The organism is Nocardioides flavescens, assembly GCF_009823805.1.
Classification (GTDB): Bacteria; Actinomycetota; Actinomycetes; order Propionibacteriales; family Nocardioidaceae; genus Nocardioides; species Nocardioides flavescens.
Genome location: NZ_WUEK01000008.1, coordinates 173015 through 229613, shown reverse-complemented (window position 1 = coordinate 229613; position 56599 = coordinate 173015). Strand labels below are relative to the sequence as shown.

Sequence of the window (56599 nt, the reverse complement as noted above, 5' to 3'; positions counted from 1 at the left end):
CTCGAGCTGGCGCCGCACCTCCGCGGAGGGGACGCCGAGGACCCGGTCGACGGCCGAGAGCAGCCCGGCGGTGAAGGCGAACTCCGGGTCGATGCCGTGGCGCGGAGCGAGCAGCTCGCACATGCGGGCGCGCGCGAGGCCGGTCGCGAGGGCGTCGGACGGCTGGTCGCTGTGGCGGTGCAGCAGCATGACCCCCGCCCACTGGCGCAGTCGGTCGGTGCCGAGCAGCACCAGCGCCTCGCGCAGGCTGCGGACGGTGCGACGCAGACCGCCGGCCGCTCCCTGCGAGGCCAGGCTGAGCAGCTGCACCACGAGCGCGGGCTCGCCGCGCAGGATGGTCTCGAGCCGTTCGACGCTGACCTCACCGCCCAGCAGCGTCGTCGACAGCTGCAGCTGGGCGCGGGCACTCGGCGCGACGGTCTTGCCGGTCACCACCGTCGGACGGTGCACGGCGCGACCCTGGACCAGGTCGACCCCCTGCTCCAGCGCCCACGCGACCTGCTGGGGCGTGTCGCACCCGTCGACCCAGACGGCCCGGTCGGCGCGTCGGTGACGCTCCACCTCGAGCGCGACGTCCTCGGGCGAGCAGCTGGCGAGGTCGATGCGGACCAGGTCGGCGAGGGAGAGCAGCACCTCGGTGCCCGGCACCCCGGCGAGCGCTCGGAGACCGCTGACCGCGATGTCGTGCCCCTGCTCGGCCAGCTGCCGGCACCCGTCGCGCACCACCGGGTCGAGCAGCAGCTCGGCGGGGACGTCGAGGACGGTGCGCTCGCTCGGCAGGCTGATCGGCACCTCACCCGAGAGCACCTCTCGGGGAACGCGGCAGAACACGGTCAACGGCCCGACGAGCTCGTCGACGCCGAAGCCGAGCGAGCCGAGGAGGGCGGCGATGCTGATCGCACTGCCGGCCACCTCGGCGCCGGAGTCCGGTCCCGCACCCGTCCCGCCCGGGCGGTGCACCAGCTCGTAGCCCACGACGACCCCCGTGGCGTCGGCGACGGGCTGGCGGGCCACGACGACCTCGACCCACTGCTCGCCGGCGGGCTCGCCGGACGAGCCGCTCACCAGGTCGGACGGTTCGGCGAGCTGCGTCATCGGCTGGGACCACCCTCGAGAGACCGGGACGACGGCGGCGGGTCACCGCCGTCAGTGCCTCAGTCTCGGAGAGCCTGAGGCTCGCCACGACCCGCCGCACCCAGATCGGCCCGATCGGGTGAGAGCTGGACCAGCCCACCTGTCAAGGGTGCTTGGCAGGTGTCTAGCGCCGCCGTGCCGACTCGTAGAGGCAGAGCGCCGCGGCCGTCGACAGGTTGAGGCTCTCGGCCCGGCCGTGGATGGGGATCGCGACCCGGTGCTCGGCGAGCTCGGCCAGCTCCGCCGGGAGTCCCCAGGCCTCGTTGCCGAACAGCCACGCCACCCGGCCGGCGACCGGCGCGTCGTAGAGCGAGACCTCCCCCGCGCCGTCGGTGGCGAGCACCGTGAGGCCCGCCTCCTGCACGGCGCGCACGGCAGCGCCCGCCGACCGCTCGACGGCGACCGGCAGGTGGAACGCACTGCCGACGCTCGCTCGCAGCGTCTTGGGGTTGTAGAGGTCGACCGAGTCACCGGCGAGCACCACGGCGTCGGCGCCGGCGGCGTCCGCGCACCGGATGACGGTGCCGGCGTTGCCGGGGTCGCGGACATCGGCACAGACGGCGACCAGCGAGGCACCCTCGAGGGCCTGCGTGAGCGGGACGTCGATCGCGCGGCACAGCGCGACGACGCCGGCGGGGGTGACGGAGTCCGACAGCAGGTCCAGGGCCCGGTCCTCGACCAGGGTCACCGGCGCCTGCGGACGGGACCCGTCGAGGCCGGGCGGGAGCTCGGCACCGGGGCGGAGGAAGAGCTCCTCCACGCAGCCGGCCGCCAGGGCGCCCTCCACGGCCTTCGGGCCGTCAGCGAGGAACAGCCGCCGCTCGGTGCGCACCGAGCGGCGGCTGAGCCGACGCAGTTCCTTCAGGCGGGCGTTGCCGGCCTTGAGGGGAGTGCTCAGGCCGAGGCCTCGACCTTGGGCGCGTTGACGTCGTCCGGCAGCGCGGCCTTCGCGGTCTCGACGAGCGCGTTGAACGCGGCGATGTCGTTGACGGCGAGCTCGGCCAGGATCTTGCGGTCGACCTCGACACCGGCGAGGCCGAGGCCCTGGATGAACCGGTTGTAGGTCATGCCCTGGGCGCGGGCCGCGGCGTTGATCCGCTGGATCCACAGGCGGCGGAAGTTGCCCTTGTTCTTGCGGCGGTCGTTGTAGCTGTAGACCAGGGAGTGGGTGACCTGCTCCTTGGCCTTGCGGTACAGCCGCGAGCGCTGGCCGCGGTAGCCGCTGGCGCGCTCGAGGGTGGTCCGACGCTTCTTCTGGGCGTTCACTGCGCGCTTGACGCGTGCCATCTTCTAGCTCCTCGTGTGTCTTCGAACCGGGGACTGAGCAGGGCTCAGAGACCCAGCATCTTCTTCGCGCGCTTGACGTCGGCCTTGGCCACCTCGGCGGTGCCCGACAGGCGACGCGTGACGTTGGAGGGCTTCTTCTCCAGGTTGTGGCGCAGGCCGGCCTTCTGGCGGCGGATCTTGCCCGATCCGGTCACCCGGAAGCGCTTGCTCGCGCCCGAGTGCGTCTTGTTCTTGGGCATGGTTCTCTCCTTGGGTGGTGCGGGCGTACGGCGTACGTCGTGTGGGTGCCGATCGGGGTGCCGACCGGCTCGCGCTGTGCTGAACGGCGGGTGGTTCAGGCCTCGATCTCGGGGTCGAGGTTCTCGGAGCGACCGCGCTCCTTCTTCTGGGCGACCGGGCCGGCGGCGCGGGCGGTCGCCTTCTCGGCGGCCTCCTCGGCGGCGGCCTCGGCGCGCTCGGCGGCGCGCTCCTCCTTGGCCGCCTTGGCGTCGACCTTGGCCTCGGCCTTCTTCTTGTGCGGGCCGAGCACCATGATCATGTTGCGCCCGTCCTGCTTGGGCGAGGACTCCACGAAGCCCAGGTCCGTCACGTCCTCGGCGAGGCGCTGCAGCAGCCGGAACCCGAGCTCGGGACGGTGCTGCTCGCGACCGCGGAACATGATCGTGATCTTGACCTTGTCGCCGGCCTTGAGGAAGCGCACCACGTGACCCTTCTTGGTCTCGTAGTCGTGCGCGTCGATCTTGGGACGAAGCTTCATCTCCTTGATGATCACGTTCGTCTGGTTCCGGCGGGCCTCACGGGCCTTCTGGGCGTTCTCGTACTTGAACTTCCCGTAGTCCATGAGCTTGCAGACCGGGGGCTTGCCCTGCGGGGCGATCTCGACGAGGTCGAGGTCGGCCTCCTGCGCGAGCTTGAGCGCCTGGTCCGTCGGCACGATGCCGACGGTCTCTCCATTGGGACCAACGAGGCGGACCTCGGGTACCCGGATCCGGTCGTTGATACGAAGCTCGGTGCTGATGTGTCCTCCTGCTGGTCGGTGACTGGTCCGGAGGCCGGGCCCATCTCAGCTGGAGCGAAATGAGAAAGGCCTCCGCGTCGCAAGCGGAGGCCGGAGGGCGCTCGGGGCCGGGCACGACGTCGAGACGTCGTGCACGTGGCCGAGCCACCTGGACCGGACCCGACGACCTGTCGTGCTGGTGGTCGATGCGGGTGGGAGACGATGTCGCTGTCATCCGCTTGTGATCGGCGCACCCGAGGGCACGCTGATCGGTCAACGCTCGATGCTAACCGATCATTCCGCCGACACCGAAACCGACGCCGCGTAGGCCACCGGGCCGGCGACGTCGAGCAGCAGCGCCGCCGCGCCGTCCTGGAGCGCGGCCTGGGCGGCGACGTGGGCCGGGACCGGCACCGGACGCGCGTCGGGGTCCCAGCGGCGCATCGACTCGAGACCGGTGAAGGCGAGCAGTGCGGTCCGCCCGTCGCGCCCGCGCATGAGCACCGCGGCCATGTCGGCGGACTTGTCGCGCACCAGCCCGTCGGGGTCGGTCTCGGCCTCGCCGAGTGCGGCCACGACCGGCACCAGCAGCCGCGCACCGCCCAGTGCGGCCAGGACGGCCGCCTCGGTGCGCGCGTCCGGCATGTCGGCGTACGCCGCGAGGGCGGCGGTGAGTGCCACGTCGGGCTCGCCGCGGTCGTCGGGGTCGCCGACACCCGAGAGCAGGTCGCGCCGAGGGCCTCCGTCCACCCCGTCACGGTAGACGGGCGGGCCTGCGCAGGAGAAACGACTCATAAGTGGAGTGTCTGAGTTGTCTTTACTGTCTTTGATCAGTAACGATGACGCCCATGAGCCTCACGCTTGGAGCGGCCCAGCTCGCGGGCCGCATCGACAGACCCCCGCCGCGACCACCGCGGCCCCGCTCGCGCCTGAACGTGTTCGCGCGCTGGGTCTCACCAGTCGCGATCGTCGCGATCTGGCAGCTGCTCAGCAGCGCCGGCGTCATCGACCCCCGCACGCTCGCCGCGCCGGTCGACATCGCCCGGCGTGCGCTCGAGCTGGTCGAGGACGGCACGCTCATCGAGGCGACGCTGACCTCCCTGCAGCGCGTCGCGCTCGGGTTCGTGATCGGGGGCGCGATCGGGACGACCCTCGCGGTCGTGGCCGGGCTCTGGCGCGTCGGCGAGCACGCGATCGACCCGCCGATGCAGATGCTGCGCACGCTCCCCCACTTCGGCCTCATCCCGCTGTTCATCATCTGGTTCGGCATCGGCGAGACGCCCAAGATCACCCTCATCGCGATGGGCGTCTGCTTCCCGCTCTACCTCAACACCTTCGCCGGCATCCGCGGCATCGACCGCAAGATGATCGAGGCGGCCCGCTCGATGAACCTCACCTGGGGCCAGCGCCTGCGCCACGTCGTGATCCCCGGCGCGCTCCCCCAGACCCTCACCGGGCTGCGCCAGAGCCTCGGCATCGCCTGGCTCTCGCTCATCGTCGCCGAGACCGTCTCGGCCAAGTCCGGGCTCGGCTACCTCATCAACGACGCGCGCGAGTTCCTCGAGACCGACGTCATCGTGGTCGGCCTCGCCGTGTACGCCCTGCTGGGCCTCGCCACCGACGGCGTCGTCCGCGCATTCGAACGGAGGGCGCTGGCATGGCGTTCCTGAAGACGTCCCCCACCACCGCCGCGCCGTCGGCCGACGCCTCGACGTACGTCGCCCGGGTGCGCGACCACCACCGCGCCTTCGGACGCCACCAGGTGCTGCGCGGGATCGACCTCGACATCCGCCATGGCGAGTTCGTCGCCCTGCTCGGCCGGTCCGGGTGCGGCAAGTCGACACTGCTGCGCAGCCTCGCGCGCCTCGACCCGACCCCGCCCGGCGAGGTGGAGCTGCACGGGCGCACAGCGGTCGCCTTCCAGGAGCCTCGGCTGCTGCCCTGGCGCGACGTGCGCGAGAACGTCGCGCTGGCGCTGCTCAACACCCCCGAGAAGGGGGTCCGCCACGAGCGCGCCGAGCAGACCCTGGCCGAGGTGAGCCTGACCGAGAAGCTCCACGCCTGGCCCCTGCAGCTCTCCGGCGGGCAGGCCCAGCGCGTCTCGCTGGCCCGCGCCTTGGTGAGCAACCCCCGGCTGCTCCTGCTGGACGAGCCGTTCAGCGCCCTCGACGCCCTCACCCGCATCGAGATGCACCAGCTCGTCATCGAGCTGTGGCGCCACCACTCCATGGCGGTGCTGATCGTGACGCACGACGTCGACGAGGCCCTCGCCCTCGCCGACCGGCTCGTCGTCCTCGACGAGGGCCGGGTGGCCCGCACCTGGGAGATCACCTCGCCCCGCTCGGACCGCAACCCCGCCAAGCCCGAGATCGCCACCGCCCGCGCCGAGATCCTCAGCGCCCTGGGCGTGCAGCCCACTCCCCCCAACCCGAACCGCGACCCCATCACGGGCGAGCTCAGAAACCGCCCGGACGACCGTTCCGGCAACGACCGAGGAGCAGCATGAACACCCGACGACGCCGTCTCACCGCCATCCCGGCGGCCCTCGCCGCCCTGGCCCTCGCCCTGAGCGCCTGCGGCGGCTCGGCGACCGGCAACGAGGGCGCTGTCAGCGACGACGGCGAGGTGGACCTGTCCCAGGTCACCCTCATCGTCGGCGACCAGAAGGGCACCAGCGCCCAGGCGATCCTGGAGGCCGCCGGGCTCGACGACACGCCGTACAAGATCGAGTGGAAGCAGTTCACCTCCGGCCCCCCGATGCTCGAGGCGCTCAACACCAACGCGATCCACGTCGGCCAGGTCGGCAACACCCCGCCGATCTTCGCCGCCGCCGCCGGCGGTGAGTTCAAGGTCGTGCAGGCCATGACCTACTCGGGCCTCGGCGACGCCATCGTGGTGCCGAAGGACTCCGACATCACCGACGTCTCGCAGCTCAAGGGCAAGAGCGTCGCCGTCGCCCAGGGCAGCTCGGCCAACTACAACCTGCTGGCCCAGCTCGAGGAGGCCGGGCTGAAGTACTCCGACATCTCGGTCGAGAACCTCCAGCCCGCGGACGCCCTCGCGGCGTTCAGCGCGGGCCACGTCGACGCCTGGGCGATCTGGGAGCCGTTCACCTCGCAGGCCGAGGTCAGCGAGGGCGCGAAGGTGATCGCCACCGGCAACGACGTCGTCAACGGCTACGGGTTCCAGGTCGCCTCCGACGCGGCCATCGAGGACCCGGCGACCAAGGCCGCCCTCTCCGACTACCTCGAGCGGATCACCAGCGCCCAGCTCTGGGCCTCGGAGAACCCCGAGGCCTGGGCGAAGGTCTGGTCGGAGGGCACCGGTCTCGACGAGTCGATCACCCTGGCGGCCTCGAAGAAGCGGCCCGTGACCGTCTTCCCGGTCGACGACACCGTCGTGAGCTCGGAGCAGGAGATGGCCGACTCGTTCGCCGCCAACGGACTCATCCCCGAGGAGGTCGACCTCACCGACTACTTCACCGACGAGTTCGACGACGTCACCCTCGCCGCCAAGGCCCCGGCGGCCAGCTCGTGACGGCGGGCGAGCGCGCGCCCAGGCTGCACTGGTTCCTGCCGACCTCGGGCGACTCCCGCTCGCTCGTCGGCGCCGGCCAGGGCGTGCCCGGCGCCGTCAAGGGCGGGCTGAGGGAGACCCTCGCGCACGGCTTCCGCGAGCCCAGCATCGACTACCTCGCCGACGTCGCCCGCACGGCGGAGAAGCTCGGCTTCGAGGGGGTGCTGACGCCCACCGGCACGTTCTGCGAGGACGCCTGGATCACCACCGCGGCCCTGCTGCGCGAGACGACGCGGCTGAAGTTCCTCGTGGCGTTCCGGCCCGGGGTGATCAACCCGGTGCTCGCCGCGCAGATGGCGGCGGCCTACCAGCGGATCTCCGGCGGGCGGCTGATGCTCAACATCGTCACCGGCGGCGAGCCGCGCGAGCAGGCCCGCTTCGGCGACACCGACCCGAAGGAGGTGCGGTACGCGCGGACCGAGGAGTTCCTCCGCGTCCTGCGCGGCACCTGGGAGCAGGCGCCGTTCGACTTCGACGGCCGCTTCTTCCAGACGGAGGGTGCGATGGTCAGCGGTGGCGTGGACCCTCGACCCGACATCTACTTCGGGGGCTCGTCGGGCCCGGCCGGACCGGTCGCGGCCCAGCACGCCGACGTCTACCTGACCTGGGGGGAGCCCCCGGTGCTGGTGGCCGAGAAGCTCGACTGGATGCGGGGCTTGGCGCGTGCGCAGGGCCGCACGCTGCGCTTCGGGCTGCGCATCCACACCCTGTCGCGCGACACGTCGCAGGAGGCGTGGCGCCACGCCCAGTGGCTCCTCGACGGTCTCGACCCCGCCACCGTGGCGGCGGCCCAGCAGGCGCTCAACGCCTCCGAGTCGACCGGGCAAGCGCGCATGCAGGCGCTGCGCGGCGGCCGCACGGCGTTCACCGAGGCCCGTGAGCTCGAGGTCTCCCCCAACCTGTGGTCCGGCGTCGGGTTGGTCCGCGGCGGGGCCGGGACGGCCCTCGTCGGCTCGCACGACGAGGTGGCCGAGCGGCTGGCGGAGTACCACGCGCTCGGCATCGACGAGTTCATCCTGTCCGGCTATCCGCACGTCGAGGAGGCCTGGCAGTTCGCCGAGGGCGTGATGCCGCGCCTCGCCCGTGCCGTCGAGCGCGCCTCGGCCGGACCGGTGGTCGCGTCGGCCTGACCGGTGTCCCCCGGTGGTCGAGGAAGGACGAGGTCATGACCCCCGGTGGTTGAGGAAGGACGAAGTCATGACCCCCGGTGGTTGAGGAAGGACGAAGTCCTGTCTCGAAACCACTCCCCTCACTGACAGTGGTTTCGAGACGGTTGCTGCGCAACCTCCTCAACCACCGCGGCGACTTTCCTCCTCGACCACCGGGACCGGGAGTCCGGCCGGCCACTCGCCCCGGTTCTCTCTAGGCTGGATCTCATGGACACCGTGGCCTGGGGCGCTCTGACGCTGACCCTGACCGCCGTCGGAGGGCTGGGCACGGCGTGGGCGTTCCGGCGCCGCAGCGCAGTGGCCGGGCTGCGCATGCTGGGGCTCACGCTCGTGCCGCTGGGGCTGCTGCTCACCGACTCGCTGCGCATGGTCACGCGCATCGTCGACGCGGTCGGCTCGTGGGCGGGCGGGCTCGCATGGGACCCGCTGACGTGGATCGGGCTCGGCGTGCTCGGGGTCGCCGCGCTGTGCTTCGTGGTCGCCGGCGGGCTGCGGGCCCGAGAGCTCGGTGGTGCACCCGCCCGCCCCGCGGCGCGTCGTACTGCGCAGATCCCGGCGTCCCGCACACCGGCCCCCGGGGCCGGCGGCGCGCGTGACACGGCGGGTGACGACATGGCCGACATCGAGGCGCTGCTGCGCCGCCGGGGCATCGAGTGAGCGCGTCCAGCGCGTTCGAGCGCAACCGGCTCTGGGCCCGGCTCGGAGCCGCCGTCGCGGCGCACCCGGAGCCGATGAGCACCCCGCTCGTCGTCGTGGACCTCGACGCGTTCGACGCCAACGCCGACGACCTGCTGCGCCGCGCCCACGGCGTGCCGATCCGGGTGGCGTCGAAGTCGCTGCGGGTGCCGGCGCTCATCGAGCGGGCCCTGGCGCGCGACGGGTTCCGCGGCGTGCTCGCCTTCACCCTCGCCGAGGCCCTGTGGCTCGAGGGCGCCGGCGTGTGCGACGACCTGCTCGTCGCCTACCCCACCGTCGACCGGGCCGCGCTGCAGCGCCTCGTGGCCTCCCCGACCGCCGCCGCCCGCGTCACGCTGATGGTCGACGACGTCGCCCACCTCGACGTGGTCGACTCGGTGCGTGCCTCGCACGCCGTGCCCGTCCGGGTCGCGATCGACGTCGACGCGGGCCTGCGCATGGGGCGTCAGCACGTCGGACCCAAGCGTTCGCCGCTCTACGACGCCCAGGACGTGCTCGCGCTGGCCCGCGCGGTGCGCGATCGCGACGGGTTCCGCCTGGTCGGGGCGATGACCTACGAGGGCCAGGTCGCCGGGGTCCAGGACCAGGTGCCGACCCAGCGCGCCAAGAGCGTCGTCGTACGCCGCATCAAGGCCCTGTCGCTCACCCAGCTCCAGGAGCGCCGCCGTTCGATCTCCGACGCGCTCGCGGCCGACGGCGTCCGGCTGGAGCTCTGGAACGCCGGGGGGTCGGGCGACGTCGAGGAGGCTGCGGCCGACCCGGTCGTGACCGAGGTGTCCGCCGGCTCGGGACTGCTCGCCCCCACGCTCTTCGACCACTACGCGTCGTTCGACCCGCGGCCCGCGGCGTTCTTCGGGCTCCCGGTCACCCGCCGCCCCTCGGCCGACGTCGCCACGGTCCACGGCGGCGGCCTGGTCGCCTCGGGGGCCAGCGGACGCGACCGGCTGCCGACCCCGTGGGCACCGGCCGGGTTGCAGCTCACCGGGCTCGAGGGCGCGGGCGAGGTGCAGACGCCGCTGACCGGCCACCCGGCCGGCGGGCTCGCGATCGGCGACCTGGTGTGGTTCCGCCACGCCAAGTCGGGCGAGCTGTTCGAGCACACCACCGCCGTGCAGCTGCTGTCCGGCGACACCTTCACCGACGAGGTGCCGACCTACCGTGGCCACGGGCTCGCCTTCTGACGTCGCCGCGGTCGTCGTCGACCTGGCCGGCCGACGCGCGCCGGCGGCCGGCGGCACCAGGCTCGTCTGCATCGACGGACCGGCCGGCTCGGGCAAGACGACCCTGGCCGCCGAGGTCGCGACGCTCACCGGCGCCCAGGTGGTGCACGGCGACGACCTGATGTCCGGCTGGCGCGGGCTCGACGCCGTCGGCCGCCAGCTCGCCGCCCTGGTCGACGACCTCGCCAGCGGCCGCGACGCGGCGTACGACCGCTTCGACTGGCACGCCGACCGCTACACCGACCGGGTGTCCGTGCCGGCCGCGCCGTGGCTCGTGGTCGAGGGCGTCGGGAGCGGCGCCCGCGCGGCCGCCTGGGCCTGCACCGTGCTCGTCTGGGTCGAGGCCACCGAGGACCTGCGGCTCGTGCGCGGGCTGGAGCGCGACGGCGAGCAGATGCGCGACCACTGGCTGCAGTTCGTCGAGGACGAGCGCGCGCTCTTCGCCGCCGAGGGCACCCGCAGCCGCGCCGACGTGCTCGTCGACGGCACGGGGCGGACCCCGCCACGGGTGAGGCCGACGCCGTCGTAGGTTGAGCGTGTGGTCCCTCCCAGCGGCGAGCAGTTCGAGATCTCGGCCAACGGCTACCGCGCCGTCGTCACCGAGAGCGGTGGTGCGCTGCGGGTGCTCGAGCACGACGGCGTGCCGCTGCTCGACGGGTTCGACGAGGGTCGGATGGCCTCCGGTGGCCGCGGTCAGCTGCTGATGCCCTGGCCCAACCGGATCCGCGACGGCGCCTACACCTGGGAGGGCCGCGACCTCCAGCTCGGCCTCACCGAGCCGGCCCGCCACAACGCCTCCCACGGCCTGGTCCGCTGGGCCGCGTGGAGCCTCGAGGAGCACACCAGCCACTCGGTCTCCCTGGGCTACCGGCTGATGGCGCAGACCGGCTACCCGTGGACGCTCGACGTGCACGTCGTCTACGACCTGTCCGCCGAGGGGCTCACCGTCACGCAGAGCGCCACCAACCTGTCGGACTCGGCGGCGCCGTACGCCCAGGGCGCGCATCCCTACCTGAGCGTCGGCCCGGGCCCGGTCGACGGGTGGGAGGTCACCGTGCCTGCCGCGACCCGGCTGCTCGCCGATCCCGAGCGCAAGCTGCCGACCGGTCGCGAGGCGGTCGAGGGCACGGACTTCGACTTCCGCGTCGCCCGCCCGCTGCGCGACCTGCAGCTCGACCACGCCTTCACCGACCTGAGCCGCGACGAGGAGGGGCTCGCCCGGGTCGTCGTGCGCGACCCCGCGAGCGGGCGCGCCGTCGGGCTCTGGGTCGACGAGCGCTGGGGCTGGCTGATGGTCTACACCGCCGACGACCAGGGTGCCGCGGCCCGCCGTTCGCTGGCCGTCGAGCCGATGACCGCGCCGGCCGACGCCTTCAACTCCGGTGACGACCTCGTGCGGCTCGCCGCCGCCGGCGAACCCGGCGACACGTTCTCGGCGTCCTGGGGGATCCAGCTCGCCGACTGAGGTCGGGACCCGCGATGGTGCCGAGATCCCAGCATCTGCTGGGAAGCCCAACGTTCTGGGGTGTTGCAACACCCCAGAACGTCATGGATCCCAGCAGATGCTGGGATCCACCGCCCTGGTCAGCCCGCCGGGTGGGCGCCGTCGACCAGGCGACGCAGGTCGGCGAGAGCCCGCCGGGCCCGGGCGCCGTCGGAGGCCTGGATGCCCATGACCGAGCAGGTCTCGCCGTCGGCGAGGTCGAGGGTGACCCACGGCGCGCCGGGTGGGAGCCGGGCCGCGACGATCTGCGGCCAGGAGAACTCGCGGCGGCGGAAGCCGTTGACGACGACCAGCCGGTCGGCGTACGCCACGGCGCGCGAGCGGAGGAGCCCGAACATCAACGCCAGGTAGAGCAGGCCGAAGAAGGTCAGGGTGCCACGCTGCAGCGTGGTGAACCGGCTGCGCGTCTCGTCGTCGAAGCTGAACCAGCCGACCGCGACCACCGCGATGAGCATGAGCGTCACCGCCAGGCCGACGATGCGCGGGCCGAGCGGACGCCAGGTGCGGGGAAGCGCCGGAGCGGCGCCACCCTCAGAGGCGGCAGGCATGGATGTCGGTGAGCAGGATGCCGCGGGCGCCGATCTCGTAGAGCTCGTCCATCAGCCGTTGCGAGCCGTCGCGCGGCACCATGGCGCGCACCGCGACCCAGCCCTCGCGGTGGAGCGGGGCGATGGTCGGGCCCTCGATGCCGGGCGTCAGCGCGACCGCCTCACTCACGTGGGCCTCGGCGATGTCGTAGTCCATCATCACGTAGCTGCGCGCCACCAGGACGCCCTCGACACGGCGGCGGAACACCTCGAAGCCGTCGGGCAGGTGGCCGGCGCGGGTGATGAGCACCGCCTCGGACTCCAGGATCGTCTCGCCGAAGACCTCGAGGCCCGCCGCACGCAGCGTGCTGCCCGTCTCCACGACGTCGGCGACGGCGTCGGCCACCCCGAGCTGGATGCTCGACTCGACCGCACCGTCGAGGCGCACGACCTCGGCGTCGATCCCCCGCTCGGCGAGGAACGCCGTCACGACCCCGACGTACGACGTCGCGATGCGGGTGCCGGCGAGGTCGGCGACATCGCTGAAGCGGCCCGTCGGGCCGGCGAAGCGGAACCGGCTGCGGCCGAAGCCGAGCGCGCGCACCTCGTCGGCCGCGGCGCCGGAGTCGAGGAGCAGGTCGCGGCCGGTGATGCCGAGGTCGAGGGTGCCCTCGCCGACGTAGAGCGCGATGTCACGCGGGCGGAGGTAGAAGAACTCGACGGAGTTCTCCGAGTCGGTGAGGGTGAGCTGCTTGGCGTCGTCGCGCTGGCGGTAGCCGGACTCGCGCAGGATGTCGGAGGCGGACTGGGAGAGCGAGCCCTTGTTGGGGACCGCGATGCGCAGGAGGGACACGGGTCGTTCGGTTCCTTGCTGGTTCCTTGCGGGTGGTCTCGGAGCCGGGCTCAGAGGTGGGCGTAGACGTCGTCGAGCTCAAGGCCGGTCGCGAGCATCAGCACCTGCGCGTGGTAGATCAGCTGGCTGATCTCCTCGGCGGCGCGTTCGCGGCCCTCGTGCTCGGCGGCCATCCAGGACTCGGCGGCCTCCTCGACGAGCTTCTTGCCGATCGTGTGCACCCCGGCGTCGAGCTCACGCACCGTGCCCGATCCCTCGGGTCGGGTGCGGGCCTTCTCTGACAGCTCGGCCCAGAGCCCCTCGAACGTCTTCACGGGAGGACAGGATAGGCGCTGGGTGCCGGTCGAGCGGCAGCGCGGGTCACCGCTCGGGCCAGGTGGAGCCGAGGCCCGCGACGACGCGCGCGGTGGCGAGCGCCGCGGCCGTGGCCTCGTAGCCCTTGTCCTCGCTCGAGCCCTCGAGCCCGGCCCGGTCGAGGGCCTGCTCCTCGGTGTCGCAGGTCAGGACGCCGAAGCCCACGGCGACGGCGTGGTCGACCGCGACCCGGGTCAGCCCGTCGGTGGCCGCGGAGCAGACGTACTCGAAGTGCGGGGTGCCGCCGCGGATGACGACGCCGAGCGCGACGACCGCGTCGTAGCCCTGGCGGGCCAGCGCCGCGGCGACCACGGGCAGCTCGAAGGTGCCCGGCGCCCGGATGACCTCGGCCTCGACGCTGTGGTCGGCCAGGGCGCGCTGCGCGCCGGCGATGAGACCGTCCATGACGACCGTGTGCCAGGACGCCGCCACGACGGCGACGCGCAGGCCGCTGGCGTCGAAGGGCTCGACGACCGCCGCTCCCGCGCCGCTCACCGGGCCACCTCCTCGGTGCTCGCGCCGACGCCCGCGCCGGTCTGGTCGCCCGGCAGCCCCTCGAGACCCGGGAGCACGTGGCCCATCCGGTCGCGCTTGGTCAGCAGGTAGGCGATGTTGTGGTCGTTGGGGTGCGGGGTGAGCGGGACGCGTTCGGCCACGGTGATGCCGTACTCCTCGAGGTTGGCGACCTTGTCGGGGTTGTTGGTGAGCAGCCGCACCGACGTGACACCGAGGTCCTTGAGGACCTGCGTGGCGGTGCCGTAGTGGCGGGCGTCGGCCGGCAGGCCGAGGTCGAGGTTGGCGTCGACGGTGTCGCGGCCGCCGTCCTGGAGCTGGTAGGCCTGCAGCTTGGCGACGAGCCCGATGCCGCGGCCCTCGTGGCCGCGGAGGTAGACCACCACGCCGCGCCCGGCCTCGACGATGCGATCCATCGCCTCGTGCAGCTGAGGGCCGCAGTCGCAGCGGTCGCTGCCGAAGACGTCGCCGGTGAGGCACTCGGAGTGGACCCGCGTCAGCACCGGCTCCCCGTCGCGCAGCGCCGCCGGGTCGCCGTAGACCAGCGCGACGTGCTCGGAGCCGTCGGTGGTGATGGAGTAGCCGAACGCCGTGAAGTCGCCGTGACTGGTCGGCAGCCGGGTCTCGGCGACCCGGTCGACGAGCACCTCGTGGCGGCGCCGGTAGCGCACGAGGTCCTCGATGGAGATCATCGACAGCCCGTGCTCGTCGGCGAAGGCCCGCAGCTCGGGGGCGCGCTTCATGGTGCCGTCGTCGTTGACGACCTCGACCAGGACGCCCGCCGGCGTCAGCCCCGCGAGGCGGGCCAGGTCGACCGCGGCCTCGGTGTGGCCCCGGCGGTTGAGCACGCCGCCCTCGCGGTAGCGCAGCGGGAAGACGTGGCCGGGTCGGGTGATCTCCCACGGCTCGGTCGCCGAGTCGGCCAGCACGCGGGCGGTGTGGGCGCGGTCGGCGGCGGAGATGCCCGTGCTGACGCCGTCGCGGGCGTCGACCGAGATGGTGTACGCCGTGCGCATCTTGTCGCGGTTGTGCGGCGTCATCAGCGGGATCTCGAGCCGGTCGAGCATGTCGCCCGGCATCGGCACGCAGATCACGCCGCTGCTGTGGCGGACGGTGAAGGCCATCAGCTCGGGGGTCGCCTTGCTCGCCGCGAAGACCAGGTCGCCCTCGTTCTCGCGGCCCTCGTCGTCGACGACCACGACGGCCTTGCCCGCGGCGACGTCGGCGATCGCCTGCTCGACCGGGTCCATCCGCACACCGGCGTGCTGCTCCTCGTGGAGCGGGATCGACGGGTCCTGCTGGACCGGCGGGACGGGCTTGCTCATGCGGCGACTCCTCGCAGCTCTCGGGCGGCCCGCGCGGCGATCGCCGGCTCACGGGACACGCGCCACCAGGTGAGGAAGCCCCAGACGCAGAAGCCTCCGTAGAACAGGTACATGAACGCCGTGGGGTAGTAGCCGGCGTGCACGAGCGTGGTGACCCCCACCGCGTCGACCGCGACCCAGACCAGCCAGAACTCCACCCAACCACGGGCCATGCCCCAGGTCGCCAGCAGCGACCCGGCCAGGATCCACGCCTCGGTCGGCGGACTGTAGGAGCCGATGCGCAGCAGCACCACCCACGCGACGGCGTACAGCACCGCAGCGGAGGCGAGCAGCAGCCCGCGCTCGCGCCAGGTGGCCCACCGCGGCGAGACCGCTCCCCCGTCGGGAGCGCTGCCGAGCCGCTGCCAGCGCCACAGGCCGTAGGCCGAGGCGAGCAGGAACATCACCTGGCGTCCCGCCTGGCCCCACAGCGGCTCGTCGGGGGTGGAGACGAAGAGGGTGAAGAGCAGGACGTTGCCGACCATGCCGACCGGCCACGCCCACATCAGCCTGCGCATCCCGAGGATCGCCGAGGCCAGGCCGAAGGCGTTGCCGACCACCTCGCTGACCCGCAGCTCACCGCCCGGGACGTGCAGCGAGCCGTCGAGGAGCCAGTGGGCGGCTCCGTCCCACACCACCTGCGCGGTCACCGGTCACCACCGCGGCTCGCCAGCAGCTTCTCGACGTGCTTGGCCAGCACGTCGGCCTCGAGGTTGACCCGCCCGCCGGGCTGGCGGCGACCCAGCGTCGTGCGGGCCAGCGTCTCGGGGATCAGGCTGACGGTGAAGGAGTCGTCGCGCGCCTCGACGACGGTGAGGCTGACCCCGTCGACGGTGATGGACCCCTTGTCGACGAGGTAGCGCCCCAGCCCGGCCGGCAGGCTGATCTCGACGACCTCCCAGTGCTCGCTCGGCTCGCGTCGTACGACGGTGCCGACGCCGTCGACGTGGCCCTGGACGATGTGGCCGCCGAGGCGGGTCTGGGGGGTCACGGCGCGCTCGAGGTTGACCACGTCTCCGGGTGCGACCCCGTGGAGGCTCGTCTTGTCGAGGGTCTCCTGCATGACGTCGGCGGTCCAGGTGGACTCCGTGCGCGCGGCGACGGTGAGGCAGCAGCCGTTGACGGCGATGGAGTCGCCCAGTCCCGCATCGGCGAGCACGGTCTCGGCCCGCACGGTGAGGCGGATGGCGTCGCCCTGCTCCTCGACGGCCTCGACGGTGCCGAGCTCTTCGACGATCCCGGTGAACATTCAGCTGGCTCCTGTCGTGGTGGTGCTGGGGACGAGCGTCAGGCGGACGTTGGGCTGCTCGCCGTCGATCCCGTCGAGGACGGTGATGTCGGTGACCCCGGGGCGGAACGCCGCCGCGATCGTGGTGATTCCGAGGTCCCCGACGGCGGCCAGCCCGGCACCGAGCAGCATCGGAGCGACGTAGGCCACGACCTCATCGACGAGCCCCGCGGTGAGGAACGCCGCGGCGAGGGTCGGGCCGCCCTCGAGGAACACGTGCTGCCGCTCGCGCTCGCGCAGCGCCGCGAGCGCCTCACGGGGGTCGCGGGTGCGCAGGTGCACGGTCTCGGCCGCGTCGTCGAGGACCCGGCGGTCGGCGGGCAGGTCGCGCTCCCCCATGACCGCGCGCAGCGGCTGGTGGGGCAGCGGTCGGTCGTGCTCGTCGCGCACGGTCAGCGCGGGGTCGTCGACCAGCACGGTGCCCGTACCGACCAGCATCGTGTCGGCCAAGGCGCGCAGCCGGTGGGTGTCGAGGCGCGCGGCCCGGCTCGAGACCCAGCGGCTGGTGCCGTCGGCGGCCGCGCTGCGACCGTCGAGGGTGGTGGCGAACTTCCACGTCACGAAGGGCCGCCCGTGCTCCTGGGCGAACGTCCACACCCGGTTGAGCTCGCGCGCCTGCACCTCCAGCAGCCCCTGCTCGACGTCGATGCCGGCCTCGCGCAGCACCTGCGCTCCCCCGGCGGCGACCGGGTTGGGGTCGGCCTGGGCGAACACCACGCGGCGTACGCCCGCCTCGCGCAGCGCCACCGCGCAGGGACCCGTGCGGCCGGTGTGGGCGCAGGGCTCGAGGGTGACGACCGCGGTGGCACCGCGGGCCCGCCCCCCGGCCCGGGCGAGCGCGTCGGCCTCCGCGTGGGCGGTGCCGGCACCGCGGTGGTGGCCCTCGGCGATCGTCGAGCCGTCGTCGGCGAGCAGCACGCAGCCGACGCGGGGGTTGGGCCCGAGCGGCACCCCGGGAGTGGCGGCCAGCTCGAGGGCGCGCAGCATCGCGGCTCGCTCGGCTGGGCTGGCGCCCCGATCGGTGCTCATCGTCTCTCCGGTCTCGGCTGGTCTGGTGACCGCGGACTCCGGGGACGACGGGCGTCCACGACGTGCGTGGACGACACCTGCGTGCGCTTCCCATCCGGACTTTGACCGTCGGTCCAGGATTCTCACCTGGTCAACCGGTGACTGGCTGTCACCGGGTCGCGGACTCCTGCCCGAGGCATGTGCCTCGTCCAGTCACCGCCGGCTCGGAATTTCACCGACCCCAGAGCACGCGAGCTTTGTGAACTCGTCGACTCGACTATGCCACACCGCGCCCCGGCTCCCCCCGCGTGGTCCGGTCCGTGGGCGGGTCTCCTCAGGCGAGCGGGCGGCCGGGCACGGCCCACTGGCGCTGGGCGGGCACGCTGACCACCTCGCCCTCGGGGTAGCGCAGGGCGGTGAGCCGGCCGCCGAAGACCGCACCGGTGTCGAGGCAGAGGGTGCCGTTGACCCAGCGGGTGCGGGCCACGGGCGTGTGACCGTGGACGACGGTGGCGGCGCCGCGGTAGTCGTCCTGCCACGGCAGCCGCACGGGCAGGCCGTGCTCGTCGGTCTCGCCCGTCGTGTCGCCGTACAGCGCAAACGCCCGGGCGCGCTGGCTGTCGCTGTGGTGGAGGTCCTCGCGGAGTCCGGCGTGGGTGACGACGAGGCGGCCGTCGTCGAGCAGCAGTCGCCACGGGAGGCCGGCGACGAAGGCGCGCACCCGCGAGCGGAACCCCTCCGACTCCAGCGCCAGCTGGTCGAGCGAGACCTGCAGGCCGTGGCGGGTCTGCACCTTCGCCCCGTCGAGGGCGCGCAGCAGCTTGGCCTCGTGGTTGCCCTGCACGCACAGCGCTGTGCCGGCCTCGACCATGGCCATCACACGGCGCAGGACGCCCGGGGTGTCGGGACCCCGGTCGACGAGGTCGCCGACGAAGACCGCGACCCGGCCCTCGGGGTGCGCCGCCCCTTCGCCCTCCCACCGCCAGCCGAGCCGCGTCAGCAGCGCGTCTAGCTCGCCGGCGCAGCCGTGGACGTCGCCGACCAGGTCGTACGGCGGCCCGCTCGTCACCGGCCGGCAGCCGCCTCGGCGGCGGCGCGCAGCTCGGCGACCATCCGGTCGGGGTCGCCGGCGGAGTAGACCGCGCTGCCGGCGACGAACACGTCGGCACCCGCCTCGGCGCACCGCTCGATGGTCTCGAGCGAGACCCCGCCGTCGACCTGCAGCCAGGTCTCGACGCCGTGCTTGTCCATGAGCGCGCGGGCGGCGCGGATCTTGGGCACGACCAGGTCGAGGAACTTCTGACCGCCGAAGCCCGGCTCGACCGTCATGAGCAGCAGCATGTCGAGCTCGGGCAGCAGCTGCTCGTAGGGCTCCACGGGGGTAGCCGGGCGCAGCGCCATCGAGGCCCGCGCGCCGTGGCTGCGCAGCTCGCGGGCCAGCCGCACGGGGGCCCGGGCAGCCTCGACGTGGAAGGTCACCGAGCGCGCCCCGGCCTCGGCGTACTCCACAGCGAGGCGGTCGGGGTCCTCGATCATCAGGTGCGCGTCGAGCGGCAGGTCGGTGCTGGCGGCGAGCGCCTCGACCATCGTCGGCCCGAACGTGAGGTTGGGGACGAAGTGGTTGTCCATCACGTCGACGTGCACCCAGTCGGCACCGGAGATGCGTGCGACCTCCTCGCCCAGGCGTGCGAAGTCGGCGTTGAGGATGCTCGGCGTGATCTGGATGCCCACGCCCCGAGCCTAGGAGGAGCTCAGACCTGCTCCTCCGACGGCTCCTCCGGGGTCTCGGCGCCGTCGGCCTCGTCGCGCTCGGCCCACTCCAGCAGCGGCGCGATGTCGAAGGCCTCGTCGTCGATCGCGGCATGGAGGTCGCCGAGCTCGGCGAACCGCTCGGGCACCGTGAAGATCGTGAGGTCGCGCGGGTCGACCTCGTCGACCTCGTCCCACCGGATCGGGGTGGACACGGTCGCCTCCGGCACGCCGCGCACGGAGTACGCCGCGGCGATGGTGTGGTCGCGGGCGTTCTGGTTGTAGTCGACGAAGACCTTGCGCGGGTCGCGGTCCTTGCGCCACCAGGTGGTCGTGACGTCGTCGGGCGTACGCCGCTCGACCTCCCGGGCGAAGGCGAGCGCTGCACGGCGGACGTCCTTGAAGCCGTGCTCGGGTCGGATGCGGACGTAGACGTGCAGCCCCGAGCCGCCCGAGGTCTTGGGGTAGCCCGTGGCCCCGAGCTCGTCGAGGACCTCGTGGGCGACGTGCGCGACGCGACGCACCGTCGCGTAGTCGCAGTCGTCGCCCGGGTCGAGGTCGATGCGCCACTCGTCGGGCCGCTCGGTGTCCGCGCGGCGGCTGTTCCAGGGGTGGAACTCCACCGTCGACATCTGCACGGCCCAGATCACCGAGCCGAGCTCGGTCACGCAGAGCTCGTCGGCGGTGCGCCCCCAGCGCGGGAACCACAGCTGCACGGTCTCCACCCAGTCCGGCGCGCCAGCGGGGAGCCGCTTCTGGTGGACCTTCTTGTCGGCCAGCCCCTTCGGGAAGCGGTGGAGCATGCACGGGCGCTCCCGCAACGCGTTGACGATGCCCGGACCGACCGCGAGGTAGTAGTCGACGAGGTCGCGCTTGGTCGCACCGCCGTGCCGCTCGGTCGGCGGGAAGTAGACCCGGTCGGGGTTGCTCACCCGCACGACGCGACCCTCGACCTCGATCTCCACGGACGGCGACGACGAGGCCATGGCGCCTAGTGTGCCCCTGTGCGTCCCGCCCGACATCCCGTCGTACGCGTGTCGGCAGCGGAGCGCGTCGACCTGGCGCCGCAGGCCTGGCCGCGCACGGTGCCGGCCGTCGAGCAGGTGCTGCGCGAGGGGCTCGACCTCGCTCCGGGAGTGACGTTCCTCGTCGGCGAGAACGGTTCGGGCAAGTCGACGCTGGTCGAGGCGGTCGCCATGGCCTTCGGCCTCTCCCCGGAGGGCGGGTCGACCCAGGCCCACCACTCGACGCGGCCGAGCGAGTCACCGCTGGCGTCCGCGCTCACCCTGCAGCGCGGCCTCGGGTCACCGCGGTGGGGCTTCTTCCTCCGGGCCGAGACCATGCACGGCTGGTACACCTTCTCGGAGGAGAACGGCGGCCCGAGCTTCCACGAGCTCAGCCACGGCGAGTCGTTCCTCGAGGTGCTGCGCCAGCGGTTCGACTCCCCCGGCTTCTACGTGCTCGACGAGCCGGAGGCGGCGCTGTCGTTCTCGTCCACCTTGGGCCTGATCTCCGTGCTGCAGCGGGTCGTCGCCTCCGGCGGGCAGGTGCTGTGCGCCACGCACTCGCCCGTCCTGGCCGCGATGCCGGGCGCCACCGTGCTCGAGGTGGGCGACTGGGGACTGCGGCCGACCACGTGGGACGACCTCGACCTGGTGTTCCACTGGCGGCAGTACCTCGCCGACCCGCACCGCTACCTGCGCCACCTCCAGGAGGAGTAGCGGTCAGTCCGGGTCCGTGCGCCGCAGCAGGGCCATGAACATCGCGTCGGTGCCGTGGCGGTGGGGCCACAGCTGCACCGTGCCGGGCAGGGGTCCGGCCGAGTCGGGCACGTGCGCGAACTGGGGCATGAGGTCGTCGACGACGACGTCGGGCCGGGCGCCGGCGACGGCCGTGACCACCGTGGCGGTCTCGGACACCACCGGTGAGCACGTCGCGTAGAGCACGGCGCCTCCGGGGCGCACCAGGTCGAGCGCGGAGCGCAGCAGCTGCCGCTGCAACATCACGAGGGTGAGCAGGTCGTCGGGCTTGCGACGCCAGCGGGCCTCGGGACGCCGGCGCAGCGCGCCGAGCCCCGAGCACGGCGCGTCCACCAGCACCCGGTCGAACGTGCCCGGACGGTACGGCGGCCGCGTGCCGTCGGCGGTGACGACCCCCGCGACGCCGGGCAGGAGGTGCCGCTCGTGCTCGACCCCCTCTGACGCATAGGTCAGCGTGCGCAGCACCAACCCGGCCCGGTGCTGCTGACGCTCGGCGGCCACGAGGCGCGCTCCGCGCTCGTGGCCGAGGGCAGCGAGCAGCCCGGACTTGCCACCGGGTCCGGCGCACAGGTCGAGCCACCGCTCGTCGCGCCCGTCGAGCGGGGCCCCGGCGAGCGCGAGGGCCACGAGCTGCGACCCCTCGTCCTGCACAGCCGCGCGCCCCTGCGCCACGGCCGGCACACCACGCGGGTCGCCGCCCTCCAGCGTCACGCCGTACGGCGAGAAGGGGGTGGGCTCGCCGGGCAGCTCGTCGCGGGTGGAGCGGCCGGGGCGGGCGACGAGTGTGACGCGCGGGTTGTCGTTGTCGGCGGCCAGCAGCGCCCCGACCTCGGCCTCGCCGACCGCCTCGGCCAGCTCGTCGACGACCCACTCGGGGTGGCTGAAAGCGATCGAGGCGTGGCGGTGCGGAGCGGTGCGCGCGCTGGGCGCGACCTGCTCGACCCAGGCGTCGAGGTCGCGGGCGCTGACCGCGCGCAGCACGCCGTTGACGAAGCCGGCCGCGCCCTGGTTGACCCGGGCCCGGACGAGGTCGACCGTCGTGCTGATCGCGGCGTGGTCCGGCACCCGCATCGACAGCAGCTGGTGGGCGCCGAGACGCAGCGCGTCGAGCACCTTGGCCTCGACCTTCGACAGCGGCCGGTCGACGCAGGCCGCCAGCACCGCGTCGTAGGTGCCGCGACGCCGGATCGTGCCCGAGGCGAGCTCGGTGGCGAACGCCGCGTCGCGCCCCTCGAGGCCGTAGTGGCGCAGCGCGGCCGGGAGCACGAGGTTGGTGTAGGCCTTGTCGACCCGCACCGCCTTCAGCACGTCGAGCGCAGCAGCACGCGCCGGGTCGAGGACGATGGTGCGTGCGCCTCGAGGTGCAGGACGCGGGTGAGCCCGAGACCGGGGCTCAGGCATGGGCGACCCCGGTCGAGGACCCCGGCCGGCGTGCGTTCACGCTCCCACCGTAGACGACGCCCCCAGGGCGCGCGGGCCATCCGGCCGACAGGCCCGGGCGCTGCCGAACGACTCGGTCTAGAGACCGCCCTTGACGAAGACGTCGCGGGCGAAGGCGTTGCGGTCGACCCCGGCGGGAGCCAGGTTGGTCGCCTGCGAGAGGAACATCAGCGCGTGGCCGTCCGGCGCCCACGCCCCACCCTGGCCGCGGGCGTGGAAGATGCTGGTGTCGCTGTTGGCGAGCTGCCCGGCCGCCGTCGCGTCGACGAGCTGCAGCCGCCCGGTGACGAGGTTCTTCACGTAGACGTCGCTGCCGTTGTTGGTGTCGCACTGGCAGGCGATCAACGAGTACGACGTCGAGCCGAAGGCGACCCGGGTGCCGTCCGGGGACCACTTGGGTCGCAGGCTGCCGCTGTAGTTGCCGCCCGTGATCTGGAAGGCGCCGTTGACGTCGACCGAGACCGGGGTGACCGCGCCGGAGGCGACGTTCTTGGCGAACACGTCCCACTCACCGCCGTTGATGTCGCCCGGGGCGAGGTTGGTCGCTCGCGAGCTGAACGCGACGCGCGTCGAGTCGGGCGACCACTCCGGGTAGGAGCTCTCGGCGTTGGCCTGGCCGCCGCCCGCGTCGGTCGAGATCCGCTGCACCTGGGCCGTGCCGAGGGTCTTGACGAAGACGTCGTTGGCGGCGTTGGTGTCACCGGGCACGAGGTCGGTCGCCGTCGACGAGAACGCGACGCGAGTGCCGTCGGGCGAGAACGCGATCTCGTCCGCCGGGCGCAGCGACCCGGACGCAGTGGTGCTGATGCCCTGGTAGGAGTCGCTGCCGTTGGTGATGGTGATCAGGACGGCCGCGGGGCCCGAAGCGCCGGTGCAGCCGGGGATGATGCTGCAGTAGGTGCTCGTCGCCGACGTCACGAAGGCGATCTGGGTCGCGTTGGTCCCGGACCACGACGCGAAGCTCGTGACCCCCGCGGCGAGCCAGCCGATGGACCCGTCGACGACCGACTTCGAGTAGAGGTACGGCGCCTGGATCTTGTTGGCCGGCGCAGCGGTCAGGTTGGGGTCCCACGAGGAGAACAGCACCTCGCTGCTGTCAGGACGCCAGGCGATGGTGCGGTTCGCCTCCGGCTGGCTGTCCGTGGAGAGCACGCCGGCCTGCGTGGCGTCGAGGACCCGGATCGCCCCGGTGGCCAACGTCTTGAGGTAGAGGTGGAAGCGGCCGTCGCTCACCCCGGGTACGAGGTCGTCGGCGCGGGCCCAGAACGCGACGTACAGCCCGTTGGGCGACATCGCCGCCGCCGAGATGCCCTCGTTCGACAGCGAGCCGAGGCCACCCGCGCTCGTCGAGACCATCGACAGCGGCCCGGTGTTGATGGGGCCCTGCGTGGTCGGCTGGGTGGTCGGCGGCACCGTCGTCGTGCCGCCGGCGAGGTCGACGCGGTCGAGGTAGACGCCCTTGCGGGCCTTGGCGACCGTGATCTCGACGACCCCTGCGCCGGTGAACGCCACCGTCGTGGCCTTGGTCTTCTTGTTGCTGGTCTTGACCGTGGCGACCGCCTTGCCGCCGACGACGATCTTCGCCGTACCCCGGCCCGGACCGGCCTGGAAGGTCACCGTGCCGCCGTTGGTGGCGGCGACCTTCGTGGTGGCGGTGGCCTTCTTGCGCAGTCCGCGCGAGAGGGTCTTTGCGTAGGCCTTGGAGGACTTCACCTTCGCCCAGTCCTTGGCGCCCTTCTTGCCCTTCGAGAGCTTGAGCGCCCGGTCGTCGAGGGTCGTCGCCGCCCGAGTGGGCGCCGACGCGGCACCGACGGCCGCGACCGGCGTGGCAGTCGCCGCCGGTGGGCCGGCCAGGCTCGCCGGGGCGAGGCCGATGAGGGCCGCGGACAGCACGAGGGCCGCGGGGCTGAGCGTACGAGCAGGACGGAGGCGAGCAGTCGTCATGGCCCACGAGGCTAGGAAGGACGTGTCAACCCACGCATGGCCCATCTGGGCCATTGTCACCCTTCCGGGTGAGGCATCTGCCGCGCTCTAGACGTGTCCGAGCAGGGCCCCCTCGCCCGGGCGTACGCCGCGCGCCCAGTCGGCTGCCGGCATCTGGCGACTGCCGAACGCCTTGACGTCACCGAGCCGCAGGGCGGTGGTGCCGGTGCCGACGAGCACCTCGGAGCGACCCACCCGCAGCTCGCCCGGGGCGAGCCGCTCGTAGGTGACGGTGACCGGCCCGAGCTTGAACCGCTCGCCCTCCCACGTCGTCCAGGCTCCCGGAGCCGGTGTGCAGGCGCGGATCTGGTGGTCGAGCACGACCGCGGGACGCTGGAAGTCGACCCGGGCGTCGTCGACGGTGATCTTGGGCGCGTAGGACACCCCGTCGGCGGGCTGCTCCCGCTCCTGCAGCGCGCCGGCCTCGAGGCCGTCGAGCGTGGCGACGAGCAGTCCGGCCCCGCCCTCGGCGAGCCGGCCGAGCAGGTCGCCGGCGGTGTCGGTGGGGCGGATGCGCTCGGTCATCACGCCGTACGTCGGCCCGGCGTCCATCGCCTCGACGATGCGGAACGTCGTCGCGCCGGTGACCTCGTCGCCGTTCCAGATCGCGTGCTGGACCGGCGCGGCACCGCGCCACGCGGGCAGGCACGAGAAGTGCAGGTTGACCCAGCCCAGGGGCGGGATCTCGAGAGCGCTGGTGGGCAGCAGGGCGCCGTAGGCGACGACGGGACAGCAGTCGGGCGCCAGGTCGCGCAGCGCGGCCTGGAACTCCGGATCGCGCGGGTGGGCCGGCTTGAGCACCGGGACGCCGAGCTCCTCGGCCCGCTGGGCGACCGGGCTCGCGGTCAGCCGGCGGCCGCGACCGGAGGGTGCGTCGGGGCGCGTCACCACGCCCACCAGCTCGTGGTCGGAGTCGGCGATCGCGTCGAGGGAGGGCACCGCCACGTCGGGGGTGCCGGCGAAGACCAGCCTCACCGGGCGAAGCCGCCCATCGGGTGCGGCGAGACCTTGACGGTGGGGGCCGAGGCGCTGAACCACTCCGCCTCGCGGATCGCCTTCTTGGCCGCCCGCTTGCTCTCGGCGTCGAGGCGGTCGACGAAGAGCACCCCGTCGAGGTGGTCGGTCTCGTGCTGGATCGCACGGGCGAGCAGCTCGGAGCCCTCGATCCGGACCGGCTCGCCGTGCATGTCGAAGCCGCTCGCGACGACGCTGAGGGCGCGGGCGCAGTCGTAGGTCAGCTCCGGCAGCGACAGGCACCCCTCGGGCCCGAACTGCTCCTCGTCGGAGAGGTCGAGGACCGGGTTGACGAGGTGACCGACCTGGCCGTCGACGTACCACGTGAACACCCGCAGGCCCACGCCGATCTGAGGCGCCGCCAAGCCGGCACCGGGAGCGTCGAGCATCGTGTCGGTGAGGTCCTGGACGAGCTTGCGCAGCTCCTTGTCGAAGTCGACGACCTCGGCGGCGCGCTGGCGCAGCACCGGGTCGCCGTAGAGACGGATGGGTTGGATCACCGGTCAAGTCTGCCAGGGTGGCAGCGGATCACAGGGTGGGCGGGTCGACCTGGATGCGGACGGCGTCGAGCTTGCGGGCCGAGCGCACGCGCTGCACCTCGCGCAGGGCCTCGGAGAGCGCGGAGCCGTGCGCGCGCGGGACGCGTACGACGACCCGCGACTCCGGCTCGGCACCCCGCCCGGGGTGGGCCTCGCGCCCCTCGAGGTGCGGGACCGGTCCGAGCACCTCGGCGCCCGGGGGCCGCTGCAGCAGGGTGAGCGCGTCGTCGACGGCGCCGGGCTCGCCGGTGACCGTGGCGATGCGCGAGGCCGGGGGCAGGTGCGCCTCGCGGCGGGCGGCGGCCTCGCGAGCGGCGAAGCCGGCGGGGTCCCAGCGCACGAGCGCCTGGACGGCGGGGTGCTGGGGGTCGCCGACGACGAGCGCGCGCCCCCCGGGGCGCACCAGGGCGACGGCGTTGGCCCACCGGCGCAGCGCCTCCTCCTCGACCCGCAGGTGCGCCGCTCCCAGGGTGAGCCAGGTGTCGAGCAGCACCACGGCGGCGTAGCCCGGGGTCGGCCCCGTGGCCAACGGTTCGGCGCCGGGGGTGGCGACCACGATGGCGCGCTCGTCGTCGACGGTGGCGAGCACGTGCGAGCCGCCCGAGGTGCGCACGAGCACCCCGGGCAGCGCCCGGCCCAGCTCCTCGGCGGTGCGGGTCTCCCCCACCACCGGGGCACGCAGTCCGCGGAAGCCGCACTCGGGGCACGACCACGCCTCGTCGGCCGTGCCGCACCAGCGGCAGGTCGGCGGTCGGGTGGCGGAGGTGATCGCGAGCGGCCCGGCGCAGACCCGGCAGCGCGCCGGGGTGCGGCAGCGCTCGCAGGCGAGAGCGGCGGCGTACCCGGACCGCGGCGTCTGCACGAGCACCGGGCCGGTCTCGAGGGCGTCGCGGATCGCCCGGTGCGCTTCGCCGGGCACCCGGGTCGAGCGGGCCAGGGGGTCGCGGGCGAGCGAGAACTCGTCGGCGCCGGCGACGGTGGTCGTCACCCGGCCGCGCAGCACCCCCCGGGGCGCGCTCAGCAGGTGCGCCCAGCCCGAGCGCATCAGCTGGTGGCCCTCGACGCTGACGGCGTGGCCACCGACCAGCGCGGCGGCGCCCTCCCGGGCCGCGCGCAGGAGCAGCACCTCGCGGGCGTGGGGGTACGGCGCCCGCGGCTCGGCGAGCAGGTCGTCGCCGTCGTCCCACACGGCGACCAGGCCCAGTCGGTGCACGGGGGCGAACGCCGCCGCGCGCGTGCCGACGACGACGCGGCGCCGGCCGCGGGAGACGGCGAGGAAGTCGCGGTAGCGCTTCGCGGGCCCCGCGTCGGCGGTGAGCACGACGTGCTGGTCGGGGCCGAGCACCGCGCTGAGGGCGGCGTCGACGCGCTCGACGTCCTTGCCGTCGGGCACGACCACGACCGCGCCGCGGTCGGAGGCCAGCGCCGCGGCGACGGCGTGGCCGAGGAGCTGCGGCCAGTCCGTGGCCGGCGCCGCCGCCCACACGGCCCGCGGCGAGCCCCCCTCGGCGAGGTGGCGCAGGTAGGCCGGGCCCGGCGGGTGCTCGGCCCACGCGCGCTCCCCTGCCTCGCGGTCCCACGGCCGGGGCTCGCTCGCGGCGACGGAGTCGCGCTTCTCGGTGGTGGCGTGCCGCGGCGGCAGGGCGAGGCGCAGGACGTCGGAGCGAGTGCCGGCGTAGCGCACGGCGACGTCGCCGGCCAGCGCCGCGACCTCGGGGGTCAGCACAGGCTCGGCGCTGACGACCTTGCGCAGCGGGGTCAGCGTGCCGCCGTGATCGCTGGACTCCGCCCGCCCGAGGACGAACCCGTCGACGTCACGCCCGGCGAACCGCACCTTGACCCGCGCCCCCGGCACCGCGCCGTCGGCCATCTCGGCCGGCACCCCGTAGTCGAAGGGGCGGTCCAGGTGCGCCAGCGGCAGGTCGACCAGGACCTGCGCCACCGGCCGCTCCGCCGCCAGCTCCACCCCCGCCGGCGCTACCACCCGCCTGCGCGCGCGCCCCATCCCCGGCAGCGTCTCGGGCTGCTCGGGTCGCGCGGGCTGGTCGGGCACGGCGTCATGGATACCAGCCGCCACCCCCGCTCCGCCCCTCGCCGCTGGTCGGGCTGTGGACGAGCGGGCCCTGCGCTCGACTGTCGAACCTTCTGGTCACCAGGTGGCCGGGAAGTTCGACTGTCGACAGGACACGACGCCCGGTCGGCGACTGTGCAACTTCTCAGTCATCTGGTGACCAGGAAGTTGCACAGTCGCGCCGTGAGCCGATCGTCGCAGCGACTGTCGAACTTCCGGGTCACCGGGTGACCGGGGAGCTCGACTGTCGACGACAGAGCGCTCCGACAACGCCACGACGCCGCCCCGGGGTGTCCCGGGGCGGCGTCGAGGGGTGGAGCGAGGTGGTGCCAGACGGCCTCAGCCCTGGACGGCGGCCTTGAGGGCCTCGGCGCGGTCGGTGCGCTCCCAGGTGAAGTCCTCGAGCTCTCGACCGAAGTGACCGTACGCCGCGGTCTGGGCGTAGATCGGGCGCAGCAGGTCGAGGTCCGCGATGATCGCGGCGGGGCGCAGGTCGAAGACCTGGAGGACAGCCTCCTGGATCTTCTCGTCCGAGACGGTGCCGGTGCCGAAGGTCTCGACGAAGACGCCGACGGGCTGGGCCTTGCCGATGGCGTAGGCGACCTGGGCCTCGCAGCGACGGGCGAGCCCGGCGGCGACGACGTTCTTGGCGACCCAGCGCATGGCGTACGCCGCGGAGCGGTCGACCTTCGACGGGTCCTTGCCCGAGAAGGCGCCGCCGCCGTGGCGGGCCATGCCGCCGTAGGTGTCGACGATGATCTTGCGGCCGGTGAGGCCGGCGTCGCCCATCGGGCCGCCGACCACGAAGCGGCCGGTCGGGTTGACGAGCAGGCGGTAGCCCTCGGAGGGGATCTCGAAGGTGTCGAGGACCGGGTCGATGACGTGCTTCTTGATGTCGGCCTCGAGCGAGTCGAGCTCGGTGTCCTCGGAGTGCTGGGTCGACAGCACGACCGTGTCGACGCGGACCGGGCGGTTCTCGGCGTCGTACTCGATGGTGACCTGGGTCTTGCCGTCGGGGCGCAGGTAGTCCATCGTGCCGTCCTTGCGGACGGCGGTGAGGCGCTCGGAGAGGCGCTGGGCCATCACGATCGGCAGCGGCATGAGCACGTCGGTGTCGTCGCAGGCGTAGCCGAACATCAGGCCCTGGTCGCCGGCGCCCTGCTTGTCCATCGCGTCGACGGAGCCGGTGCGCGACTCGTGGCCGGTGTCGACGCCCTGGGCGATGTCGCCGGATTGGCCGCCGATGGCCACCATCACGCCGCACGACTCGCCGTCGAAGCCCTTGTCGGAGCTGTCGTAGCCGATCGCGAGGATGCGGTCGCGCACGACCTGCTTGACGTCGACGTAGCCGCTGGTGGTGACCTCGCCGGCCACGACCACGAGGCCGGTGGTCAGGAGGGTCTCGACCGCGACGCGGCTGTGCGGGTCCTGGCGCAGCATCTCGTCGAGGACGGAGTCGCTGATCTGGTCGGCGATCTTGTCGGGGTGGCCCTCGGTCACTGACTCAGAGGTGAACAGGCGTCCTGGCACGGGTCATGTCTCCTGGATCGATGGTGATTGCGGATCATCTTGCAGCCTGCGCGCCACCTGGTCCCAAATGGTGTGGGCCAGGGCGCCCTTCGACCCGCGGGGCACCTCGGTCGCCGAGCCGTCCGCGCCGAGGATCACGGCCTCGTTGTCGGCGCTGCCGAACACGGCACCACCGCTGACGTCGTTGACGACGAGCAGGTCGCAGCCCTTGCGGGCGAGCTTGGCCCGGGCCAGGTCGAGCACCGACCCGGTGCCGTCGCCGGTCTCGGCCGCGAAGCCCACGACGACGGTCGTCGGGCCGGGGCGGTGCGCGCTGAGCTCGCGCAGGATGTCGGGGTTCTGCACGAGCTCCAGCGCCGGGGCCGAGCCGTCGTCGGTCTTCTTGATCTTGGCGCCGCTCACCGCGCTCGGGCGGAAGTCGGCGGGCGCCGCGGCCATGACGACGGCGTCGCAGCCGGCGGCGGCGGCCAGCACCTCGGCGCGCAGCTGCTCGGTCGTCTCGACGCGTACGACGTGCACGCCGGACGGGTCGCCCAGCTCGGTGTTGGCGGCGACGAGCGTCACCTCGGCGCCGCGGGCGGCGGCGGCACGGGCCAGGGCGTAGCCCTGCCGGCCCGAGGAGCGGTTGCCGAGGTAGCGCACCGGGTCGAGCGGCTCGCGGGTGCCGCCGGCCGAGACGACGACCCGGCGCCCGGCCAGGTCGCGGCGCACGCCGTGGGCCAGCACGTCGACGCAGACCTCGAAGATCTCGAGCGGGTCGGGCAGCCGGCCCTTGCCGGAGTCCTTGCCGGTGAGACGACCGACCGCCGGCTCGATGACCAGCGCGCCGCGCTGGCGCAGGGTGGCGACGTTGGCGCGGGTCGCGGGGTGCTCCCACATCTCGGTGTGCATCGCCGGGGCGAAGACCACCGGGCAGCGCGCGGTGAGCAGGGTGTTGGTGAGGAGGTCGTCGGCGAGCCCGTGCGCGGCCTTGGCCAGCACGTTGGCGGTCGCGGGGGCGACGACGACGAGGTCGGCGCCCTGGCCGATGCGCACGTGGGGCACGGCGTGGACGCCGGTCCACACGTCGGTGGCGACGGGCTTGCCGGACAGTGCGGCCCAGGTCGGGGCGCCGACGAACTCCAGCGCCGCGTCGGTCGGCACGACCGTCACGTCGTGCCCCGACTCGGTGAGACGTCGCAGCAGCTCCGCGGCCTTGTAGGCCGCGATGCCGCCGGCGACGCCGAGGACGACGGTGCTCAGCGCAGCGTCCCCGGTCCCGCGACCGCGGGTCCTACTGCTCGGCCGACTCGTCGGAGGCCGGGGCGGCGGCCTCGGCCTCGGCGGCCGCGAGCTCGGCCGGGTCGATGTCCTCGCAGGTCAGCAGGTCCTCGTTGATCTCGCGCAGCGCGATCGAGAGGGGCTTCTCCTGCACGTGGGTGTCGACCAGCGGGCCGACGTACTCCAGCAGGCCCTCGCCGAGCTGGGAGTAGTAGGCGTTGATCTGGCGGGCGCGCTGGGCGCTGTAGAGGACCAGCTTGTACTTGCTGTCGGTCTTGGTGAGCAGGTCGTCGATGGAGGGGTTGGTGACGCCCTGGGCATCGATGAGGGGAGAAGACACGCGTCAGCCTCGCTGGGATCGGGATCGTCAGGGCGACCGGTGGGCCGCGCTGCTCGGCTCGGTGGGCTCAGTGCTCCAGCTCAGTGGCGTTCTGATGGGCACGGACGTCCGGGCCGAGTCTCATCAAGGCTACCAACTCCTCCGCGGCGGCGTGAACTTCGCGGTTGACGATGGTGACGTCGAACTCCGACTCGGCGGCGAGCTCCTCGCGGGCCGTCGCCAGGCGCCGCTCGCGCTCGGCGGCGTCCTCGGTGCCCCGGCCGACCAGGCGGCGCACCAGCTCGTCCCACGAGGGCGGCTTGAGGAAGACGAAGAGCGCCTCGGGCATGGTGCGGCGCACCTGGCGCGCGCCCTGCAGGTCGATCTCGAGCATCGCGGGGCGACCCGAGGCCAGAGCCAGGTCGACGGGCTGGCGCGGGGTGCCGTAGCGGTTGCGCCCGTGTACGACCGCCCACTCCAGCAGGTCGTCCTCGGCGGCCATCCGGTCGAACTCCTCGGTGGAGACGAACCAGTAGTGGACGCCGTTCTCCTCCCCCGGCCGCGGTGCCCGCGTCGTCGCCGACACCGAGATCCAGACCTCCGGGTGGTGCTCGCGGACGTACGCCGCCACGCTGCCCTTGCCCACCGCCGTCGGGCCGGCGAGGACGACGAGTCGGCTGCGGGGGGTGGTGCCGGCGTGCTCAGGGACAGAACTCAACTTCCAGCCTTCACTTGCGAGGTCTCGACACGCTCGGTCGCGGGTTCGTTCCTCACCCGCGCTCGCTGCTCGACCACCATTGTCCTGCTCGGACCTCGTGCCTCGGTCCGCTCAGGACCCGAACTCCCGTTGGAGCGCTGCGACCTGCTTGGTGCCGAGGCCCCGGACGCGGCGGCTCTCGGCGATCCCGAGGCGCTCCATCGTCTGGCGGGCCCGCACCTTGCCGAGCCCGGGCATGGACTGCAGCAGGTCGACCACGCGCATCTTGCCGATGACCTCGTTGGTCTGGCCCTCGGCGAGCACCTCGGAGATGGAGGCGCCGGAGCTCTTGAGCCGGTTCTTGACCTCGGCACGCTCACGACGGGACGCGGCGGCCTTCTCGAGGGCCGCCTGTCGTTGTTCGGGGGTGAGCGGAGGCAGAGCCATCGGCAGCAGGTCCTTCGTCGACGCGGGTGGGAGGGAGCGTGCTGCTCAACATAGTCATGCCACCTCGACGGCGGCAATCGCGCCCCCGGGCCCCGGATCGGTGTGGGGCGTGGGTCACCGCGTGGGCGACGAGAGGCCTCCTCACAGGCTCAGCGGCGTCCCGCACACGTCCTTGGCCTGCTGCTGCACTCCCTCGAAGGCGGTCACGGTGGCCGGGCTGGTCAGGTCGCCGGCGGCCGCGTCGATGGCGTCGCGCTGGGCGTCGGTGACGCCCGCGGGCGGACTGTCGCGGTCGTAGGTCGCGGCGTCGACCCCGGCCGCGTCGAGCGCGTCGGAGAGGCCCTCGACCGCGTCGACCACGGTGCGCCACTCGTCGCGCAGGTCCGAGGGCGCCTTCGCGGCGAGGTCGCGGAAGACGGGCAGCGCCCGCAGCAGCGCGTCGGGACCACCCGAGCCCAGCAGCTCGCCGAGCTCGGCGCGGTGCGACTCGACCGCGTCGCAGTAGGCCGCCTGCGGGTCGTCGCCGCAGCCGCCCGCCACCGCGCCACCGAGCAGCAGCACGGCGGCGGGCAGAGCGCGGGCGACGAGCCGGGTCACGGGCGCAGCGCCGCCAGCTCGTCGTTGAGGCGCAGCGCCTCGTCACGCATGGCGGCGGCGTCGGGCCCGCGCCGCAGGAGCTCGCGCGAGGAGCTCGGCGTGACCGCCGCGACGCCGGAGCCGAACACCCGGCGCAGGTCCTCGACGGTCCCGCCCTGCGCACCGAACCCCGGGGCGAGCACCGGGCCGCCGATGTCGAGGTCGTGGCCCGAGGCGTCGGCGAGGTTGGCCGCGACGACGGCCCCGAACGAGCCCAGCGGCTCGGCGTCGGCGTTGAGCCGGCGCAGGTGGTCGAGCACCCGGTCGGCCACCAGCGCGCCGTCGTCGGTGCGGGCGTGCTGGAACTCCGGGCCCTCCGGGTTGGAGGTCAGCGCGAGCACGAACAGCCCCGCGCCGTGGCGGCGCGCCGACTCGACCATCGGCTCGAGCGAGCCGAAGCCGAGGTACGGCGAGGCCGTGATCGCGTCGCAGGCCAGTGGGGAGGCCGGGTCGAGGTAGGCCTCGGCGTAGGCCTCGGTGGTCGAGCCGATGTCGCCGCGCTTGACGTCGAGCAGCACCAGCGCGCCGGCCTCGCGCGCCGTGGCGACGACCCGCTCGAGCACGGCGATGCCCCGCGAGCCGAACCGCTCGTAGAACGCCGACTGCGGCTTGAGCACGGACACGTGCGGGGCGAGCGCCTCCGTGGCGCCGAGCGCGAACCTCTCGAGCCCGGCGACGTCGTCGTCGAGCCCCCACGCGCGCAGCAGGGCGGCGTGCGGGTCGATGCCGGCGCACAGCGGACCCCGGGCACCGACGGCCGAGACGAAGCGCTCCCCGAACGTGGTGCTGGGCGAGCTGGTCACGACTGGACCCCCTTGATGATGCGGCGCGGCCACAGCGGGCCCTCGTAGACGAAGGCCGTGTAGGCCTGCAGCAGGTCGGCACCCGCGTCGAGGCGCGCCTGCGCGTCGGCGACCGTCGTGATGCCGCCGACGCCGATCAGCGTCATCGCCGAACCGACGCGCCCGCGCAGCAGCCGCAGCACCTCGAGCGAGCGGCCGGTGAGCGGTCGCCCCGAGAGACCTCCGGCTCCGATGGCGGTCAGCTCGGCGTCGGGCGTGGTCAGCCCCGAGCGCGCCACGGTCGTGTTGGTCGCGACGATGCCGTCCAGCCCGACCGCCAGGGCGAGGTCGGCCACCGCGAGCACGTCGCCGTCCGCAAGGTCGGGGGCGATCTTGACCAGCAGCGGCACCCCGCCGGCGACGGCACGCACGGTCGAGAGGATCGGCTCGAGCTTCTCCACGGCCTGCAGGTCGCGCAGCCCGGGGGTGTTGGGCGAGCTGACGTTGACCACGAGGTAGTCGGCGTGGGGCGCGAGCAGCCGCGCCGACTTCTCGTAGTCGCGGGCCGCCTCGGCCTCGGGCACCACCTTGGACTTGCCGATGTTGATGCCGAGGACCGGCGCCCCGTACCCCGGCGTACGCCGCCCGCGCGCGGCCAGGCGGGCCGCGACGACCTCGGCCCCGTCGTTGTTGAACCCCATCCGGTTGACGACCGCGCGGTCGGCAGTGAGCCGGAACAGCCGCGGCTGCGGGTTGCCGGGTTGCGGCTCGCCGGTGACGGTGCCGACCTCGACGTGACCGAAGCCGAGCGCCCCGAGAGCGTCGATGCCGACGGCGTTCTTGTCGAAGCCCGCCGCGAGGCCGAGGACGTTGGGGAAGCTCAGGCCGAGCGCGGAGACCAGGGTGCCGGGCGTGCGCCGCAGCGCGAGCAGCGGTCGGGCCGCCCGCACCGCCCGGAAGCCGAGGTGGTGCGCCCGCTCGGGCTCGACCCGGGTGAACCCGCGCTCGAACAGCGCGGCGTAGGGGCTCACGCCCGGGCCCAGTCCTGCAGCGACCGCACGCCGATCGACCCGCGGCGCAGCGCCTCGATGCCCTGCACGGCCGCCCCGAGCCCCTGCACCGTGGTGATGCACGGGATGTTGGCCATCACCGCGGCGGTGCGGATCTCGTAGCCGTCGAGCCGCGCCGCTCCCCCGCCGCCCGAGGCACCGTGCGGGGTGTTGACGACCAGGTCGATGTCGCCGGCCAGGATCAGCTGCACGGTCGTCGGCTCGCCGTCGGGCCCGGTGCCTTCGAAGTGCTTGCGCACGACGGTGGCCTCGACGCCGTTGCGCCACAGCGCCTCGGCGGTGCCCTGGGTCGCGAGGATCTCGAAGCCCATGTCGGCGAGCACCTTGATCGGGAAGATCATCGTGCGCTTGTCGCGGTTGGCCATCGAGACGAAGATCCGCCCCCGCCGACCGTCGCGCTCGGGCAGCGGCAGCGAGCCGTACGCCGCGGCCTGCGACTTGGCGAACGCCTGCCCGAAGTTGGCGTCGAGGCCCATCACCTCGCCCGTCGACTTCATCTCCGGACCGAGCACCGTGTCGACCTGCTGGCCGTCGGGGGTGCGGAACCGGTTGAACGGCATCACCGCCTCCTTGACCGCGATCGGGTGGTCGACCGGCAGCGTGCCGCCGTCGCCCTCCGCGGGCAGCACCCCGAGCTCGCGCAGCGAGGCGATGCTCTCGCCGAGCATCACCCGCGCCGCGGCCTTGGCCAGCGGCGTCGCGGTCGCCTTGGAGACGAACGGCACCGTGCGCGAGGCCCGCGGGTTGGCCTCGAGGACGTAGAGGATGTCGGCGCCGAGGGCGTACTGGATGTTGAGCAGCCCGCGCACCCCGACCCCGCGGGCGATCGCCTCGGTCGCCTCGCGGATGCGCTCGATCTCCGAGGCGCCCAGGGTGATCGGCGGCAGCGCGCACGAGGAGTCACCGGAGTGGATGCCGGCTTCCTCGATGTGCTCCATCACGCCGCCGAGGAAGAGCTCCTCACCGTCGAAGATCGCGTCGACGTCGATCTCGACCGCGTCGTCGATGAACCGGTCGACCAGCACCGGGTGCTCGGGGCTGACCTGCGTGGCCCGGTCGATGTAGCCGGCGAGGGCGTCGTCGCCGTAGACGATCTCCATGCCGCGACCGCCCAGGACGTACGACGGGCGCACGAGCACCGGGTAGCCGATCTCGGCAGCGATGCGCTGCGCCTCGGCGTACGACGTCGCGAGACCGTGCTTGGGGGCCGGCAGGCCCGCCTCGGCGAGCACGCGACCGAAGGCGCCGCGCTCCTCGGCGAGGTGGATCGCGCCGGGCGGGGTGCCGACGATCGGCACGCCGTTGTCCTCCAGCCCCTGGGCCAGGCCCAGCGGGGTCTGGCCGCCGAGCTGGCAGATCACGCCGGCGACCGGGCCGGCCTGCTGCTCGGCGTGCACGATCTCGAGCACGTCCTCGAGCGTGAGCGGCTCGAAGTAGAGCCGGTCGCTGGTGTCGTAGTCGGTCGAGACGGTCTCGGGGTTGCAGTTGACCATGACGGTCTCGTAGCCGGCGCCGCCCTCGCCCTGACCGAGGGCCAGCGAGGCGTGGACGCAGGAGTAGTCGAACTCGATGCCCTGGCCGATGCGGTTGGGGCCCGAGCCGAGGATGATCACCGCGGGCTTCTCGCGCGGCACGACCTCGGTCTCCTCGTCGTAGGAGGAGTAGTGGTACGGCGTGGCCGCGGCGAACTCGGCCGCGCAGGTGTCGACGGTCTTGTAGACCGGGCGGATCCCTAGCGCGTGGCGCACGCCGCGCACGACGTCGGCGGTCATGCCGCGCATCTTGCCGAGCTGGGCGTCGGAGAAGCCGTGCCGCTTGGCGCGGCGCAGCAGCTGCGGCGTCAGCTCCGGCGCCTCGATCACCTCGACGGCGATCTCGTTGATGAGGGCGAGCTGGTCGACGTACCACGGGTCGATGCCGGTGGCCTCGAAGACCTCGTCGGCGGTGGCACCGGCGCGCAGCGCGTCCATGACGCGCTTGAGCCGACCGTCGGTCGGCGTCCGGATCTCCTCGAGCAGCGCGTCCTTGTCGAGGTCGACCCAGGCCTGGTCCCAGTCGAAGACGGCGTCCTTCTTCTCCAGGCTGCGCAGCGCCTTCTGCAGCGCCTCGGTGAAGTTGCGCCCGATCGCCATCGCCTCGCCCACCGACTTCATGTGGGTCGTCAGCTTGGGGTCGGCGCCGGGGAACTTCTCGAACGCGAAGCGCGGGACCTTGACCACGACGTAGTCGAGCGCCGGCTCGAACGCCGCTGGTGTCGAGCCACCGTCGGGACGCCGGGTGACGTCGTTGGGGATCTCGTCGAGGGTGTAGCCGATCGCGACCTTGGCGGCGATCTTGGCGATGGGGAAGCCGGTCGCCTTCGAGGCCAGCGCGCTCGAGCGCGAGACGCGCGGGTTCATCTCGATGACGATGACGCGCCCGTCGGCGGGGTTGACGGCGTACTGGATGTTGCAGCCGCCGGTGTCGACGCCGACCTCGCGGATGATGTCGATGGCCAGGTCGCGCAGGTGCTGGTACTCGCGGTCGGTGAGCGTCATCGCCGGCGCGACGGTGATCGAGTCGCCGGTGTGCACGCCCATCGGGTCGAGGTTCTCGATGCTGCAGACGATCACGACGTTGTCGGCCCGGTCGCGCATCACCTCCAGCTCGTACTCCTTCCACCCGATGATCGACTCCTCGATCAGCACCTCGGTGGTGGGGCTCGCCGCCAGGCCGGCCCCGGCGATGCGGGCGAGGTCGCCCTCGTCGTAGGCGATGCCCGAGCCGGTGCCGCCCATCGTGAACGACGGGCGCACGACCACGGGGTAGCCGAGCTCGACCGTGGCCTTCTCGCAGTCCTCGAGCGTGTGGCAGACGAAGCTGCGCGCCACCTCGCCGCCGACCTTGGCGACGATCGCGTTGAACAGCTCGCGGTTCTCGCCGCGGTGGATGGCCTCGAAGTTGGCCCCGATCATCTCGACGCCGTACTTCTCCAGGATGCCGCGCTCGTGCAGCGCGATCGCGGCGTTGAGCGCGGTCTGGCCGCCGAGGGTCGGCAGCAGCGCGTCCGGACGCTCCTTGGCGATGACCTGCTCGACGTACTCCGGGGTGATCGGCTCGACGTAGGTCGCGTCGGCGAACTCCGGGTCCGTCATGATCGTGGCGGGGTTGGAGTTGACCAGCACGACGCGGATCCCCTCCTCGCGCAGCACGCGGCAGGCCTGGGTGCCGGAGTAGTCGAACTCGCAGGCCTGGCCGATGATGATCGGCCCGGAGCCGATGACCAGGACGCTCTGGATGTCGGTGCGCTTGGGCATCAGACGGTCCCTTCCATCAGCGCGGTGAACCGGTCGAACAGGTAGCCGGCGTCGTGCGGGCCGGCGGCGGCCTCGGGGTGGTACTGCACGGAGAAGCCGCGCAGACGGCCGTCCTCGCCGCGCAGCTCGAGGCCCTCGACGACGTCGTCGTTGAGGCAGACGTGGCTGACGCTCGCGGTGCCGTACGCCGTCTCGGTGGTGCCCTCGAGCGGGGCGTCGACCGCGAAGCCGTGGTTGTGGGCGGTGACCTCGACCTTGCCGGTGGTGCGGTCCATGACCGGCTGGTTGATCCCGCGGTGGCCGTACTTCAGCTTGTAGGTCCCGAAGCCGAGCGCGCGGCCGAAGAGCTGGTTGCCGAAGCAGATGCCGAAGTACGGCGTGCCGTCGGCGAGCGCCGCCTGCAGCAGCTCGACCTGGGCGGTCGTCGCGGCCGGGTCGCCGGGGCCGTTGCTGTAGAACAGCCCGTCCGCGCCGACGGCGTGGAGGTCCTCGACGGTGGCCGTCGCCGGCAGCACGTGGGTCTCGACGCCGCGCTCGGCCAGCCGGTGCGGGGTCATCGACTTGATGCCGAGGTCGAGGGCCGCGACGGTGAACCGCTTCTCGCCGATCGCCGGGACGACGTAGGCCTCGGCGGTGGAGACGTCGGAGCTCAGCTCGAGCCCGGCCATCTCGGCGCTGGCCCGCACGCGTTCGAGCAGGGCGGCCGGGTCGGTCTCGACCGAGGAGATGCCGACGCGCATCGCGCCGCGCTCGCGCAGGTGGCGGGTCAGCGCGCGGGTGTCGACCCCGCTGATGCCCACGACGTCGTGGGCGCGCAGCTCGTCGTCGAGCGTGCGGCGGCTGCGCCAGCTGCTCGGGACCCGGGCGGGGTCGCGCACGACGTAGCCCGCGACCCAGACCTTGCGGGACTCGGCGTCCTCGTCGTTGATCCCGGTGTTGCCGACGTGCGGTGCCGTCATGACCACCACTTGGCGGTGGTAGGACGGGTCGGTCAGCGTCTCCTGGTAGCCGGTCATGCCGGTGCTGAAGACCGCCTCGCCGAAGGTCTCCCCGACGGCGCCGTAGGCCTCGCCGTGGAAGGTGCGGCCGTCCTCGAGGACGAGCAGCGCGGGGGCAGGGGCTGGGGTGGGGGCGTGCGGAGGCAAGCCGTCTCTCCTTCTCCGCCTCACGGGACGGTGCTTAAAGGATTGCGAACTGTCCGCGAGCCTAGCAGCGCTCGGCGCCGCCTCGACCCGGTGTCCCGGCCCGCGAACGGCGACCCGCTCGCTACCGTGACAGGGTGACCCGACTCCCCCGTCCGACCACGTCCGCCCGCGCCACGCACCGCCTCGCCGCTGTGGCGGCCGCCGCGCTGCTCGCCACCGGCCTCGCCGCCTGCGGCTCCGACGACGAGGGTGCCAGCCGCTCCTCGTCCGGCGGCTCCTCGTCGGCCCCCGCCAGCCCGAGCACCGAGACGACGCCGAGCGAGACCGCACCGAGCGAGACGGCCTCGGACGAGACGTCGGCGAGCGTCTCGACGAGCGCCGCACCGAGCGGCGACGGGCAGGTCGTCTCGGCCGAGGGCATCTCCTTCGAGGTGCCGGCGAGCTACCTCGCCGCCGACGCCGAGCAGGTGCTCTCCGGCACCGACACCAGCGTGACCGACGACCTGGCCGAGCGGCTCGGGGTGACGCCGGAGCAGCTGCGCCAGCAGTTCTCGAGCATCGCGCTGTTCGCGATCGACCAGGACGCCCAGCCGGGCGCGTTCGCCGACAACGTCAACCTCATCAGCAGCACCGGCGCCTCCCTCCCGACCGAGGACCAGGCCCGCCAGCAGATCGAGCAGCTCGGCTTCTCCGTCGAGAGCATCGACCCGGCCACCACCCCGGCGGGAGACGGCTTCGTCGTGCGCTACCAGGGCAACCTGCGCGGTCTCGACATCAGCGGCCGCGGACTGGTCGTCGACGTCGACGGCACCGTCCACAACATCACCATCAGCGCCGGCGACGCGACCACCGCCGACGCCCTGCTCGACCAGGTCACCTCGACCCTCCAGCCCGATGCCGGCGCCGCGGGCTGAGTCCGGCGGAATCCCAGCATCTGCTGGGATCCCCGACGTTCTGGGGTGTTGCAACCCCCCAGAACGTCAGGAACCCCAGCAGTTGCTGGGGTTCCTGTGACGCGTGGGACTCGGCTGAGGCCGAGGACGTCAGACGAGCTCGCCGTCGAGGACGGTGGGAACGCCGCGCAGGAACGTCGCGACGACGCGGCCCGGCAGCTCCATCCCGCGGTACGGCGTGTTGCGGCTGAGCGAGGCCGAGCCGGCCGGGTCGACCGTACGCCGGACCGAGGGGTCGTAGAGCACGACGTGGGCCGGGGCGCCGACCTCGAGGCCGCGGCCGTGGTCGTCGAGACGACCGATGCGGGCGGGGGCGCTCGACATGCGGTCGGCGACGCCGGCCCAGTCGAGCAGGCCGGGGTCGACCATCGTCTCCTGCACGATCGACAGCGCGGTCTCGAGGCCGAGCATGCCGAAGGCGGCCGCGGCCCACTCGCAGTCCTTGTCCTCGTGCGGGTGCGGCGCGTGGTCGGTGGCCACGATGTCGATCGTGCCGTCGGCGAGGCCGGCGCGCAGGGCCTCGACGTCGCGGGCGGTGCGCAGCGGCGGGTTGACCTTGTAGATCGGGTCGTAGGTCGCGGCGAGCTCGTCGGTGAGCAGGAGGTGGTGGGGGCAGACCTCGGCCGTGACGTCGACGCCCTTGCCCTTGGCCCACCGGATCAGCTCGACGGAGCCGGCGGTCGAGACGTGGCAGACGTGCAGCCGGGAGCCGACGTGCTCGGCCAGCAGCACGTCGCGGGCGATGATCGCCTCCTCGGCGACGGCGGGCCAGCCAGCGAGTCCGAGGCGCCCGGAGAGCTCGCCCTCGTTCATCTGGGCGCCCTCGGTCAGCCGCGGCTCCTGGGCGTGCTGGGCGACGACACCGTCGAACGCCTTGACGTACTCCAGCGCCCGGCGCATCAGCACCGCGTCGTGCACGCACTTGCCGTCGTCGGAGAAGACCCGCACGCGGGCGGCCGAGTCGGCCATCGCGCCGAGCTCGGCGAGCCGCTCCCCCGCCAGCCCGACGGTCACGGCCCCGACCGGGAACACGTCGCAGTGCCCCGCCTCGCGCCCGAGCCGCCAGACCTGCTCGACCACGCCGGCGGTGTCGGCGACCGGGTCGGTGTTGGCCATCGCGTGCACGGCGGTGAAGCCACCGCGCGCGGCCGCCGCCGTACCGGACTCCACCGTCTCGGCGTCCTCACGACCCGGCTCGCGCAGGTGGGTGTGCAGGTCGACGAGGCCCGGCAGCGCGATCAGCCCGGTGCCGTCCACGACCTGCGCCCCCTCGGCGGGAGTCGCGGAGGCGTCAGCCACGACGCCGTCGACGAGCAGGAGGTCCTGCGGCTCGCCCCCGAGGACGCTGACGTTCTGGATCAGGTAGGTGCTCATGCTCCGCTCTCGTTTCCGCCCAGCAGCAGGTACAGCACGGCCATCCGCACGGCGACGCCGTTGGTGACCTGCTCGACGATCACCGACCGCTCGGAGTCGGCGACGTCCGCGGTGATCTCCATCCCGCGGACCATCGGCCCGGGGTGCATCACGATCGTGTGGTCCTGCAGCGCGGCCATCCGGCGCGCGTCGAGCCCGTAGCGCCGGGAGTACTCCCGCGGCGTCGGGAAGAAGCCGCCGTTCATCCGCTCGCGCTGGACCCGCAGCATCATCACCGCGTCGACCCCGGGCAGCACCCGGTCGATGTCGTACGACGTCTCGACGGGCCAGGTCTCGACACCGACCGGCAGCAGGGTCGGCGGGGCCACGAGGGTGACCTCGGCGCCGAGGGTCTGCAGGAGCAGCGCGTTGGACCGCGCGACCCGGCTGTGCAGCACGTCGCCGACGATCGCGACCCGGCGCCCCTCGAGACCGCCGGGGCGCGACTGCCCGAGGTGCCGCCACATCGTGAACGCGTCGAGCAGCGCCTGCGTGGGGTGCTCGTGGGTGCCGTCGCCGGCGTTGACGACGCTGGAGCGCACCCAGCCCGAGTGGGCGAGCCGGTGCGGTGCCCCGCTGGCGCCGTGGCGCACGACGACCGCGTCGGCGCCCATCGCCTCGAGGGTGAGCGCGGTGTCCTTGAGGCTCTCGCCCTTGCTGACGCTCGAGCCCTTCGCCGCGAAGTTGATGACGTCGGCGCTGAGCCGCTTGGCCGCGGCCTCGAAGGAGATCCGGGTGCGGGTGGAGTCCTCGAAGAAGAGGTTGACCACGGTGCGCCCGCGCAGGGCGGGCAGCTTCTTGATGGGCCGGTCGGCGAGGTCGCGCAGCTCGGCGGCGGTGCTGAGGATCAGCTCGGCGTCGTCGCGGGTGAGGTCGCCGGCACTCAGCAGGTGGCGCTTCACGCCTGGGCCTCCCCGTCGGAGCCGTCGGAGCCATCAGAGATCGTCACGGCGTCGACACCGTCGGTGTCGGCGACCCGCACCTGGACCCGCTCGACCAGCGAGGTCGGGAGGTTCTTGCCGACGAAGTCGGCGCGGATCGGCAGCTCGCGGTGGCCGCGGTCGACCAGCACGGCGAGGCGCACGGCGCTCGGGCGGCCCACGTCGTTGAGGGCGTCCAGCGCGGCGCGGATCGTGCGGCCGCTGAACAGCACGTCGTCGACGAGCACCACGACCCGGTCGTCGATGCCGTCGCTCGGGATGTCGGTGCGCATCAGCGCACGAGCCGGCTTGAGGCGCAGGTCGTCGCGGTACATCGTGACGTCGAGCGAGCCGACCGGCACGGCGTAGCCCTCGACGGCGGCGATCCGCTCGGCGATGCGGTGGGCCAGCGGCACGCCACGGCTCGGGATGCCGAGCAGGACGAGGTCGCGCCCGCCCTTGTTGCGCTCGAGGATCTCGTGGGAGATCCGGGTCAGGGCCCGGGCGATGTCACGCTCGTCGAGGACGGTGCGACCGGGCGGTGGCTCGGAGTGAGCACCGGCCTGGGTTGGGGGTCGTTCCTGGGCACACACGGGTGCGCGTGACCTCCTTCTCCGCCTCTCCGGACGGCTCGTTAAAGGAAGACTCGAATCGGCGCCGACCCTACCGGCCGCCCCCGGCGGGGGCCACCCGGCGCCGGGTCAGCGCCGGGTCAGCGCCGGGTCAGCGCCGGGTCAGCGCGCCAGGTCAGCGCAGCGAGGTCGTCCAGACCGAGCCCCAGGGGTCGACCTCCCAGCGCACCCGGTCCTCGCGACGCGCCAGGCACATGGCGACCCACACGAAGCCCCAGACGCCGCCGGTCAACAGGGTGAGGAGCCCGTGGCCGAGGTGGTTGACCCTGCGGCGGTGGGCCAGGACGACGCCGTCTGCGCCCTCGTGCACCACGTCGGCGCCGTCGAGGACCTCGAGCTCGACGGCGATCTCCAGGAGTCGTTCCCGCCTCGTCATCGGCAGGGGCTCGTAGGACGAGAACGGGCGAGGGTCGTGCAGCCGCTCGGGGTAGGCCGCGTAGGCCGCCTCCGACCAGCGGAGCCCGTCCCAGCGCTGCCAGACGCCCGGACGGCGCCACCGCGACTCGCGCCAGCGGTAGGCGCCCGCGCGAGGGACTCGACCGGCACGGGGAGCGGCGCTCGTGGTCGTCACGGGCCCATCATCGCCGAGGAGCGGCTCAGTCGCGAGCGACGTCGATGAGCACCTTGCCCACCGCGCCGCCCTCGACGGCGTCGTGCGCGGCAGCGGTCTCCTCGAGCGGGTAGTGGTGCAGCGGCACCCCGGCGTCCTCGCCGACCCGCAGCGCGCCGTCACTCACGGCAGCCGTGACGTCCTCGACCGCGGCTCGCAGCAGCGACTCGTCGAGGGTGTAGAGGATGAGGAACTGGTAGCGCAGGTTGCGCGAGAACACCTCGCGCAGCGGCAGCGTGACCTCCTCGCCGCCGTTGTTGGCGTAGATCGAGACCGTGCCGTGGACCTTGAGGACCGCCCGGTCGAGCGCGTCGTTCTGCGCCGGTGCCACCTCGACCACGATGTCGACGCCCTCGGACACCAGCGCCTTGATCTCCTCCGCGGGGTCGCCCTCGCGGTAGTTGACGACGTGGTGGGCGCCGGCGGCGGTGGCGAGCTCGCCCTTCTCGGGGCTGCTGACCGTGGTCACCACGGTGGCCCCGGACCAGCGCGCGAGCTGGATCGCGGCGTTGCCGACGGCGCCGGCACCGCCCTGCACCAGCACGGTGCGGCCCTCGAGCGCCCCCGGACCGAGCCGGGTCGGGCCCCACTCCGAGGCGGTGAGCGCCCGGTGGGCCGTCACCGCGGGCACGCCGAGCGAGGCGCCGAGGTCGTACGACGCGCCGTCGGGCAGCGGCACGACCCGTGAGACGGGCTGGACGGTGAACTCGGCCGCCGTGCCGTGGGCGCGTCCGTGCTGCGCGAGGACGAGCCAGACCCGGTCGCCGACGGTCACCTCGGTGACGCCGGAGCCGACCGCGTCGACGACGCCCGCGCCGTCCTGACCGGGCGTGACCTCGGAGTCGCCGCGCATGTTGCCGGCGCGGAACTTCCAGTCGGTCGGGTTGACCCCGGCCCGCACCAGCTGGACCCGCACCTCCCACGGCCCGGGCTCGGGCAGCTCGCGCTCGACGAGCCTCAGGACGGAGGAGGGGCCGGTCTCGGTGTGGACGATCGCACGCATGTCGGGCACAGCAGTCAGAGCGCCGAGGCCATTCCCGCGCAGGCCCGCAGCCACGACATCCGGGTCGCCTCCGACAGCTGGCTGTAGGGCAGCACCGACCCGGCGACCAGGGCCGGGTCGTAGGGCACGCGGTAGACCCCGCGGGTGCGCTGCTGGTAGACGTCGACGAGGTCGGCGGCCAGCTTGGGGTCGACCGTCGTGGACGGGTCGGAGAGCACGGTGACGGTCTTGTACTTGAGGTTCTGGTAGCCGGCGTCCTGCAGGGCGTCGAGCATCCAGAGCCCGGAGTAGCCGGTGTCCTCGCGCACGGTGGAGGTGACGACCAACAGGTCGGCGGCGTCGGCGGCGGCCAGCCAGTTCTCGGCCCGCATGTTGTTGCCGGTGTCGACGAGGATCACCTTGTAGAACCGGGTCAGCAGCTGGTGCAGGGCGTTGAAGTCGTCGGCGTGGATCTGGCCGGTGACGTTGGGGCTCTCGTCGGAGGCGAGGACGTCGAAGTGCGCGTCGCCCTGCGAGCGGACGTACGAGCCGAGGTCGCCGATGCGCGACTGCGTGACGTCGTTGAACTTCGACAGGTCGCCCAGCAGCTCCTTGGTGGTGTTGGTGTGGGCGCTGCGCGAGCCGCGGATGCCGAGGGTGCCGCGGGTCTCGTTGTTGTCCCAGGCGACGACGCCGCCGCCGCGCACGGTGCCGAACGTGTAGCCCGCGGCCAGCACGCCCGTCGTCTTGGCCGCCCCGCCCTTGGGGTTGATGAAGGCGATCGTCTTGGGGCCGTCGAAGTCGCGCTGGATGAGCGCGCGGTCGGCGACGTACTCACGCTCGGCCGGGCCCATCTGGGGGCTGATCAGGCCGCCGCTCCAGCGACGCACCCGCCCGCGCCAGCCCCACGTCGCGGGGCCGGTCTCCTGCTCCTCGGCCCGCCGGTCGAGGAAGTCGGTGGCGGTCATGAACCGCTTCGGCTCCTCGGGGGCGGCCGGCGGCTGAGCGCCAGCAGGAGGCGCGCTGGGCGGCGCGGTCGGAGGGGCGCTCGGGGGCGCCGCCGGCGGTGCCGCCGCGCGCGGCGGGGCGGCCGGCGGGCTGCTGGGCGGGCTGCTGGGCGGGCTGCTCGGCGGGGCGTACGTCGGGGCAGGGGGTCGCGTGGGCGGCGGACCGGCCTGCGGGGGCGGGCCCGAGGGCGGGCCGCTGGGCGGGCCCGAGGGGGGCACGGCCGCGCGCGCCTGCGTGTCGACGTCCGGTCGCGGGGCGGGCGCCGGCGGGGACGAGGAGGCGGTGCCGGGCAGCGGGTCGCTGAGCGGGTCCGGGCGGGCCGACGGCGGAGGCACGGGCGCTCCCCCTCGAGGGGCGCCCTGGTCAGAGCCCTCCTGAGCAGAGCCCTCCTGCGCAGCGGCCTCCTGGGCCGCGAAGGCGCTCAGCTCCTCCGGGGTGTAGAGCCGGTCACTGGTGTCGTCGGAGACCTGGTGCGGTGACTGGGTCATGTGCTCCTCCTCGCGAGCCGGGCGTGGTCCGGCACGCACTCCCTTTCCCCACGGGGGCCTCGACCACACGTGGAGGGACGCTGGTCTGTCCCGGGTCCGTCGTACCCGTTCGCCCCAGCCGTCACTCACGTGACACGCGGAGGGCCGCGCAGAATGCTTCCGAGCGCGATGTCACCACAATGTCGGGGTGAGGCTGACCGCGCTGCACCGCTTCCCCGTCAAGTCCTGCTCCGGCGAGGAGCTCGACGCCGCCGAGGTGGAGCCGTGGGGCCTGGCCGGCGACCGCCACTGGATGCTGGTCGACCCCTCCGGCGAGACCGTGACCGCCCGCGCCCACCCGCGGATGCTCCTGATGCGCCCCCGGCTCAGCGGCGACGGGCTCGTGGTCTCTGCCCCCGAGCGCGCCGACCTCGACGACCTGGAGGTCGCGACCCCGCAGGGACCGCTCACCGACGTCACCGTCTTCGGCCGGGCGCCGTTCGCCGCGGCCCTGGCCGACGACAGCGCCCATGCGTGGTTCAGCGACCTGCTCGACACCCCGGTGCGGCTCGTGCACGCCGACGACCCGCGTCGGCGCCACGCCAACCCGGCGTACGCCGGACCGAACGTGCCGATGGCCTTCGCCGACGGCTACCCGCTCAACGTCGGGAGCCTGGCCTCGCTGGCCGAGCTGAACCGGCTGATCGCCGAGGGCCCGCGGGCCGCGGAGGGCGGTCTGGAGATGGTGCGCTTCCGGCCCAACCTGGTGGTCGACGGCGAGGCGCCCTGGGCCGAGGACGGGTGGCGGCGGATCCGCGTCGGCGAGGTGGTGTTCCGGGTGGTCAAGGGGTGCGACCGCTGCGCCGTGCCGGCGACCGACCACCGCACGGCCGAGCGGTTCAAGGAGCCGACCGCCACGCTCGCCCGCCACCGGCGCTGGGACGGCGCGGTGTGGTTCGGCGTCCAGCTGGTGCCGGACTCCCCCGCCACCGGCGCGGTCCTGCGGGTCGGCGACGAGGTCGAGGTGCTCGAGGCCGAGGTCGCGCCGGACGGTCCGCCCCGCTGAGCGGTCGAGACGGTCAGCGGGACAGGTGCCGCGCCCGGGCGAAGCAGAACAGGCCGAAGCAGATGATCCCGACCGCGATCAGGCCGAGCAGGTAGGGCCCGAGCGGCTGGTGCAGCACCTTCTGCAGCGCGGTGTCGAGCCCGCCGGACTTCTGGGCGTCGTGGGTGACGCCGGCGTAGACGAACAGACCACCGACGATGCCGAGGGCGACCCCCTTGGCGGTGTAGCCCGCCTTGCCGAACCAGACGTAGGCCTGGCCGACGTCGCCGCTGGTGGCCCCGGCGGTGAGGTACTTGCGGAAGCCCTCGCTCCACGCCTTGTGGACCAGGTAGGCGCCGACGCCGATCACGACGAGGCCGCCGACGACGACGAGGAGCTGCCCTCCGGGCCAGCTCATCACCTCGGCGGTCCAGGTGTCGCTCTGCCGGTCGTTGCTGGAGGAGGTGCGGGCACCGACCGCGACCTTGATCGCGGTGACGCCGATGACCGCGTAGACGACGGCCTTGACGACCGAGGTCACCCGCTTGCGCACCCGCGTGCTGCCCTGCTCCTCGCGGTGTCCCACGGCCGCCTCGAGCACCTGCCAGGCCACGAGGAGGAACATCCCGATGCCGATGGCCCACACCAGCGCGCCCCCGAAGGGCTGCTGGGCGAGCTCCTTCACCGCACCGGTCTGGGACGGCGTGCCCTCCCGGTCCCCGGTGGCCAGCTGGAGGGCCAGCCACCCCAGGGCGAGGTGGACCACCCCGTAGGCCACCAGTCCCGCCCGGACGGCGACGTCGATGCCGTCGCTGTCGTGGGCCCTGCGGCCCGCCTGCTCGACCTTGCGTGCCGCATCATCCGCGGTGCTGCTCATCCTCGTGCCTCTCCTGACCCCGCAGCCGTCCCCGAGCCGGAGGTGCAGTACCCCGCCCGGAGCGCGTGAGACAGAACGGCGTCAGGATGGTCCGGACTCAGCCAGGGTGTGTTGACCGATGCCCCGTGGGAGCAGGCGTGGGGTCGCGCGGAGCTGACAAGGCGGAGGAGCCCGCCGTGGCGGCGCCACGGCGGGCGACGACAACGCCGTCCAGGTCCGATGCGACGCCGCGCGGGCGACCGCGTGGGATCGATCAACGCGCCCTGGCGGCGCGCGCGGTTCCGTCGCGGGGCTGGGCGACGGGCTGGCCGAGCGGCGTCGCCACGACCACGACGTTGCTCTCGTAGACCGTGCCGTCCCAGTCGGTGCAGGAGACGAGGACCAGACGGCCGCTGCCGTCGTCCTGGCCGAAGAGGTCCTCAGCGTCCTCGGCGACCTCCTCCTTGCCGAGCACGCGGACCTGCTGGACCTTGTAGCGCATCCGGCCCTCGTCGGTGACCACGTCGACGCGGTCCCCGCGGGAGACCTCGCGCAGTCGGTCCAGTGCGCCCCCACCGGTGTGGACGGTGTGGCCGGTGATGACCGTGCGGCCGTCCTCGCGACCGGGCTCGGCGGAGGCGTCCCACCAGCCGACGTCCTCGGCGTTGCGGGGCGGGTCGAGCACCGCGTCGGGGCTGACCTGGATCGGTACGACGGGCGCATCGATGCCCAGCGACGCGACCTGCAACCGCTGCGGGGCCGACGGCGCGAGGTCGGTGAACCGCGCCGCGGCCGGCTCGTCGCCGCCGCGCAGGAGCAGGCCCACGACGGCGGCGATGATGCCCGCAGCGACCAGGAGGTTCCACAGGTTGCCGGCCGACCGGCCGCTCTCGGCAGCCACCGGCACTCAGCCCTTCGAGGTCGCGCTGCGCACGACGGAGCCGACCGCCCCGATCCCGGCCACGAGCAGGCCGGCGACGGCGAGGAGCCCGCCCCAGTGGCTCGACGCCGGCTGGTCGGCCGAGGCGAGGCCTGCGGGCACGCTCGTCGGCACCTTCGGCGGCGCCTGCGGGGTGCGGGTGGGCGTCGGGGACGGCGTCGCCGCGGGGGCGGCGGGCGCCTCGAAGGCGACCTCGCCGCTGGGGCCGCAGGCCGACGTACCGATCTTCAGGTCGAACGCCGTGACGCCGAACTGCTGCTGCGCCACCGGCAGCACCGCCACGTCGAGCGCGGTCACCTCGATCTGGTCGGCGGCGGGCCGGGTCTGCTTGTTGAGGGTCACGTCGATGACGTTGTCCTGCAGCGGCTGCAGCTGCTGGCCGAGCGTGCTGAGCGCGTTGTTGAGCACCGCGGTCTGGTCGACGCCGATGGGGAGCGCGAGGCCTCCGGGCAGGTTGCCGAGCACGGTGGTGAGCTGGGTGCGCACGGCGTTCTCGATCAGCGCCGCGACGTCGCCGAGGGCGCCGACGACGTGGGTGTTGGGGGCCGGGTCGGCCGGCAGGTTGACCAGGTCCACCTGCTGACCGCCGACCTGCACGAAGGCCCGCGCGCCCGCCAGGCGGGCGGTGCCGTCGGCCGTGCCGGGTCCGGCGGTGCACGAGGACTGCACGGCGCCGAGGTCGAGGTTGACGGCCAGCCCGAGCTGGCTCAGGGCCTGGGTCAGGCCGGTCTGCAACGCACTGGTGAGCGGCTGCAGCAGGGGCTGCAGCGCCGTCTGCGTCTGCTGGTCGAAGCCCTGGAGGAGGCCGCTCGAGACGATCTGCAGGCGCGACAGGTCGATGTTGCCGGCGTTGATCGTCACCGCCTGACCCGGGCTGAGGCAGGTCGCACCGTCGCCGACCGCGGCGACGGTGGCGCCTTGGCCGGCGAGGCCCGCGCACGCCTGGGAGTAGCCGCGTCCGTCGGTGACCCGGGTGGTGGCGTCCTGCGCCAGCGTGCCCGCCTTGATCAGCGACTGACCGCCGAGAGCGGTCAGCGCCGGGGCGTTCGAGCCGGTCGCGCTCTGGCTGGTGCCGTCGTTCTGGACCCGGTAGGTGCCGGAGTCGGCCGGCTGCCCACCGAGAGTGAGCGAGAGCGCGGTGGCGCTCGCCTGCGCGACCGGGGTCGCCGCGACTCCCGGCGCGCCGCTCAGCAGCACGAGGGCCGCTGCCCCCGCCACCGCCGCCGTGGTCGTGCCGACCCTCTTCACGTTCGTGCTCCGCGTGTGCACAAGGCCCTCCCTCTCGCTCGCCTCGTAGCACCAACGACGGGCGGGCGCCGGGGTTACGCGGGAGTAACGAGGGCCGGTCCAGTCACGCTGGTCTCCTCATGCGTCGAGGTCCGCGAGGGCCGTCTCGATGGCGCGGTGGAACGTCGGGTAGGCGTAGATCATCGAGCGCAGCGTCTCGACGGGCACCTCGGCGTGCACCGCCACGGCCAGGAAGCCGAGGATCTCCCCGCCGCCGGGGCCCGCCGCGGTCGCACCGACGAGCACCCCGCGCTCGGCGTCCTCGACGACCTTGACGAGTCCCTGGGCGCCCGGACCGTGGGTGAACCCGCGCGAGGACTCCTGCAACTTCGTGCTCCCCGTGCGGACCGACAGGCCGGCGTCGCGCGCCTGCTGCTCGGTCATGCCCACGGCGGCGATCTCCGGGTCGGTGAACGTCGCGTGCGGGACGGCGTGGTAGGCGGCGGCCGGGCCGTCCTCACCGAGCACGTCGCGGCGGGCGACGGCGGACTGGTACATCGAGACGTGGGTGTAGGCGCCCTTGCCGGTGACGTCGCCGACGACCCACAGCCCCTCGACCGGTCCCTGGCCGGCGCCGGTCGCTCGCATCCGGTCGTCGACCTCGATGCTGCGGGCCGACGGGTCCAGGCCGACCGTCTCGAGCCCGATGCCGTCGAGGTTGGGGGTGCGGCCCGCGGCGACGAGCAGCTGGTCGGCGTGCAGCACCTGGCCGTCGTCGAGGGTGAGGGCGAAGGTGCCGTCCGCGTGCGCGACCTCGGTGAGCGAGGTGCCGGTGAGCACGCGCAGCCCCTCGTGGGCGAACACCTCGGCGATCAGCGCGGACGCCTCGGGCTCGTCGCCGGCGAGGAGCCGGTCGCCGTGCTGGACGACCGTGACCTGCGCGCCGAACCGTGCGAAGACCTGCGCCAGCTCGCAGCCGATCGGTCCGCCGCCGAGCACGACGAGGCTGCCCGGCACCGACGTCGCCTGCACCGCGTCGCGGTTGGTCCAGTACGGCGTGCCCTCCAGCCCGCTCACCGGCGGCGCGGCCGGGCGGGTGCCGGGGTTGAGCACGACCCCGCGGCGCGTTGCGTACGTCGTCTCGGTGCCGTCGGGCGCCGTGACCACGACCCGCTTGACGCCGTCCAGGCGACCGGTGCCGTGCACGACGGTGGCTCCGGCATCAGCCAGCCGGTCGACGGCGACCTGATCGTCCCAGTGGTCGGTGGCCTCGGTCGCGATGCGCTCGGCCACCGGCGACCAGCTGGCGACGACCTGCACGTCGCCCGCGAGCTCATCGGCGCGGCCGGCCTCGGCGAGGCTGTCGGAGGCGCGGACCATCATCTTCGTCGGGATGCAGCCGTAGTAGGGGCACTCGCCGCCGACGAGGTGCTTGTCGACCGCGACCACCTCGAGGCCGGCCTGGGCGCACGCCGTGGCCAGCGCCTCGCCGCCGGGACCGAGACCGATCACGACCAGGTCGACCTGCTGCTCCTGCACTGCACCGTCCGTTGCGCCGTTCGTCATGGCTCCACGGTGCCCCCTGCGGGGCGTGAGCGTCAGACGAGGGTCGGCTTGTTGCGCACGACGCTGCCGAGCACGCCGTTGACGAACTGCGGCGACTCGTCGGTCGACAGGTCGCGCACCAGCGCCATGGCCTCGCTCACCGCGACCGCGTCGGGCACGTCGTCGGCCCAGAGCAGCTCGAAGACCCCGATGCGCAGCACGTTGCGGTCGACGGCGGGCATGCGCGCGAGCGTCCAGCCCTCGGCGTACGTCGTCAGCACCTCGTCGATGCGGGCCTGGTGCTCGACCACACCGCGGACCAGCTCGGCGGTGTAGGGGTTGGTCGGCCCCTCCCCCTCCTCGACCGCGCGTTCGAGGGCCGTCACCGGCGACTCGTCGCGCAGCTCGGAGGCGAAGAGGACGTCGAGCGCGCGCTTGCGCGCCTTGGAGCGAGCAGCCAACTCAGTTCACGCGGCCGAGGTACGAGCTGTCGCGGGTGTCGACCTTGATCTTCTCGCCGTTGGTGATGAACAGCGGGACCATGACGGTCGCCCCGGTCTCGACGGTCGCGGGCTTGGTGCCACCGGTCGAGCGGTCGCCCTGCAGGCCCGGCTCGGTGTAGGTGACCTCGAGCTCGACCGAGGCCGGGAGCTCGATGTAGAGCACGCGGCCGTCGTTGCTGGCGACGAGCGCCTCCTGGTTCTCCAGCAGGAAGTTCTTCGCGTCGCCCACGATCTCGGGGGCGATCTCGACCTGGTCGTAGCTGTCGGTGTCCATGAAGACGTAGGACGTGCCGTCGTTGTAGAGGTACTGCATGTTGCGCTTGTCGACGCTCGCGACCTCGACCTTGACGTCGGCGTTGAAGGTCTTGTCGACGGTCTTGCCCGACTCGACGTTCTTCAGCTTGGAGCGCACGACCGCGCCGCCCTTGCCGGGCTTGTGGTGCTGGAACCAGATGACCTGCCAGAGCTGGCCGTCGAGGTTGAGCACCATGCCGTTCTTCAGGTCGTTCGTCGTTGCCATGCGCGTGGTTCAGCCTTCGTGTCGAGGGAGTGTCGGCGATCCGTCAGCGATCCGCGGGACCGGCGGTCGAGTCTAGTGGGGCCCGTGCCGAACTCCCGCTTCGGTGGGGGTGGGCGCCGCGTCCTCCGACAGTCGAGGATTGCAGCCACCTGGAGGCGTGCGATCCGGGACTGTCGGTGGGACGGCGCCTTCCTCGCGGGTTCGTGCAGGCCTGCAGTCTCCAGGCGGCGACGATCCTGCACTGATGACCCTGAGCCCCGCACCGCCGCCGTCGACACGACAGTCGAGGTTTGCAGTCACCCGGGAGCGTGCGATCCGGGACAGTCGGGGACGGGTGGTCAGCCGAGCTCGCGCCGCACGACCTCGAGGGCGAGTCGGTAGCCCTCGGGCCCGTGACCGGCGACCACCTCGACGGCGTGGGGGGTGACGACGGAGTGGTGGCGGAACTCCTCGGGACGCTGGAGGGGCTCGCTCAGGTGCACCTCGACCAGCGGCGCGACGAGCTGGGCGCAGGCGTCGTAGAGCGCGTAGGAGTAGTGCGTCCAGGCCGCGGCGTTGAGCACGACCGGCGTCGCGTCGTCGGCGGCGGCGTTGAGCCAGTCGAGGAGCTCGCCCTCGTGGTTGGTCTGTCGTACGTCGGCCCGCAGGTCGAGCGCGTCGGCCCAGCCGCGGCAGAGCTCGGCGAGCTCGGCGAAGGTCGTCGTGCCGTAGATCTCGGGCTGGCGACGTCCGAGCCGGCCGAGGTTGGGGCCGTTCAGGACCAGGACCGGCGTGCTCACGACGGCGCCCCCGGGAAGGCCGCGGCGTAGGCCGCGCGCAGCAGCTCGTCGGAGGGGCCGGCGAGGACGGTCGGGGCGGCGAGGTCGTCGAGGACGAGGAAGCGCAGGGTGGCGCCACGGGTCTTCTTGTCGACGCGCATGACGGCGAGCAGGTCGTCGAAGCCGACGCCGTCGAGCGCCGGCGGCAGGGCGACCGGCAGCCCCACCGAGGAGAGGACGGACCGGTGACGGTCGGCGACCGCGGGGTCGAGGCGGCCGTCGAGGCGGGCGAGCTCGGCGACGAAGACCATGCCGAGCGCGACGGCCTCGCCGTGGCGCACGGTGTAGCCGGTGACCTTCTCGATCGCGTGGGCGAGCGTGTGGCCGTAGTTGAGCGCCTCGCGGCCGGGGTGGCCGCCGATCCCACCGGTCTCGCGGAGGTCGCCGGCGACGACGTCGGCCTTGACCTGCACGGCCCGCTCGACCAGCTCGGCGACGACGGGCGAGGTCGGGTCGAGGGCCCGGGCCGGGTCGGCCTCCACCAGCGCGAGGATCTCGGGGTCGGCGATGAAGCCGCACTTGAGCACCTCGCCCAGTCCGCTCACCAGCTCGGCGGCCGGCAGCGTGGTGAGCCGGTCGAGGTCGCACAGCACGCCGGCGGGCTCGTGGAACGCCCCGACGAGGTTCTTGCCGGCGCCGGTGTCGATGCCGGTCTTGCCGCCGACGGCGGCGTCGACCATCGCGAGCAGCGAGGTGGGCACGTGCACGACGCGGACGCCGCGCAGCCAGGTCGCGGCGACGAAGCCGCCGAGGTCGGTGGTCGCTCCCCCGCCGACGGCGACGACCGCGTCGGAGCGGGTGAACCCCGCCTCGCCGAGCCGCTCCCAGCACTCGACCAGCACCGAGGCGGCCTTGGCGGCCTCGCCGTCCGGCACCGGCAGGTCGAGCACCTCGTAGCCCGCCAGCACCTCGTCCGGCAGCGCGAACGGCGCGCCGGGGGCGTGCACCACCGCGACGCGGCGTACGCCGTCACCGAGCAGGGCGGGCAGCCGGTCGGTCAGGTCGTGGCCGACCAGCACGTCGTACGGCGCGCCGCTGCGGACCCGGATGGTGGTGGGGTCAACGGTCGGCGCGCTCACGACAGCAGCCTCGTGACCTCGGCGGCGACCTCGGCGGGCGTGCGCTCGTCGGTGTCGACGGTGTGGACGGCGACCTCGTCGTAGAGCGGCGCACGCTCCTCGAGCAGCGCCTTGGTGCGCGAGCGGACGTTGCCGAGCAGCAGCGGGCGCGACGAGCCGAGGCCGACCCGCTTGACCGCGTCGGCGAACCCGACCCGCAGGAAGACCACGGGGTGGCCGGCCAGCCGCGCGCGGGTGCCCTCGTCGAGCACGGCTCCCCCGCCCAGCGCGACGACGGCACCGGCCGCCGCGGGGTCGTCGAGCACCGCGGCGACCGCCGCCCGCTCCAGGGCTCGGAAGTGCGCCTCGCCGTCGTCGACGAAGATGTCGGAGATCGCCCGGCCCTCGGCCGCCTCGATCTCGGTGTCGACGTCGCGCAGCGGCGCCCCCCACTGCGCAGCGAGCAGCGCCGCGACCGTCGACTTGCCGGCCCCCATGGGGCCGACGAGCACGACCTTCGGCATCAGCGGTACCGCAGCGCGTCGAGGTAGCCCTGCGCGTTGCGGCGGGTCTCAGCGACCGAGTCGCCGCCGAACTTCTCGAGCACGGCGTCGGCGAGCACGAGCGCGACCATCGCCTCGGCGACGATGCCGGCGGCGGGCACGGCGCACACGTCGGAGCGCTGGTGGTGCGCGGCCGCCTCCTCGCCGGTGGCGACGTCGACGGTGCGCAGCGCGCGCGGCACGGTGGCGATCGGCTTCATCGCGGCGCGCACCCGCAGCACCTCGCCGGTGGTCATGCCGCCCTCGGTGCCGCCGGAACGACCGCTCACGCGGCGGATGCCGTCCTCGGTGGGCACGATCTCGTCGTGCGCGAGCGAGCCCGGGGTGGCGGCCAGGGCGAACCCGTCGCCGACCTCGACGCCCTTGATCGCCTGGATGCCCATGAGGGCGCCGGCCAGCCGTGAGTCGAGGCGGCGGTCCCAGTGCACGTGCGACCCGAGCCCCGGCGGCAGGCCGTGGACGACGACCTCGACGACGCCGCCGAGGGTGTCGCCGTCGTCGTGGGCCTGGTCGATGCGCTCGACCATCGCCTTCGACGCGTCGGGGTCGAGGCAGCGCACCGGGTCGGCGTCGAGGCGCTCGACGTCGCCGACCTCGGGCCACAGCCCCTCGGGGGCGCGCACGCCGCCGAGCTCGATCACGTGGGAGACGACCCCGGCGCCGAGCGCCTGGGACAGGAAGTTGGTCGCGACGCGGCCGAGCGCCACGCGGGCGGCGGTCTCGCGCGCCGAGGCGCGCTCCAGGACGGGGCGGGCCTCCTCGAAGTCGTACTTCTGCATGCCGGCGAGGTCGGCGTGACCCGGACGGGGGCGGGTCAGCGGCGCGTTGCGGGCCGAGCCCTCGAGCTCGGCGGGGTCGACCGGGTCGGCCGACATGACCTTCTGCCACTTGGGCCACTCGGTGTTGCCGACCTCGATGGCGACGGGCCCGCCCTGGGTGAGCCCGTGGCGCACGCCGCCGACGAGGGTGACCTCGTCCTGCTCGAACTTCATCCGGGCCCCACGGCCGTAGCCCAGACGGCGCCGCGCGAGCGACTCCTGGATCTCGGTCGAGGTCACCTCGACGTGGGCGGGCAGCCCCTCGAGGATCGCCACGAGGGACGGTCCGTGCGACTCACCTGCGGTCAACCAGCGCAACACGCCGGACATCCTCTCAGGCGGGCGCCCTCACCTCAGCAGTGCGTCGATGACCGGACGCCCGGCGCTGAGCCCCACCAGCGCGCCCAGCAGCATGAACGGCCCGAACGGGTAGCCCGCGCGGTCCACGCGACGCAGCAGCGACAGCACCCCGCCGAGCACGCCGCCGAGCAGG

The 56599-nt window shown here is 73.4% G+C and carries 60 protein-coding genes and 1 riboswitch (2 of these 61 cut by a window edge); of the genes, 11 read left to right on the top strand and 49 right to left on the bottom strand.

The window, feature by feature from the left end:
- From GRQ65_RS14485 to GRQ65_RS14460, 6 genes are all read right to left on the bottom strand, one after another.
- Positions 1 to 1095 carry the 5' portion of an EAL and HDOD domain-containing protein gene (locus GRQ65_RS14485; protein WP_160878669.1) on the bottom strand. It extends 204 nt beyond the left edge of the window, so the window shows 1095 of its 1299 coding nt (coding positions 1-1095); the start codon lies at positions 1093 to 1095; its stop codon lies off the left edge, out of view.
- Between the two features lie 163 nt (positions 1096 to 1258).
- On the bottom strand, positions 1259 to 1999 hold the full coding sequence (locus tag GRQ65_RS14480; protein WP_439331866.1) for a TrmH family RNA methyltransferase: 741 nt from the start codon (positions 1997 to 1999) through the stop codon (positions 1259 to 1261).
- Between the two features lie 29 nt (positions 2000 to 2028).
- Positions 2029 to 2421 carry a 50S ribosomal protein L20 gene (gene rplT / locus GRQ65_RS14475; RefSeq protein ID WP_160878668.1) on the bottom strand — a complete coding sequence of 131 codons (393 nt, stop codon included), beginning with the start codon at positions 2419 to 2421 and terminating at the stop codon, positions 2029 to 2031.
- 44 nt (positions 2422 to 2465) lie between these two features.
- Positions 2466 to 2660 (bottom strand): 50S ribosomal protein L35, encoded by a 195-nt coding sequence (gene rpmI, locus GRQ65_RS14470; RefSeq protein WP_160878667.1) that lies wholly within the window; start codon positions 2658 to 2660, stop codon positions 2466 to 2468.
- A gap of 95 nt (positions 2661 to 2755) precedes the next feature.
- Entirely contained in the window at positions 2756 to 3421 is a 666-nt protein-coding gene (infC, locus tag GRQ65_RS14465; RefSeq protein WP_337191747.1) for a translation initiation factor IF-3, read from the bottom strand.
- Between the two features lie 291 nt (positions 3422 to 3712).
- Positions 3713 to 4168 carry an SseB family protein gene (locus tag GRQ65_RS14460; RefSeq protein ID WP_337191742.1) on the bottom strand — a complete coding sequence of 152 codons (456 nt, stop codon included), beginning with the start codon at positions 4166 to 4168 and terminating at the stop codon, positions 3713 to 3715.
- A 98-nt stretch (positions 4169 to 4266) separates the two neighbouring features.
- On the opposite strand from GRQ65_RS14460, the gene GRQ65_RS14455 reads away from it, so the two are divergent.
- The 8 genes from GRQ65_RS14455 (at position 4267) to GRQ65_RS14420 (ending at position 11544) form a co-directional block, all read left to right on the top strand.
- The gene (locus tag GRQ65_RS14455; protein WP_202388101.1) at positions 4267 to 5088 is read left to right on the top strand and encodes an ABC transporter permease; all 822 of its coding nucleotides are present in this window, start codon (positions 4267 to 4269) and stop codon (positions 5086 to 5088) included.
- The gene (locus GRQ65_RS14450; RefSeq protein ID WP_160878664.1) at positions 5076 to 5924 is read left to right on the top strand and encodes an ABC transporter ATP-binding protein; all 849 of its coding nucleotides are present in this window, start codon (positions 5076 to 5078) and stop codon (positions 5922 to 5924) included. The genes GRQ65_RS14455 and GRQ65_RS14450 overlap by 13 nt, the downstream gene beginning before the upstream one ends.
- Entirely contained in the window at positions 5921 to 6955 is a 1035-nt protein-coding gene (locus GRQ65_RS14445; RefSeq protein WP_160878663.1) for an ABC transporter substrate-binding protein, read from the top strand. Before GRQ65_RS14450 ends, GRQ65_RS14445 begins: the two co-directional genes overlap by 4 nt.
- Positions 6952 to 8124, top strand: coding sequence for an LLM class flavin-dependent oxidoreductase (locus GRQ65_RS14440; protein WP_160878662.1), 1173 nt, complete (start codon positions 6952 to 6954; stop codon positions 8122 to 8124). Before GRQ65_RS14445 ends, GRQ65_RS14440 begins: the two co-directional genes overlap by 4 nt.
- Before the next feature lie 246 nt (positions 8125 to 8370).
- On the top strand, positions 8371 to 8820 hold the full coding sequence (locus tag GRQ65_RS14435; RefSeq protein WP_160878661.1) for a cellulose synthase: 450 nt from the start codon (positions 8371 to 8373) through the stop codon (positions 8818 to 8820).
- Positions 8817 to 10040: an amino acid deaminase/aldolase gene (locus tag GRQ65_RS14430; protein WP_337191741.1), complete on the top strand. Its 1224-nt coding sequence runs from the start codon at positions 8817 to 8819 to the stop codon at positions 10038 to 10040. The genes GRQ65_RS14435 and GRQ65_RS14430 overlap by 4 nt, the downstream gene beginning before the upstream one ends.
- A complete protein-coding gene (locus tag GRQ65_RS14425) occupies positions 10018 to 10608 on the top strand; it encodes a nucleoside/nucleotide kinase family protein (RefSeq protein WP_337191740.1) in 591 nt (196 codons plus the stop codon). The genes GRQ65_RS14430 and GRQ65_RS14425 overlap by 23 nt, the downstream gene beginning before the upstream one ends.
- Positions 10609 to 10617: 9 nt before the next feature.
- A complete protein-coding gene (locus tag GRQ65_RS14420; RefSeq protein ID WP_160878660.1) occupies positions 10618 to 11544 on the top strand; it encodes an aldose epimerase family protein in 927 nt (308 codons plus the stop codon).
- Positions 11545 to 11663: 119 nt separating this feature from the next.
- Here GRQ65_RS14420 and GRQ65_RS14415 read toward each other — a convergent pair whose 3' ends face one another.
- From GRQ65_RS14415 to ligD, 11 genes are all read right to left on the bottom strand, one after another.
- Entirely contained in the window at positions 11664 to 12131 is a 468-nt protein-coding gene (locus tag GRQ65_RS14415; RefSeq protein WP_160878659.1) for a PH domain-containing protein, read from the bottom strand.
- Positions 12115 to 12963 carry an ATP phosphoribosyltransferase gene (gene hisG, locus GRQ65_RS14410; protein ID WP_160878658.1) on the bottom strand — a complete coding sequence of 283 codons (849 nt, stop codon included), beginning with the start codon at positions 12961 to 12963 and terminating at the stop codon, positions 12115 to 12117. The genes GRQ65_RS14415 and hisG overlap by 17 nt, the downstream gene beginning before the upstream one ends.
- A gap of 50 nt (positions 12964 to 13013) precedes the next feature.
- The gene (locus tag GRQ65_RS14405; RefSeq protein WP_160878657.1) at positions 13014 to 13277 is read right to left on the bottom strand and encodes a phosphoribosyl-ATP diphosphatase; all 264 of its coding nucleotides are present in this window, start codon (positions 13275 to 13277) and stop codon (positions 13014 to 13016) included.
- Positions 13278 to 13323: 46 nt separating this feature from the next.
- On the bottom strand, positions 13324 to 13812 hold the full coding sequence (ribH, locus tag GRQ65_RS14400) for a 6,7-dimethyl-8-ribityllumazine synthase (protein ID WP_160878656.1): 489 nt from the start codon (positions 13810 to 13812) through the stop codon (positions 13324 to 13326).
- The gene (locus GRQ65_RS14395; RefSeq protein ID WP_160878655.1) at positions 13809 to 15155 is read right to left on the bottom strand and encodes a bifunctional 3,4-dihydroxy-2-butanone-4-phosphate synthase/GTP cyclohydrolase II; all 1347 of its coding nucleotides are present in this window, start codon (positions 15153 to 15155) and stop codon (positions 13809 to 13811) included. Before GRQ65_RS14395 ends, ribH begins: the two co-directional genes overlap by 4 nt.
- A complete protein-coding gene (locus GRQ65_RS14390; protein WP_337191739.1) occupies positions 15152 to 15844 on the bottom strand; it encodes a nicotinamide mononucleotide transporter family protein in 693 nt (230 codons plus the stop codon). Before GRQ65_RS14390 ends, GRQ65_RS14395 begins: the two co-directional genes overlap by 4 nt.
- Positions 15841 to 16443, bottom strand: coding sequence for a riboflavin synthase (locus tag GRQ65_RS14385; protein ID WP_160878654.1), 603 nt, complete (start codon positions 16441 to 16443; stop codon positions 15841 to 15843). The genes GRQ65_RS14390 and GRQ65_RS14385 overlap by 4 nt, the downstream gene beginning before the upstream one ends.
- On the bottom strand, positions 16444 to 17511 hold the full coding sequence (gene ribD, locus GRQ65_RS14380) for a bifunctional diaminohydroxyphosphoribosylaminopyrimidine deaminase/5-amino-6-(5-phosphoribosylamino)uracil reductase RibD (protein WP_237448265.1): 1068 nt from the start codon (positions 17509 to 17511) through the stop codon (positions 16444 to 16446).
- A gap of 77 nt (positions 17512 to 17588) precedes the next feature.
- Positions 17589 to 17744, bottom strand: a riboswitch (FMN riboswitch).
- Positions 17745 to 17824: 80 nt separating this feature from the next.
- Entirely contained in the window at positions 17825 to 18559 is a 735-nt protein-coding gene (locus tag GRQ65_RS14375; protein WP_337191738.1) for a metallophosphoesterase, read from the bottom strand.
- Positions 18556 to 19221: a ribulose-phosphate 3-epimerase gene (gene rpe / locus GRQ65_RS14370; protein WP_160878652.1), complete on the bottom strand. Its 666-nt coding sequence runs from the start codon at positions 19219 to 19221 to the stop codon at positions 18556 to 18558. The genes GRQ65_RS14375 and rpe overlap by 4 nt, the downstream gene beginning before the upstream one ends.
- Before the next feature lie 20 nt (positions 19222 to 19241).
- On the bottom strand, positions 19242 to 20225 hold the full coding sequence (gene ligD, locus GRQ65_RS14365) for a non-homologous end-joining DNA ligase (RefSeq protein WP_160878651.1): 984 nt from the start codon (positions 20223 to 20225) through the stop codon (positions 19242 to 19244).
- A 48-nt stretch (positions 20226 to 20273) separates the two neighbouring features.
- On the opposite strand from ligD, the gene GRQ65_RS14360 reads away from it, so the two are divergent.
- Positions 20274 to 20960, top strand: coding sequence for an AAA family ATPase (locus tag GRQ65_RS14360; RefSeq protein ID WP_337191737.1), 687 nt, complete (start codon positions 20274 to 20276; stop codon positions 20958 to 20960).
- A gap of 3 nt (positions 20961 to 20963) precedes the next feature.
- Here GRQ65_RS14360 and GRQ65_RS14355 read toward each other — a convergent pair whose 3' ends face one another.
- The 15 genes from GRQ65_RS14355 to carA form a co-directional block, all read right to left on the bottom strand.
- Positions 20964 to 22400, bottom strand: coding sequence for an RsmB/NOP family class I SAM-dependent RNA methyltransferase (locus GRQ65_RS14355; RefSeq protein WP_160878649.1), 1437 nt, complete (start codon positions 22398 to 22400; stop codon positions 20964 to 20966).
- 117 nt (positions 22401 to 22517) lie between these two features.
- Positions 22518 to 24383, bottom strand: a complete 1866-nt coding sequence (locus GRQ65_RS14350) for a TolB family protein (RefSeq protein ID WP_160878648.1) — start codon at positions 24381 to 24383, stop codon at positions 22518 to 22520.
- Between the two features lie 87 nt (positions 24384 to 24470).
- Positions 24471 to 25397, bottom strand: a complete 927-nt coding sequence (fmt, locus tag GRQ65_RS14345) for a methionyl-tRNA formyltransferase (RefSeq protein WP_160878647.1) — start codon at positions 25395 to 25397, stop codon at positions 24471 to 24473.
- Positions 25394 to 25936 carry a peptide deformylase gene (gene def / locus GRQ65_RS14340; RefSeq protein WP_160878646.1) on the bottom strand — a complete coding sequence of 181 codons (543 nt, stop codon included), beginning with the start codon at positions 25934 to 25936 and terminating at the stop codon, positions 25394 to 25396. Before def ends, fmt begins: the two co-directional genes overlap by 4 nt.
- Positions 25937 to 25964: 28 nt before the next feature.
- A complete protein-coding gene (locus tag GRQ65_RS14335) occupies positions 25965 to 28028 on the bottom strand; it encodes a primosomal protein N' (RefSeq protein ID WP_337191736.1) in 2064 nt (687 codons plus the stop codon).
- 357 nt (positions 28029 to 28385) lie between these two features.
- Positions 28386 to 29576 (bottom strand): methionine adenosyltransferase, encoded by a 1191-nt coding sequence (gene metK, locus GRQ65_RS14330; protein WP_160878645.1) that lies wholly within the window; start codon positions 29574 to 29576, stop codon positions 28386 to 28388.
- A 3-nt stretch (positions 29577 to 29579) separates the two neighbouring features.
- Positions 29580 to 30818 (bottom strand): bifunctional phosphopantothenoylcysteine decarboxylase/phosphopantothenate--cysteine ligase CoaBC, encoded by a 1239-nt coding sequence (coaBC, locus tag GRQ65_RS14325; protein ID WP_160878710.1) that lies wholly within the window; start codon positions 30816 to 30818, stop codon positions 29580 to 29582.
- Between the two features lie 31 nt (positions 30819 to 30849).
- Entirely contained in the window at positions 30850 to 31176 is a 327-nt protein-coding gene (gene rpoZ, locus GRQ65_RS14320) for a DNA-directed RNA polymerase subunit omega (RefSeq protein ID WP_160878644.1), read from the bottom strand.
- A gap of 67 nt (positions 31177 to 31243) precedes the next feature.
- Entirely contained in the window at positions 31244 to 31873 is a 630-nt protein-coding gene (gene gmk / locus GRQ65_RS14315; protein ID WP_160878643.1) for a guanylate kinase, read from the bottom strand.
- Positions 31874 to 31984: 111 nt separating this feature from the next.
- Positions 31985 to 32299: an integration host factor, actinobacterial type gene (gene mihF / locus GRQ65_RS14310; RefSeq protein ID WP_160878642.1), complete on the bottom strand. Its 315-nt coding sequence runs from the start codon at positions 32297 to 32299 to the stop codon at positions 31985 to 31987.
- 141 nt (positions 32300 to 32440) lie between these two features.
- Entirely contained in the window at positions 32441 to 32896 is a 456-nt protein-coding gene (locus tag GRQ65_RS14305; RefSeq protein ID WP_160878641.1) for a hypothetical protein, read from the bottom strand.
- Positions 32893 to 33738 (bottom strand): orotidine-5'-phosphate decarboxylase, encoded by an 846-nt coding sequence (gene pyrF / locus GRQ65_RS14300; RefSeq protein ID WP_160878640.1) that lies wholly within the window; start codon positions 33736 to 33738, stop codon positions 32893 to 32895. The genes GRQ65_RS14305 and pyrF overlap by 4 nt, the downstream gene beginning before the upstream one ends.
- Positions 33735 to 34748, bottom strand: a complete 1014-nt coding sequence (locus GRQ65_RS14295; RefSeq protein WP_160878639.1) for a quinone-dependent dihydroorotate dehydrogenase — start codon at positions 34746 to 34748, stop codon at positions 33735 to 33737. The genes pyrF and GRQ65_RS14295 overlap by 4 nt, the downstream gene beginning before the upstream one ends.
- A complete protein-coding gene (carB, locus tag GRQ65_RS14290) occupies positions 34745 to 38083 on the bottom strand; it encodes a carbamoyl-phosphate synthase large subunit (RefSeq protein ID WP_160878638.1) in 3339 nt (1112 codons plus the stop codon). Before carB ends, GRQ65_RS14295 begins: the two co-directional genes overlap by 4 nt.
- A complete protein-coding gene (gene carA / locus GRQ65_RS14285; RefSeq protein WP_160878637.1) occupies positions 38083 to 39228 on the bottom strand; it encodes a glutamine-hydrolyzing carbamoyl-phosphate synthase small subunit in 1146 nt (381 codons plus the stop codon). Before carA ends, carB begins: the two co-directional genes overlap by 1 nt.
- A gap of 134 nt (positions 39229 to 39362) precedes the next feature.
- Between carA and GRQ65_RS14280 the strand changes: the two genes are divergently transcribed.
- Entirely contained in the window at positions 39363 to 40142 is a 780-nt protein-coding gene (locus GRQ65_RS14280) for a hypothetical protein (protein WP_160878636.1), read from the top strand.
- Between the two features lie 129 nt (positions 40143 to 40271).
- Here GRQ65_RS14280 and GRQ65_RS14275 read toward each other — a convergent pair whose 3' ends face one another.
- The 6 genes from GRQ65_RS14275 to GRQ65_RS14250 all read right to left on the bottom strand — a co-directional run bounded on the left by GRQ65_RS14275 (position 40272) and on the right by GRQ65_RS14250 (position 46234).
- Positions 40272 to 41555 (bottom strand): dihydroorotase, encoded by a 1284-nt coding sequence (locus GRQ65_RS14275; RefSeq protein WP_160878635.1) that lies wholly within the window; start codon positions 41553 to 41555, stop codon positions 40272 to 40274.
- Positions 41552 to 42496, bottom strand: coding sequence for an aspartate carbamoyltransferase catalytic subunit (locus tag GRQ65_RS14270; RefSeq protein WP_160878634.1), 945 nt, complete (start codon positions 42494 to 42496; stop codon positions 41552 to 41554). Before GRQ65_RS14270 ends, GRQ65_RS14275 begins: the two co-directional genes overlap by 4 nt.
- Positions 42493 to 43023, bottom strand: coding sequence for a bifunctional pyr operon transcriptional regulator/uracil phosphoribosyltransferase PyrR (pyrR, locus tag GRQ65_RS14265; protein ID WP_439331865.1), 531 nt, complete (start codon positions 43021 to 43023; stop codon positions 42493 to 42495). Before pyrR ends, GRQ65_RS14270 begins: the two co-directional genes overlap by 4 nt.
- 238 nt (positions 43024 to 43261) lie before the next feature.
- On the bottom strand, positions 43262 to 43717 hold the full coding sequence (locus GRQ65_RS14260; RefSeq protein WP_160878632.1) for a DUF8108 domain-containing protein: 456 nt from the start codon (positions 43715 to 43717) through the stop codon (positions 43262 to 43264).
- Positions 43718 to 43742: 25 nt separating this feature from the next.
- Positions 43743 to 44759 (bottom strand): NADPH:quinone reductase, encoded by a 1017-nt coding sequence (locus GRQ65_RS14255; protein ID WP_160878631.1) that lies wholly within the window; start codon positions 44757 to 44759, stop codon positions 43743 to 43745.
- Positions 44760 to 44773: 14 nt separating this feature from the next.
- A complete protein-coding gene (locus GRQ65_RS14250) occupies positions 44774 to 46234 on the bottom strand; it encodes a MinD/ParA family ATP-binding protein (protein ID WP_272917691.1) in 1461 nt (486 codons plus the stop codon).
- A gap of 187 nt (positions 46235 to 46421) precedes the next feature.
- Between GRQ65_RS14250 and GRQ65_RS14245 the strand changes: the two genes are divergently transcribed.
- The gene (locus GRQ65_RS14245) at positions 46422 to 47279 is read left to right on the top strand and encodes an MOSC domain-containing protein (protein WP_337191735.1); all 858 of its coding nucleotides are present in this window, start codon (positions 46422 to 46424) and stop codon (positions 47277 to 47279) included.
- A gap of 13 nt (positions 47280 to 47292) precedes the next feature.
- Here the strand turns inward: GRQ65_RS14245 and GRQ65_RS14240 are convergent, their stop codons facing one another.
- From GRQ65_RS14240 to GRQ65_RS14190, 11 genes are all read right to left on the bottom strand, one after another.
- Positions 47293 to 48135, bottom strand: a complete 843-nt coding sequence (locus GRQ65_RS14240; protein WP_160878630.1) for a DUF1206 domain-containing protein — start codon at positions 48133 to 48135, stop codon at positions 47293 to 47295.
- Positions 48136 to 48388: 253 nt separating this feature from the next.
- On the bottom strand, positions 48389 to 49015 hold the full coding sequence (locus GRQ65_RS14235; protein WP_337191734.1) for a class F sortase: 627 nt from the start codon (positions 49013 to 49015) through the stop codon (positions 48389 to 48391).
- 6 nt (positions 49016 to 49021) lie between these two features.
- Complete coding sequence (locus tag GRQ65_RS14230; RefSeq protein ID WP_160878629.1) at positions 49022 to 50302, bottom strand: hypothetical protein; 1281 nt, start codon at positions 50300 to 50302, stop codon at positions 49022 to 49024.
- Between the two features lie 117 nt (positions 50303 to 50419).
- Positions 50420 to 51847: a dihydrolipoyl dehydrogenase family protein gene (locus GRQ65_RS14225; protein WP_160878628.1), complete on the bottom strand. Its 1428-nt coding sequence runs from the start codon at positions 51845 to 51847 to the stop codon at positions 50420 to 50422.
- Positions 51848 to 51879: 32 nt separating this feature from the next.
- Positions 51880 to 52287 (bottom strand): transcription antitermination factor NusB, encoded by a 408-nt coding sequence (gene nusB / locus GRQ65_RS14220; protein WP_160878627.1) that lies wholly within the window; start codon positions 52285 to 52287, stop codon positions 51880 to 51882.
- Between the two features lies 1 nt (position 52288).
- Entirely contained in the window at positions 52289 to 52849 is a 561-nt protein-coding gene (gene efp / locus GRQ65_RS14215) for an elongation factor P (protein ID WP_160878626.1), read from the bottom strand.
- A 338-nt stretch (positions 52850 to 53187) separates the two neighbouring features.
- Entirely contained in the window at positions 53188 to 53628 is a 441-nt protein-coding gene (locus tag GRQ65_RS14210; RefSeq protein ID WP_160878625.1) for a type II 3-dehydroquinate dehydratase, read from the bottom strand.
- Complete coding sequence (gene aroB, locus GRQ65_RS14205; protein ID WP_160878624.1) at positions 53625 to 54746, bottom strand: 3-dehydroquinate synthase; 1122 nt, start codon at positions 54744 to 54746, stop codon at positions 53625 to 53627. The genes GRQ65_RS14210 and aroB overlap by 4 nt, the downstream gene beginning before the upstream one ends.
- Positions 54743 to 55249 (bottom strand): shikimate kinase, encoded by a 507-nt coding sequence (locus tag GRQ65_RS14200; RefSeq protein ID WP_160878623.1) that lies wholly within the window; start codon positions 55247 to 55249, stop codon positions 54743 to 54745. Before GRQ65_RS14200 ends, aroB begins: the two co-directional genes overlap by 4 nt.
- A complete protein-coding gene (aroC, locus tag GRQ65_RS14195; RefSeq protein WP_337191733.1) occupies positions 55249 to 56427 on the bottom strand; it encodes a chorismate synthase in 1179 nt (392 codons plus the stop codon). The genes GRQ65_RS14200 and aroC overlap by 1 nt, the downstream gene beginning before the upstream one ends.
- Before the next feature lie 27 nt (positions 56428 to 56454).
- A protein-coding gene (locus GRQ65_RS14190; RefSeq protein WP_160878622.1) for a prepilin peptidase crosses the window boundary here: on the bottom strand, positions 56455 to 56599 show its 3' end. It continues 581 nt past the right edge of the window; only the last 145 of its 726 coding nucleotides appear in the window; the start codon falls outside the window, past its right edge — the gene reads right to left on this strand; its stop codon occupies positions 56455 to 56457.

Coding starts and splice junctions, on each gene's coding strand:
- GRQ65_RS14395 (WP_160878655.1), bottom strand. CDS start 15,155: ATGAGCAAGCCCGTCCCGCCGGTCCAGCAGGACCCGTCGATCCCGCTC.
- GRQ65_RS14225 (WP_160878628.1), bottom strand. CDS start 51,847: ATGACGAACGGCGCAACGGACGGTGCAGTGCAGGAGCAGCAGGTCGAC.
- carB (WP_160878638.1), bottom strand. CDS start 38,083: ATGCCCAAGCGCACCGACATCCAGAGCGTCCTGGTCATCGGCTCCGGG.
- GRQ65_RS14435 (WP_160878661.1), top strand. CDS start 8,371: ATGGACACCGTGGCCTGGGGCGCTCTGACGCTGACCCTGACCGCCGTC.
- GRQ65_RS14385 (WP_160878654.1), bottom strand. CDS start 16,443: ATGTTCACCGGGATCGTCGAAGAGCTCGGCACCGTCGAGGCCGTCGAG.
- GRQ65_RS14415 (WP_160878659.1), bottom strand. CDS start 12,131: ATGCCTGCCGCCTCTGAGGGTGGCGCCGCTCCGGCGCTTCCCCGCACC.
- GRQ65_RS14200 (WP_160878623.1), bottom strand. CDS start 55,249: ATGCCGAAGGTCGTGCTCGTCGGCCCCATGGGGGCCGGCAAGTCGACG.
- GRQ65_RS14450 (WP_160878664.1), top strand. CDS start 5,076: ATGGCGTTCCTGAAGACGTCCCCCACCACCGCCGCGCCGTCGGCCGAC.
- mihF (WP_160878642.1), bottom strand. CDS start 32,299: ATGGCTCTGCCTCCGCTCACCCCCGAACAACGACAGGCGGCCCTCGAG.
- rplT (WP_160878668.1), bottom strand. CDS start 2,421: ATGGCACGCGTCAAGCGCGCAGTGAACGCCCAGAAGAAGCGTCGGACC.
- GRQ65_RS14240 (WP_160878630.1), bottom strand. CDS start 48,135: ATGAGCAGCACCGCGGATGATGCGGCACGCAAGGTCGAGCAGGCGGGC.
- ribD (WP_237448265.1), bottom strand. CDS start 17,511: ATGAGCACCGATCGGGGCGCCAGCCCAGCCGAGCGAGCCGCGATGCTG.
- GRQ65_RS14250 (WP_272917691.1), bottom strand. CDS start 46,234: ATGACCCAGTCACCGCACCAGGTCTCCGACGACACCAGTGACCGGCTC.
- rpmI (WP_160878667.1), bottom strand. CDS start 2,660: ATGCCCAAGAACAAGACGCACTCGGGCGCGAGCAAGCGCTTCCGGGTG.
- ligD (WP_160878651.1), bottom strand. CDS start 20,225: ATGGCCTCGTCGTCGCCGTCCGTGGAGATCGAGGTCGAGGGTCGCGTC.
- GRQ65_RS14355 (WP_160878649.1), bottom strand. CDS start 22,400: ATGCCTGAGCCCCGGTCTCGGGCTCACCCGCGTCCTGCACCTCGAGGC.
- GRQ65_RS14350 (WP_160878648.1), bottom strand. CDS start 24,383: ATGACGACTGCTCGCCTCCGTCCTGCTCGTACGCTCAGCCCCGCGGCC.
- GRQ65_RS14455 (WP_202388101.1), top strand. CDS start 4,267: ATGAGCCTCACGCTTGGAGCGGCCCAGCTCGCGGGCCGCATCGACAGA.
- GRQ65_RS14255 (WP_160878631.1), bottom strand. CDS start 44,759: ATGCGTGCGATCGTCCACACCGAGACCGGCCCCTCCTCCGTCCTGAGG.
- efp (WP_160878626.1), bottom strand. CDS start 52,849: ATGGCAACGACGAACGACCTGAAGAACGGCATGGTGCTCAACCTCGAC.
- GRQ65_RS14275 (WP_160878635.1), bottom strand. CDS start 41,555: ATGAGCACCTACCTGATCCAGAACGTCAGCGTCCTCGGGGGCGAGCCG.
- GRQ65_RS14445 (WP_160878663.1), top strand. CDS start 5,921: ATGAACACCCGACGACGCCGTCTCACCGCCATCCCGGCGGCCCTCGCC.